General features: G+C 45.9%; 56 protein-coding genes and 3 pseudogenes (1 of these 59 running past the window's edge). 13 read left to right on the top strand and 46 right to left on the bottom strand.

The features are described from left to right. Both glgD and ACWA2B_RS21715 read right to left on the bottom strand, forming a co-directional pair. Positions 1-836, bottom strand: partial view of a glucose-1-phosphate adenylyltransferase subunit GlgD gene (gene glgD / locus ACWA2B_RS21720; protein WP_029519097.1) — the 5' portion only. Its footprint begins 268 nt before the window's first position; 836 of the gene's 1,104 nt are visible here — the first part of the coding sequence; the start codon lies at positions 834-836; the stop codon falls past the left edge of the window. 23 nt (positions 837-859) lie between these two features. Beyond that, a complete protein-coding gene (locus tag ACWA2B_RS21715) occupies positions 860-2,005 on the bottom strand; it encodes a glucose-1-phosphate adenylyltransferase (protein ID WP_029519096.1) in 1,146 nt (381 codons plus the stop codon). Positions 2,006-2,260: 255 nt separating this feature from the next. Between ACWA2B_RS21715 and ACWA2B_RS21710 the strand changes: the two genes are divergently transcribed. Further along, a complete protein-coding gene (locus ACWA2B_RS21710) occupies positions 2,261-2,398 on the top strand; it encodes a hypothetical protein (RefSeq protein WP_023988334.1) in 138 nt (45 codons plus the stop codon). A 104-nt stretch (positions 2,399-2,502) separates the two neighbouring features. Here ACWA2B_RS21710 and ACWA2B_RS21705 read toward each other — a convergent pair whose 3' ends face one another. The 6 genes and pseudogenes from ACWA2B_RS21705 to ACWA2B_RS21680 all read right to left on the bottom strand — a co-directional run bounded on the left by ACWA2B_RS21705 (position 2,503) and on the right by ACWA2B_RS21680 (position 9,754). Then, positions 2,503-3,315 (bottom strand): DUF3891 family protein, encoded by an 813-nt coding sequence (locus ACWA2B_RS21705; RefSeq protein WP_069010222.1) that lies wholly within the window; start codon positions 3,313-3,315, stop codon positions 2,503-2,505. A 131-nt stretch (positions 3,316-3,446) separates the two neighbouring features. Next, positions 3,447-4,235 carry a response regulator transcription factor gene (locus tag ACWA2B_RS21700; RefSeq protein WP_069010223.1) on the bottom strand — a complete coding sequence of 263 codons (789 nt, stop codon included), beginning with the start codon at positions 4,233-4,235 and terminating at the stop codon, positions 3,447-3,449. Beyond that, positions 4,207-6,171 carry a sensor histidine kinase gene (locus ACWA2B_RS21695; protein WP_165147351.1) on the bottom strand — a complete coding sequence of 655 codons (1,965 nt, stop codon included), beginning with the start codon at positions 6,169-6,171 and terminating at the stop codon, positions 4,207-4,209. Before ACWA2B_RS21695 ends, ACWA2B_RS21700 begins: the two co-directional genes overlap by 29 nt. A 46-nt stretch (positions 6,172-6,217) precedes the next feature. Beyond that, positions 6,218-7,863: pseudogene (locus ACWA2B_RS21690) on the bottom strand (extracellular solute-binding protein). 26 nt (positions 7,864-7,889) lie between these two features. After that, on the bottom strand, positions 7,890-8,777 hold the full coding sequence (locus ACWA2B_RS21685; protein WP_029519089.1) for a carbohydrate ABC transporter permease: 888 nt from the start codon (positions 8,775-8,777) through the stop codon (positions 7,890-7,892). Positions 8,778-8,791: 14 nt separating this feature from the next. Further along, positions 8,792-9,754, bottom strand: coding sequence for an ABC transporter permease (locus tag ACWA2B_RS21680; protein ID WP_029519088.1), 963 nt, complete (start codon positions 9,752-9,754; stop codon positions 8,792-8,794). Between the two features lie 253 nt (positions 9,755-10,007). On the opposite strand from ACWA2B_RS21680, the gene ACWA2B_RS21675 reads away from it, so the two are divergent. Continuing rightward, on the top strand, positions 10,008-10,898 hold the full coding sequence (locus ACWA2B_RS21675; RefSeq protein ID WP_029519087.1) for a hypothetical protein: 891 nt from the start codon (positions 10,008-10,010) through the stop codon (positions 10,896-10,898). A gap of 245 nt (positions 10,899-11,143) precedes the next feature. Here the strand turns inward: ACWA2B_RS21675 and ACWA2B_RS21670 are convergent, their stop codons facing one another. The 4 genes from ACWA2B_RS21670 to ACWA2B_RS21655 form a co-directional block, all read right to left on the bottom strand. Then, positions 11,144-12,001 (bottom strand): hypothetical protein, encoded by an 858-nt coding sequence (locus ACWA2B_RS21670; protein WP_029519086.1) that lies wholly within the window; start codon positions 11,999-12,001, stop codon positions 11,144-11,146. Between the two features lie 181 nt (positions 12,002-12,182). Further along, positions 12,183-12,629: a GNAT family N-acetyltransferase gene (locus ACWA2B_RS21665; RefSeq protein ID WP_449292608.1), complete on the bottom strand. Its 447-nt coding sequence runs from the start codon at positions 12,627-12,629 to the stop codon at positions 12,183-12,185. Positions 12,630-12,754: 125 nt separating this feature from the next. Continuing rightward, the gene (locus ACWA2B_RS21660) at positions 12,755-14,254 is read right to left on the bottom strand and encodes a UxaA family hydrolase (RefSeq protein ID WP_029519082.1); all 1,500 of its coding nucleotides are present in this window, start codon (positions 14,252-14,254) and stop codon (positions 12,755-12,757) included. 17 nt (positions 14,255-14,271) lie between these two features. Further along, a complete protein-coding gene (locus ACWA2B_RS21655; protein WP_340955290.1) occupies positions 14,272-15,765 on the bottom strand; it encodes a tagaturonate reductase in 1,494 nt (497 codons plus the stop codon). 314 nt (positions 15,766-16,079) lie between these two features. Between ACWA2B_RS21655 and poxB the strand changes: the two genes are divergently transcribed. Next, positions 16,080-17,804, top strand: a complete 1,725-nt coding sequence (gene poxB / locus ACWA2B_RS21650) for a ubiquinone-dependent pyruvate dehydrogenase (protein ID WP_209948070.1) — start codon at positions 16,080-16,082, stop codon at positions 17,802-17,804. Between the two features lie 99 nt (positions 17,805-17,903). Here poxB and ACWA2B_RS21645 read toward each other — a convergent pair whose 3' ends face one another. The 3 genes from ACWA2B_RS21645 to uxaC form a co-directional block, all read right to left on the bottom strand. After that, positions 17,904-18,908, bottom strand: a complete 1,005-nt coding sequence (locus tag ACWA2B_RS21645; protein ID WP_069010228.1) for a LacI family DNA-binding transcriptional regulator — start codon at positions 18,906-18,908, stop codon at positions 17,904-17,906. A gap of 88 nt (positions 18,909-18,996) precedes the next feature. Then, positions 18,997-20,397: an MFS transporter gene (locus ACWA2B_RS21640; protein ID WP_029519077.1), complete on the bottom strand. Its 1,401-nt coding sequence runs from the start codon at positions 20,395-20,397 to the stop codon at positions 18,997-18,999. Positions 20,398-20,572: 175 nt separating this feature from the next. Further along, positions 20,573-21,997: a glucuronate isomerase gene (gene uxaC / locus ACWA2B_RS21635; RefSeq protein ID WP_029519075.1), complete on the bottom strand. Its 1,425-nt coding sequence runs from the start codon at positions 21,995-21,997 to the stop codon at positions 20,573-20,575. A 518-nt stretch (positions 21,998-22,515) separates the two neighbouring features. On the opposite strand from uxaC, the gene alsS reads away from it, so the two are divergent. Both alsS and budA read left to right on the top strand, forming a co-directional pair. Next, positions 22,516-24,225 carry an acetolactate synthase AlsS gene (gene alsS, locus ACWA2B_RS21630; protein WP_029519073.1) on the top strand — a complete coding sequence of 570 codons (1,710 nt, stop codon included), beginning with the start codon at positions 22,516-22,518 and terminating at the stop codon, positions 24,223-24,225. Positions 24,226-24,388: 163 nt separating this feature from the next. Beyond that, entirely contained in the window at positions 24,389-25,135 is a 747-nt protein-coding gene (gene budA / locus ACWA2B_RS21625; RefSeq protein WP_029519072.1) for an acetolactate decarboxylase, read from the top strand. 156 nt (positions 25,136-25,291) lie between these two features. On the opposite strand, the gene ACWA2B_RS21620 is transcribed toward budA, so the two are convergent. The 6 genes and pseudogenes from ACWA2B_RS21620 to ACWA2B_RS21595 all read right to left on the bottom strand — a co-directional run bounded on the left by ACWA2B_RS21620 (position 25,292) and on the right by ACWA2B_RS21595 (position 30,404). Next, positions 25,292-25,441, bottom strand: coding sequence for a hypothetical protein (locus ACWA2B_RS21620; protein ID WP_239645263.1), 150 nt, complete (start codon positions 25,439-25,441; stop codon positions 25,292-25,294). Next, complete coding sequence (locus ACWA2B_RS21615; RefSeq protein ID WP_029519070.1) at positions 25,438-25,620, bottom strand: tetratricopeptide repeat protein; 183 nt, start codon at positions 25,618-25,620, stop codon at positions 25,438-25,440. The genes ACWA2B_RS21620 and ACWA2B_RS21615 overlap by 4 nt, the downstream gene beginning before the upstream one ends. A 149-nt stretch (positions 25,621-25,769) precedes the next feature. Beyond that, positions 25,770-26,750 (bottom strand): S8 family peptidase, encoded by a 981-nt coding sequence (locus ACWA2B_RS21610; RefSeq protein ID WP_029519069.1) that lies wholly within the window; start codon positions 26,748-26,750, stop codon positions 25,770-25,772. 202 nt (positions 26,751-26,952) lie between these two features. Further along, positions 26,953-28,347 (bottom strand): MATE family efflux transporter, encoded by a 1,395-nt coding sequence (locus tag ACWA2B_RS21605; RefSeq protein WP_069010230.1) that lies wholly within the window; start codon positions 28,345-28,347, stop codon positions 26,953-26,955. A 77-nt stretch (positions 28,348-28,424) separates the two neighbouring features. Then, positions 28,425-28,583, bottom strand: a pseudogene (locus ACWA2B_RS21600) (metallothiol transferase FosB); the annotation flags it as partial. 432 nt (positions 28,584-29,015) lie between these two features. Next, positions 29,016-30,404, bottom strand: coding sequence for an MFS transporter (locus ACWA2B_RS21595; RefSeq protein WP_039273459.1), 1,389 nt, complete (start codon positions 30,402-30,404; stop codon positions 29,016-29,018). A 312-nt stretch (positions 30,405-30,716) separates the two neighbouring features. Here ACWA2B_RS21595 and ACWA2B_RS21590 point away from each other — a divergent pair, with 312 nt between their 5' ends. From ACWA2B_RS21590 to ACWA2B_RS21580, 3 genes and pseudogenes are all read left to right on the top strand, one after another. Continuing rightward, on the top strand, positions 30,717-31,025 hold the full coding sequence (locus ACWA2B_RS21590; protein WP_449292607.1) for a LacI family DNA-binding transcriptional regulator: 309 nt from the start codon (positions 30,717-30,719) through the stop codon (positions 31,023-31,025). A gap of 16 nt (positions 31,026-31,041) precedes the next feature. Continuing rightward, on the top strand, positions 31,042-31,725 hold the full coding sequence (locus ACWA2B_RS21585; RefSeq protein ID WP_449292606.1) for a substrate-binding domain-containing protein: 684 nt from the start codon (positions 31,042-31,044) through the stop codon (positions 31,723-31,725). A gap of 112 nt (positions 31,726-31,837) precedes the next feature. Next, positions 31,838-32,115 (top strand): annotated as a pseudogene (locus tag ACWA2B_RS21580) (MFS transporter); the annotation flags it as partial. A gap of 37 nt (positions 32,116-32,152) precedes the next feature. Here the strand turns inward: ACWA2B_RS21580 and ACWA2B_RS21575 are convergent. Next, on the bottom strand, positions 32,153-33,016 hold the full coding sequence (locus tag ACWA2B_RS21575) for an aminoglycoside phosphotransferase family protein (protein WP_165147401.1): 864 nt from the start codon (positions 33,014-33,016) through the stop codon (positions 32,153-32,155). A gap of 98 nt (positions 33,017-33,114) precedes the next feature. Beyond that, positions 33,115-33,918 (bottom strand): glutamate racemase, encoded by an 804-nt coding sequence (gene murI, locus ACWA2B_RS21570; RefSeq protein ID WP_209948066.1) that lies wholly within the window; start codon positions 33,916-33,918, stop codon positions 33,115-33,117. Between the two features lie 291 nt (positions 33,919-34,209). Between murI and ACWA2B_RS21565 the strand changes: the two genes are divergently transcribed. After that, on the top strand, positions 34,210-34,836 hold the full coding sequence (locus ACWA2B_RS21565; protein ID WP_029519056.1) for an FMN-dependent NADH-azoreductase: 627 nt from the start codon (positions 34,210-34,212) through the stop codon (positions 34,834-34,836). A gap of 147 nt (positions 34,837-34,983) precedes the next feature. On the opposite strand, the gene ACWA2B_RS21560 is transcribed toward ACWA2B_RS21565, so the two are convergent. The 8 genes from ACWA2B_RS21560 to zwf all read right to left on the bottom strand — a co-directional run bounded on the left by ACWA2B_RS21560 (position 34,984) and on the right by zwf (position 42,839). After that, a complete protein-coding gene (locus ACWA2B_RS21560) occupies positions 34,984-35,493 on the bottom strand; it encodes a hypothetical protein (protein WP_029519055.1) in 510 nt (169 codons plus the stop codon). 173 nt (positions 35,494-35,666) lie between these two features. Next, the gene (locus ACWA2B_RS21555; RefSeq protein WP_023988309.1) at positions 35,667-35,822 is read right to left on the bottom strand and encodes a hypothetical protein; all 156 of its coding nucleotides are present in this window, start codon (positions 35,820-35,822) and stop codon (positions 35,667-35,669) included. Positions 35,823-36,311: 489 nt separating this feature from the next. Then, on the bottom strand, positions 36,312-37,397 hold the full coding sequence (locus ACWA2B_RS21550) for a lactonase family protein (protein WP_039273468.1): 1,086 nt from the start codon (positions 37,395-37,397) through the stop codon (positions 36,312-36,314). A 69-nt stretch (positions 37,398-37,466) separates the two neighbouring features. Then, positions 37,467-37,913, bottom strand: coding sequence for an OsmC family protein (locus tag ACWA2B_RS21545; RefSeq protein ID WP_165147407.1), 447 nt, complete (start codon positions 37,911-37,913; stop codon positions 37,467-37,469). Between the two features lie 55 nt (positions 37,914-37,968). After that, a complete protein-coding gene (locus ACWA2B_RS21540; protein ID WP_165147410.1) occupies positions 37,969-39,177 on the bottom strand; it encodes an MFS transporter in 1,209 nt (402 codons plus the stop codon). A gap of 380 nt (positions 39,178-39,557) precedes the next feature. Further along, positions 39,558-40,232 carry an SOS response-associated peptidase gene (locus ACWA2B_RS21535; protein WP_449292605.1) on the bottom strand — a complete coding sequence of 225 codons (675 nt, stop codon included), beginning with the start codon at positions 40,230-40,232 and terminating at the stop codon, positions 39,558-39,560. A gap of 156 nt (positions 40,233-40,388) precedes the next feature. After that, positions 40,389-41,282: a phosphogluconate dehydrogenase (NAD(+)-dependent, decarboxylating) gene (gnd, locus tag ACWA2B_RS21530; protein ID WP_029519049.1), complete on the bottom strand. Its 894-nt coding sequence runs from the start codon at positions 41,280-41,282 to the stop codon at positions 40,389-40,391. A 54-nt stretch (positions 41,283-41,336) separates the two neighbouring features. After that, positions 41,337-42,839, bottom strand: coding sequence for a glucose-6-phosphate dehydrogenase (gene zwf / locus ACWA2B_RS21525; protein WP_449292604.1), 1,503 nt, complete (start codon positions 42,837-42,839; stop codon positions 41,337-41,339). Positions 42,840-43,129: 290 nt separating this feature from the next. Between zwf and ACWA2B_RS21520 the strand changes: the two genes are divergently transcribed. Together ACWA2B_RS21520 and ACWA2B_RS21515 are read left to right on the top strand one after the other, a co-directional pair. Further along, entirely contained in the window at positions 43,130-43,450 is a 321-nt protein-coding gene (locus tag ACWA2B_RS21520; protein WP_007430161.1) for a winged helix-turn-helix transcriptional regulator, read from the top strand. A gap of 142 nt (positions 43,451-43,592) precedes the next feature. Then, positions 43,593-43,922 (top strand): hypothetical protein, encoded by a 330-nt coding sequence (locus tag ACWA2B_RS21515; RefSeq protein WP_069010239.1) that lies wholly within the window; start codon positions 43,593-43,595, stop codon positions 43,920-43,922. A gap of 10 nt (positions 43,923-43,932) precedes the next feature. On the opposite strand, the gene ACWA2B_RS21510 is transcribed toward ACWA2B_RS21515, so the two are convergent. The 7 genes from ACWA2B_RS21510 to ACWA2B_RS21480 all read right to left on the bottom strand — a co-directional run bounded on the left by ACWA2B_RS21510 (position 43,933) and on the right by ACWA2B_RS21480 (position 48,006). Then, the gene (locus ACWA2B_RS21510; RefSeq protein ID WP_165147417.1) at positions 43,933-44,856 is read right to left on the bottom strand and encodes an NAD(P)/FAD-dependent oxidoreductase; all 924 of its coding nucleotides are present in this window, start codon (positions 44,854-44,856) and stop codon (positions 43,933-43,935) included. 235 nt (positions 44,857-45,091) lie between these two features. Further along, the gene (locus ACWA2B_RS21505; RefSeq protein ID WP_029519044.1) at positions 45,092-45,694 is read right to left on the bottom strand and encodes a nitroreductase family protein; all 603 of its coding nucleotides are present in this window, start codon (positions 45,692-45,694) and stop codon (positions 45,092-45,094) included. 106 nt (positions 45,695-45,800) lie between these two features. Next, positions 45,801-46,079 (bottom strand): hypothetical protein, encoded by a 279-nt coding sequence (locus tag ACWA2B_RS21500; protein WP_318626614.1) that lies wholly within the window; start codon positions 46,077-46,079, stop codon positions 45,801-45,803. A gap of 130 nt (positions 46,080-46,209) precedes the next feature. Next, the gene (locus ACWA2B_RS21495) at positions 46,210-46,536 is read right to left on the bottom strand and encodes a (2Fe-2S) ferredoxin domain-containing protein (protein ID WP_318626615.1); all 327 of its coding nucleotides are present in this window, start codon (positions 46,534-46,536) and stop codon (positions 46,210-46,212) included. Between the two features lie 35 nt (positions 46,537-46,571). Beyond that, positions 46,572-47,072 carry a metallophosphoesterase family protein gene (locus tag ACWA2B_RS21490; RefSeq protein WP_029519040.1) on the bottom strand — a complete coding sequence of 167 codons (501 nt, stop codon included), beginning with the start codon at positions 47,070-47,072 and terminating at the stop codon, positions 46,572-46,574. 24 nt (positions 47,073-47,096) lie between these two features. Further along, positions 47,097-47,531 carry an Rrf2 family transcriptional regulator gene (locus ACWA2B_RS21485; protein ID WP_029519039.1) on the bottom strand — a complete coding sequence of 145 codons (435 nt, stop codon included), beginning with the start codon at positions 47,529-47,531 and terminating at the stop codon, positions 47,097-47,099. Between the two features lie 97 nt (positions 47,532-47,628). Continuing rightward, positions 47,629-48,006, bottom strand: coding sequence for a DivIVA domain-containing protein (locus ACWA2B_RS21480; protein ID WP_023988297.1), 378 nt, complete (start codon positions 48,004-48,006; stop codon positions 47,629-47,631). A 144-nt stretch (positions 48,007-48,150) separates the two neighbouring features. On the opposite strand from ACWA2B_RS21480, the gene ACWA2B_RS21475 reads away from it, so the two are divergent. Continuing rightward, the gene (locus ACWA2B_RS21475; RefSeq protein ID WP_029519038.1) at positions 48,151-48,720 is read left to right on the top strand and encodes a TraR/DksA C4-type zinc finger protein; all 570 of its coding nucleotides are present in this window, start codon (positions 48,151-48,153) and stop codon (positions 48,718-48,720) included. A gap of 114 nt (positions 48,721-48,834) precedes the next feature. Here ACWA2B_RS21475 and ACWA2B_RS21470 read toward each other — a convergent pair whose 3' ends face one another. The 5 genes from ACWA2B_RS21470 to hrpB all read right to left on the bottom strand — a co-directional run bounded on the left by ACWA2B_RS21470 (position 48,835) and on the right by hrpB (position 55,214). Next, positions 48,835-49,839: a Gfo/Idh/MocA family protein gene (locus tag ACWA2B_RS21470; RefSeq protein WP_029519037.1), complete on the bottom strand. Its 1,005-nt coding sequence runs from the start codon at positions 49,837-49,839 to the stop codon at positions 48,835-48,837. 19 nt (positions 49,840-49,858) lie between these two features. Beyond that, positions 49,859-50,221 (bottom strand): helix-turn-helix transcriptional regulator, encoded by a 363-nt coding sequence (locus tag ACWA2B_RS21465; RefSeq protein ID WP_013310011.1) that lies wholly within the window; start codon positions 50,219-50,221, stop codon positions 49,859-49,861. A 315-nt stretch (positions 50,222-50,536) separates the two neighbouring features. After that, positions 50,537-51,709, bottom strand: a complete 1,173-nt coding sequence (locus tag ACWA2B_RS21460; protein WP_029519036.1) for an acyltransferase — start codon at positions 51,707-51,709, stop codon at positions 50,537-50,539. Positions 51,710-51,979: 270 nt separating this feature from the next. Then, the gene (locus ACWA2B_RS21455; RefSeq protein ID WP_029519034.1) at positions 51,980-52,567 is read right to left on the bottom strand and encodes a general stress protein; all 588 of its coding nucleotides are present in this window, start codon (positions 52,565-52,567) and stop codon (positions 51,980-51,982) included. A 118-nt stretch (positions 52,568-52,685) separates the two neighbouring features. Beyond that, on the bottom strand, positions 52,686-55,214 hold the full coding sequence (gene hrpB, locus ACWA2B_RS21450; RefSeq protein WP_449292603.1) for an ATP-dependent helicase HrpB: 2,529 nt from the start codon (positions 55,212-55,214) through the stop codon (positions 52,686-52,688). A 314-nt stretch (positions 55,215-55,528) separates the two neighbouring features. On the opposite strand from hrpB, the gene gluQRS reads away from it, so the two are divergent. After that, complete coding sequence (gene gluQRS / locus ACWA2B_RS21445) at positions 55,529-56,524, top strand: tRNA glutamyl-Q(34) synthetase GluQRS (protein WP_069010245.1); 996 nt, start codon at positions 55,529-55,531, stop codon at positions 56,522-56,524. A 64-nt stretch (positions 56,525-56,588) separates the two neighbouring features. Here the strand turns inward: gluQRS and ACWA2B_RS21440 are convergent, their stop codons facing one another. The 3 genes from ACWA2B_RS21440 to ACWA2B_RS21430 all read right to left on the bottom strand — a co-directional run bounded on the left by ACWA2B_RS21440 (position 56,589) and on the right by ACWA2B_RS21430 (position 57,559). After that, on the bottom strand, positions 56,589-56,963 hold the full coding sequence (locus ACWA2B_RS21440; protein WP_342435063.1) for a DnaJ family domain-containing protein: 375 nt from the start codon (positions 56,961-56,963) through the stop codon (positions 56,589-56,591). Positions 56,964-57,087: 124 nt separating this feature from the next. Next, a complete protein-coding gene (locus tag ACWA2B_RS21435; protein WP_029517081.1) occupies positions 57,088-57,282 on the bottom strand; it encodes a Rha family transcriptional regulator in 195 nt (64 codons plus the stop codon). Positions 57,283-57,391: 109 nt separating this feature from the next. Continuing rightward, a complete protein-coding gene (locus ACWA2B_RS21430) occupies positions 57,392-57,559 on the bottom strand; it encodes an aspartyl-phosphate phosphatase Spo0E family protein (RefSeq protein ID WP_071558834.1) in 168 nt (55 codons plus the stop codon). Between the last annotated feature and the right edge of the window lie 112 nt (positions 57,560-57,671).

Below are 57,671 nucleotides of genomic sequence, written 5' to 3'. Positions count from 1 at the left end.
TAGCGGGTCGGGGCTTCATACTTGATTTTGGTGTGTACCGGCTGATTCTGAAACAGGGCTTGATACTGCTGCTGATCCAACAGCTTCATGCTATTTTTATAGTAGCTCTCAATAGAATTAATAACCGCATGATAACCTTCATAACGATACGCATAAATACGCAGTCCACTTGGGTTTTTCTGGATGGCATCACGAAAGAAATGATTATCCTGATGGGCAATGCAATGCTTCACCTGATCCAGATACAAGTCTTTGTCCATCACAAACATTTCCAAATAAATGTTATGATGATCCTGCTCCTGATGAATACCCGTCACTCGTCCGTTCTCATCAATCTCCAGTCGTGCACAAGGATCATGCTCAGATTCTAGCTGGTCTATGGGTTTATATACAAGGGTAACATCTGCATTTTTCTCCTGATGATAACGGTATACATCCTCGATATCCACCTTATTGACATGCTGAGTTCCTGCGTGAATAATGGTTTGCCCCGATGAGCGATGAAAAAAATCCAGATTGTTGTGCACATGCTGCAAATCTCCACGCGATGCATCCGTCGGATCATTCCAGTCAGGTGGCAAAATAAACAACCCGCCCCGTCTGCGGTCTAAATCCCAAGGCCGACCTTCGCCCAGATGATCCAGCAGCGAACGGTATTTGCGGCGGATAAACAGTGCAATATCATGCACCCCTGCATGCATCATATTGGATAAGGTAAAATCAATGAGCCGATATCGACTAGCAAAGGGGACTGCGGCCCCGCACCGGAAATAGGTCAACTCCTTCAACTGATCCAGTTCGTGATCCAGGTTGATAACTCCAATGAGTCGACTCATAGCAGACACCGTCCTTATCCGGGTTAAATTCGTGCATGAAGCTGGCTTTCCTGATCGAACAAAATAATCTCATCAGAACTATCTTCAGGTCCAATAAACGCGTTGTCTTCAATAACGATGTTCTCATTCACGATAGCCCGGTGAATACGTACATTGCGCCCAATTTTTACGTTCGGCATGATGACAGAATCGGTAATGACGCTCCCTTCACCTACTTCGACCCCATAAAATAGTACAGAATGCCTTACTTCTCCATCCACCATGCAACCTTCATTTACAATGCTGTTTTTGAGGATCGCCCGTTGGGTTATATACTGGGCCGGTTGATTGGGGCTGCGAGTATAGATGCGCCAGAAAGGATCGTTCAGATCCAAAGGCGGATCCTGAACCAGAAGATCCATGTTGGACTCCCACAAGCTCTGAATGGTACCTACATCCTTCCAGTACCCAGCAAACGGGTACGCATACAGCGACCGGCCATGCTGAAGCAACAATGGAATGATATCCTTGCCAAAATCATGTGAGGATTCAGAATCGCTTGCGCTTTCCAGTAAATAGCGACGCAACACCTCCCATTTGAACAAATAAATACCCATGGAGGCCAATGTACTTTTCGGCTGTTCAGGCTTCTCCTCAAAGTCATATATTTTCAGATCATCGTCAGCGTTCAGGATTCCAAATCGTTTAGCTTCCTGAATCGTGACATTGATAACAGAAATGGTGCAGTCTGCTTCCTTCTCCTTGTGATAGTGGAGCATTCGACTGTAGTCCATTTTATAAATGTGATCCCCTGACAGAATGAGTACATGCTCCGGGTCATACTGATCCAAGAAATGCAGGTTTCGATAAATTGCATCCGCCGTGCCCCTGTACCAGTTGTTTCCATCTTCTTTCTCGTGCGGAGGTAAAACGAACACTCCTCCATCCAGACGATCCAAATCCCAGTCGCTGCCTACGCCGATATAGGAATGAAGCACCAACGGCTCGTATTGGGTCAATACGCCTACGGTGTCTATACCAGAATGAGTGCAATTGCTGAGAGGGAAATCAATAATGCGGTAAGTTCCCCCAAAAAATACTGCCGGTTTGGCTAGTGTACGAGTAAGTCCTTTGAGTCTTTTGCCTTGTCCGCCGGCGAGCAGCATGGCAACCACTTCCTTCTTTCTCATAACAAAGACCTCCCTGTCATGTGCGTCTGAAGCCATTGTGGCGGGATATTTGATAATATCCATTAAACATGAAAAGACAGTCGTAATCGTTTCATTGGCGAAGGAACGGGTAAGATGTGATGGAGAAGGGTAAATCATAGTTATGCGGAACGAGTGCAAGGAATCACTAAATCGTAAAATCCCGTTCATCTTTTCACATTTTGGATGCTTTTAAGCATTTGGGTATGACAACATGATCATAAGGAGGCGTACTTTATGAAGAATAAGAAATGGGTGGTAGCAGCATTGGGAATGGGTGTGACGTATCTGATGAAAAATAAAGGGGCACGCGATAAGGTATTGAATAAGGTACAGACTATTGTCAATCGTGCGAAAACCTCTGCAAAATCGTAAAATGTTAAAGCTAGAAAAAAGCGAGCCTCTCTGAATCATGGTTCAGGGAGGCTTTTCTCTGCGTCTACAAACAAATTATTGTTCGAGGCTGTATCCGTAGACGGTCAGGCATTCTCCTTATGTTCTTCTACTTCCATGATATGTTCAACGGTAAAGGTTCGATGCGTCCATTCGGAAGAACGGTAAGCCTCTAGGAGACCGAAGGTACGAATTTTCTCCTTGTCCACCTTTTTAAAGGTATGAGTAATCCCTACCTTGCCCTTGAAAGGAAAAAAGGAGAGACCTACAGTCTGATCCGATAGCCACTCGGCCCAAACTCGCCCGCTTTCATGACGAACAGCCGGGAAGCTCAAACCTTCAGCAAACCATTCATATTCTACTGTAGGCGTACCCGGCTCTCGACTGCACAAAAACAGACTCAATTCGTCGCAAAACAACATTCTCCGTACATCCGTCCGCACTTGATGGTCGAAGGTTACGCCACATGCCAGCTCCTGTTTGAGCCTCAGACGACGCTGTTCCTCCGCTTCCTGATAAGCATGCGTAATCTGCTTGTCCTGAGCATTTTGATGCTCGGTCCGCCCGACTAGCTCCTTGTACATCAAGCTACACAGCAACGCAGCATACGTGTTTCCTTGTTCGACTTCATCAATCCCAAGACGATAGAAAACAAAACGTGGACTGAGTGGAAAATCAATAAATGTATAAGGTGCTGACATATGATCATTCCAGAAAGGAGCAGCGTCTAACTGTATCCAACCCCGATCATGCTCCCTTGCTGCATATACAAAATCCTGCTTATGACGTCTATTCTTGAAGGCACTCTCTTCCCATTGTAAAGCCAACTCACCTGAAATATGGGCATGGTCATGCTGCGTCGTCATGATATAAGCTTGGTCCGTTTCATAAATAACCATATGCTCTCCCCTTCCGTTCGGCGATTCGTGTGATTGTGTACAAACTCTCTGATTGAAGGTCATGGTTATGCATACGTTTATTATATCAGGATAAGGGTAAAAAGGCAGTGGAGTTTTCCCCCTCTTTATATCTAATTACCCCTTTGATTCTGCACTCGAAACTGCTGCGGGCTCATCCCCTCCAGCTCACGAAACACTTTGTTAAAGTGCTTTGCATTGTCAAAGCCCACGTTAGCCGCAATTTCATAGATCCTGCCCCCTTGACACTCCAGCAGCTTTTTGGCTTCTGTAATGCGCAGCCTTTTTACATATTGAACAAAGCTGAGGCCTGTATAGGCTTTGAACGCCTGACTAAAATACGTATAATTCAAGGATACTGAGTTGGATACTACTGCCATATTCAAATCCTCGCTGTAATGAGCGTGGATATATTGGATAGCACGTGTCATACTACCACTTCTATCGACGTTGGCACTCGCGCCAGCTAGTCTATCTTTCTCTACGCCGACAACACTATCGTATGTGAGGGGGTTCCTCTGCTTCAATTCCTCATTCAAAACTGCCAGTGCACCGAACAGTTCCTCCCTTACAATCGGCTTGAGTAAATACTCCCGTGCCCCACAGCGAATCGCTTCGCGCGCATACTGGAACTCGTCATATCCACTGAGAATGATCACCGAAGGCCTGCGTTCCGGCTCCAGCTCACGAATATGCTGCATCAGCATAATGCCATCCATAATAGGCATACGGATATCCGTTATCACCAACTCGGGCAAAAACTGCTTCACATGCTGCCAGGCTTCCCTTCCGTCCTTGACCAGTACACATTCATAGAGACCGGAAAATTCCCGTTCGATCATAGCTTGAAGTCCCATTCGAATATTTTTCTCGTCATCCGCAATCAACAGCTTGGTCGTCATGGTCCGTCCCCCTCATCATGTAACGTCTAGGCAAAATCAGGGTCACTGTCGTCGATTGTCCGTGGATGCTGTCCAGTCTTATGCCATACTCTTCGCCATACTGCATACTTAAACGGCGATGCACATTATACAAACCGATTCCCCCATTCATCCCGGGCTCGTGGAAATCCATATTCGTTCGCGCTAGACCAGCCATGATGGCGTTTCTTCTTTCTTCAGATATCCCCACTCCGTTATCCTGTATACGCAATTCTATGATATCCTGCTTAGAGCAGGCCTCAATCGTGATGCTGAATGGGCTTTGCAATGTACTCCACCCGTGCTTGATAGCATTTTCGACTACAGGCTGCAGCGACATTTTCAGCATCTCCAGTTCCATAAACGCCGACGATAGATGAATTTCCAATCCAATTTGGTTATCGTGGCGAATGTTCATGATGGCCACGTAATGCTGGATATGTCGGATTTCATCCCGCAACGCAACACACGACCCGGACCATTGGAGATTATAACGCATCATCGAGCCAAGGGAGGTAAGGGCATCCGACAGCGGATACTGCCGTTCTATCTCCGCCATCATTTTTAAATTTTCCAATGTATTATAGAGAAAGTGGGAATCAATCTGATGCTTGAGCGCTAGCAGTTCAGCTTCTTGAGCAGTGGCCTGCTTGTGTACTGCCTCGGCAATGAGCCCGTTAATTCGACTCAGCAGACTGCGAAAATATAAAGCCAGCTCAGCCACTTCTCCCCGTCCATATACTGGAATCTTAAGCTGAAAGTCACCCTCCTGCTCTACTTTTTTCATGGATTCACGCAGGGTATGTAGCTGCTTGAGAATGAAGGCATGCAAGGTATAGGAAATGACGGACATAAACAAAATCAGCATACTAATAATGAGCAGCATGGCATTGCGTTTCTGACGGAGATCACCTAGCGGACCGTCCAGCGCCACCACATTTAGCAGGTAGGCGTCCAACCCTTCTATATAACGGTACAAACCAAGATAAGGCTTATTCCCATAGGTAAAGTCAAAAACACCACCCTGTCCCTGAACGCGGGACTGTAACAGATGGTGCACATGGGACAGAGGGATCGAAATTGAATCTGATAGAGAGGAAGCTGTAGCTATTTCGGTAGAATACATTGGTTTGTCAGCGTTCCTTGAGCTGTAATCGTCGCCGTCCAGAATGAACATTTGCCATGCGCGATTACGTTGCGGGATTCCAAATACCCTAGGTGAAAATAGCTCCAGCCTCATATTTGTTTCTACCAACCCCGCGTGTCTTCCTCCAGTAGACTGAATTTCACGTAGCAGTGCCATATACTGCACTGTCTCACTTTCCTGGCGGGATTGTCCCCCAAGTAAGCTTTTCGGCCCCTTGTACATATCCCACCATATTTTCCCTTGTCGGAGTTGAGCCGCTTTCAGCCAGGAAGCCTTAGGCAATCGTGATTCTTTGAAAATCATCGGCCATATTTCATGCGTCTGGGGATTATTGGTATACAGTCGAATGTTCTCTACATTGGGATTACTGTACAGCAAGTGCTGTAAATTTGGAAACACATTCAAGTTGAATTGGACTAGCTCATCGCTGCTTATTTCACGTTCCTCGGTTAGATAATGAAGCACGTTGCGATCTGAGATCGCAAGCTGTGCGGTTCGCTCCATAATTTCCATATTGCTATGAATATGGGCCAGCTCTGTATCCAACACATACTGATTTTGTACGGTAATGTCTTTCATTGTATTCTCGTACAGTTGGTGAAAGGTATATAGCGAGAACAATACCACCGGGATTAAAATGACGCCGATATACGCGACAATGAGCTTAACTTGAAGGGAACAACCGCCAAGCCGATCGGTCGTTCCCGTCATCCACTGCCATATCGTGCGGCGCAGCAGGCTCTTCATCTGTGAACGTGCACGGCCTGGCATGTAATCACATCCTTAGGGGTTCAATAGATTAAGTTATTGAATTAAATCATTTGGTGAACTGTTCAATTTTCTTAAGGTTTTCCTCATAGGCTTTTTGCTGATAAGCCAATACCTTGTCATAGCCTGCTTTTCTGCGGTCTTCCAAAAAGCGGGCAAACAGCCGATCGAACTCCTCATCCGAGGAAGCCAGCAACAGTTTCGGTAATGCCTTGCCCCAAATTTTGTCTATCTGGCCTGACGCAATGCCTTCTGCCGAGGTTCCGGTCGGTTTGATATTCTCATATTGAGAGAAGCTGTGGGTCTTGCCTTTCGTCCAATCTTCAGGCTGCTTATACGGCTCGACACTGGGCGGCGCCCACTGCAAATTCATATTTGTATCCATCAGCATCCAGAAAGTGAAGGAGGCGCCATACTTTTTGTCAAATGCAGACCGATCCTTGTTCAGCAGCTCCAGTACCTCCGGCTTGAAGGCTGGCTTACCGTTAACTGTGTCCCACAGCTTTCCCTGCTCCCCTAGATACAGATCACGATTCCCTTCCTCGCTAATCAGATAAGTCAGAAATTCAATAGCCCGCTCCTTGTCTTTGACATCCTTCGAAATAAGCGTCACCGTCCACCCGGAAATGCCCGGCCCGGCCAGCGTCGGCGGGTCCAGCTTACTGTTGGAAGGTCCATCCACCGCAATGTAGACGGAGTTGGGATCTTTCGCATGCAACGTCACCTGTTGTGTAGCAAAATCAGAGCGCTGATATAGCATGGCAAAATACCGTCCCTGTGCCACCTTCTCCTCCATTGCGGACGTTTGTCGATAAATACGTCCTTGGCGATCAGACCCTGCTCATTGGCTTGACGGAATGTTTTGAGCCAGCGAATGTACTCTTCGTCCGATCGACGGTCGTACAGCTTTCCGTCCTTCTCATGTGGAACGGCTAAAAAATTAAGTAAATAGTCTTCAAAAGAATAATTTCCGTTATCCGTAAATTCGTGGAACCCTATCGGGATCAGCGGTTGACCGTTTATCTCCGGGAATTTCTCCTTTGCTTTTTGAAGCGCTTTCAGGAATCCCTCTGGTGTTCTCATATCCGGCTTGCCAATCGCCTCGTACATATCCTTCCGAACCATAAACGTTTGATTGGAGACAAAATTTTGGCCGTATTTTTGGTAATCCTGTGGTGAAGAGGACGCGTTAGGATACCCATATACATTCCCGTCCGTTTGACGATACCATGACATTTTAGCTGGGTCTGCCACTTTAATCAGATATGGATCATATTTCTCAGCCAACTTGTTAAGTGGGAGCACCATCTTGCCCTCGATCATTTTTTTGATCGCATCTTCCCCCCAACTGAGCGTGACAAAATCAGGCAGTTTGCCCGAGGCGAGCATGGTATTCAGTTTTTCATTTTCATTCCCTGCGGGTACGATAAAATTAACGCTGACCCCAGTCTTTTGCGTCACATACTTCGAGGTCATATCCGTTCCCCACTTGTTCGGGAACCAGGAAAAATTCAAATACCAGTCAAACGTAATCGGCTCTGTATCCGCCTTCCAGCCTGGCGTATCTGCCGAAGCCTTAGTTTTCTCGTCCTTCAATTCCGTGACAGCGCCACTTCCACCGGACGTACACCCCGCGAGCGGTCCTATCAGCAGCACGACGGCCAACAGCCCTTTCTGCCATTTGCGAATGTTCATCATAAATCTCCCCCTTGGATGATGTGCTAACCCTTGATCGATCCGATCATCAGACCCTTGACAAAATACTTCTGCAGAAAAGGATATACCAGTACAATGGGCAGTGTCGTCACGACCATCGTCGCCAGCTTGATCGATTGCGAAGTGACGGACTGGGCAACGCCCCCCGGTGCAGCAGCCATCATTTGATTAGAGCTGGATTGGGCAACAACCCGGTACAAATACGTCTGAATCGGCTGAAGATCCGTATTATTAATATAGATCATTCCAGTAAAATAATCGTTCCACTGGTATACCCCATGAAACAACGCAATCGTCGCTACTACCGGCATGGATACAGGGAGCACGATTCGGCAGAAGATACCGAAATCATTCGCACCGTCTATTTTCGCCGCCTCTTCCAGTGCATCCGGCAGTTCTCGGAAAAAAGCCATAAAAATAATAAGATCAAAAAAGCTGAACATCGCAGGAATGATGTACACCCAAAAGCTGTCCAGCAGTCCGAGATCACGAATCAGCAAATACGTTGGAATCAATCCCCCACCGAAAAACAGGGTAATGGTACCAATCAGCATATACAGCTTGCGCCCGATCAGCTCCTTACGGGAATATGCATATGCAATCATAGCGGTAAAAAACACATGAACAATCGTGCCGATAAGCGTCTTGGCAATAGTCACTCCCATCGCAGTCATAATACCGTTGTTAGCAAATACGGCCTGATAGCTGCCCAGACTGAATACTCTCGGCCACCAGTAAATGCCACCCCGCATAGCGTCTGCTCCTTCGTTAAAGGAGTTCACCAGCACATACCACACGGGATACAATGTCACAAAACAAATGATCAGCATGAAGACGTTGTTCATGAAATCGAATATCGCTTCGCCTGCTGTTCTACGTTGCAATAGCTGCATGCACCCGTCCTCCTTCAAAATAGGGATGTATTATTCACCCGTTTGGTCACCGAATTGGCAATTAGCAGCAAAATGAGAGCAAGAACCGATTTCAGCAAACCCACCGCGGTAGAATACGAGAAACGGCCCTGCTGAATGCCCACCTGATATACATAAATATCAACTACATTACTTGCACTTTCATTCAGCGAGTTACGCAGGACGAGAATTTGATCGAAGTTGGAGTTCAATATGCCGCTGACCGCCAAAATAAACAAAATGGATATGGTCCCCTTGATAGCGGGAAGTGTGACGTACCACATTTTCTGAAACCGTCCGGCCCCGTCAATGGTGGCCGCTTCGTACATGTCCGTAGATACCCCCGCCATGGCTGCCAAATAGATAATAGCTGACCATCCAAGCTCTTTCCAGATATCCGAGCTAACGACGATAGCCCAAAAATAGCTCGGCTCTGCCAAATAACTGATCGGCTGGTCAATCCACCCCCAGGCTAGCAACAGTTGATTGATCATCCCGGTATCTGCCAGCCACGTCGTTAAGATCCCGCCAAGAATGACCCAAGATAAAAAGTGCGGAAGGTACGAAATGGTCTGAATAGATTTTTTGAACCGTGTAGACCGAATCTCATTCAGAAACAGAGCAAATACAATAGGTAACGGAAACCCGATCGCCAGCTTGAGCAGGCTAATGCCCAGTGTGTTTTTGACAATGTACCAAAAGTTATCATCCTCCAAAAAGGCCCGAAAATGCTCTAACCCTGCCCAAGGTGCGCTTGATATGGTTCCAATGATGTCAAAATGTTTGAACGCAATTAAAATACCGTACATCGGAATGTAATGGAAAATAATCATCCATACCACCCCAAGCAGCGCCATAGTCTGCAAATGTCTTTGTTGAACCCATTTGCGCGCTAGTGATGCTCCTCTTCCCGATCGAACCGGCGGCTGTGGCTGCGGATTTTTCCCTCCTGTACTCATACGAAGACCTCCTTTCTTTGTAATGTAAGCACTTACATTTATTATTTTAAAGGCTTCTGCTTCGTATGAGTAGTACTGGATTTTTTGATTTTGGTATCTAAAGTTCAGGTGGGGATCTGACTATAGGCGAGAATTTTCTTCCATACTTTGGATTTTCATATCTATTAATTTACGAAAAAGACTATCAGATGGTACGATAAGACTATATGTGATTCCAATCATTACCTATATACCTAGATCAGGAGGATTAAGAATGGAAGAATTGGTTCGTTCGATTCAGAAACAGGTTCGAATTAAAAAGTTTGCTTGCTGGGCGGGGCTCATCATGTTTGGTCTGTGTACTTTAGTTGGCATTGCAGCTCAGGAATGGCTTATGACGCTCCTGTCACTCGGGATGACAGTCTTATCAATCTATGGGTTAACCATGATGCGTGGTATGACGAAGTTTACTAAAGAGTATCAACCGGGAAAGGGCTACGGTTATTATCGCCGTACGGTACAACAAAAGCTGCGCTATCTAACTTGGGGACAGTGGTTAGTAGGCGGCCTTATTGTCCTGATGTTCTTTATATTTAACGTCCGACTTAGTGCTTTTCTCATTGCTATCTTGGGTATCCTGACTATTCAGTTCAGTATCAAAAAACGAATTAAAAATCATCAGGAACCCGATGTCACTGAGCTGGAAGAGTTTGTACGGATGGGGATTGTTTCTCCGCATGAGCAGACTATTGGTGTATATAAAGATTTTCTACACCTGAGTCATACATTTCGGGGTAACCAAATTGTTATCGTTACAGACAAACGCCTGATTTCTGTATTTGTGGAGGAACAGGGGCGTGCGGTGAAGACGGAAATGTTACTCTCGGGTATAAACAAAATACGCGCCATCGGTACGGGTTTTCAAGGTCAAGGTATATTGCTGTCCGTAAGCAACCGTGACCATAACGAGCTTCACATTCATATGGTCGGAAAAAGCATTTTCTTTTCTCCAGAGCAATTTATAGGTTCCTTGCTACGGGCACTGGATGCAGCGTTAAAAAGCAGATCATACAGTACGGAAGAACCATTCCCGGTTTACCAACAGACAAGGATTTCATTGCATCCGTCAGAACAGGGTTTGCTGCATAAACCTACGACAGCTTAAATATTGTTGGGACATGTACCGCGTTATATATACGGTATGATCGGTCTTCATCATACGCCAAATAGCAAGTAAGCCCTGACCTAAATGAGCTTACTTGCTATTGGGTGTACTTCCACATCATATTTTCCAATCAACTGCCTACCTGCTAAAACAACTAATTTTCTACTGTACTTCTGCCTTCTTAATGATTGGCTCCATGATAAAACACCGTGATGAGATCATGACTTGTAACAAACACTAGCAAACTAAACAGACTGAGCGACAGAGAGCGTGAAATCAATTTTTTCATCCTTTAACACTCCTTTTAAAATAGTTATATATTGGTCTTGCTGTGTTGCTGTAGCTTGGGATCTGAAAATTTCAAATACAGCGGTACATTTCCTAAACTCATGTTCATGTTCCATACCCAGGGTATCGGACAGCATGAGAGATTGCAGGATATAGCCCAACGCAACCGTAAACTGTTGTTGCTTGATATAGTAAAGAGCCAGTTGATAGCAGAAGCGAAAATAATAAGATACATTCACAGGCTCTTCAAAATATTTAAAACCTTCAATTTGTTCGGCAAATGATTCCAGCACAGCCTCTAAAGAATAGTCGTATCTCGACGCTCCCTCAACGATGGAAAGAAGCCCCGGTAACAGCTCTTCCGGATTGTTACGAAGAAATTGGATATATTCCTGCAACACTTCGGCATGGCCTGACAAAATATCAAGGGCATACAAATTAGCTCTGGCAGCATAGCGGTAATATTCCACCTCTGCTTCCCCATATTGATCAAGACCATTAAACCAGCCCAATTCTGCATATTTTTCGATGCAATCGCGAGCGGCCTCATACTTGCCCTGTTTTTGGAAAGCCATGCCTTTCATGAGATGACTGTAGCCGTAGTAGTAGACTAGCGGCCGTTTAGTATGTATGGGTTGTATAGGTTTCTTGCGCGCTTTGTAGAGCTGCAATTCCTGATACTTTTGGTTGACATGGCTATACAGCCGGTCGCATAAAGCAATCATATTGGCACCGTCCGCAAATGAAAAAGAAAGCTTAATCATGTTGACAAGTGTGTCTAGATCTGTGATGTCGGAGTGAACAAGATCATCCACTATTCCCGCCTCCTTGTCTGACTTTTTATATTCACCAAACAAAAGCAAGCTCTAAACCCTAACTAAAAATAACTTAATTACGTATTTATTACGTAATTAAGTTATACCATGAATTCAAACATATGACAAGTGCATTATGATAATATATTCCATTTTTAAAATACCAACGAAAGTAGATCGTTCACTTGTTCAATTCCATGTGAAGCAAAGGAAATGCCCTACCTGATCCATCCAGTGCAGAACGCGCCGTTTGTACAAAGCCGTAATGTCTGTAGAAAGCATACGCTTTCTCGTTCTGCTCATTCACGTCCACTTTGAGGTGTTTCCCTTTTATTTTTTCAGCATGCTGGATGAGTCGGCTGCCTATGCCCTGCTCATGGTGTTCAGGGTCCACAAACAGCATCTCTATTTTTAATCCGTCCAGCCCGATAAAACCTGTTGGTTCTTGACTTGTATTCCATTCCATCCAAACTTCAAGTTCTCTTAAAACACCATTGCGTACGATATGATGATAAAATTGAATGTCCTCTTCCGCCAAAAATGTGTGCGTCCGGCGTACAGCCCGCTGCCAAATATCAACGAGTTGATCATGATTTTCTTCCCGATAAGCAACAATTTCATTTTGCACGGTACTTCCCCCTTATTTAAATATCGATATTGCATGTTTTGCAGTAAGTCTAACATGCCTATTTAGAAGCATACAAACACAAAAAAGGAAGCGGAGTAATTCCGCCTCCCTTAGACTACAGCCTTTTACAACGTAACACCGTTTTTAAAAATAGCGAGCTCCCTGAAATTGTTTTTCTCATTGTTCACCCATGTTCCGCTGGCTACATCGACGATGTAATCGACAAAGTTGCGGAGCGCATCTTCCATACTGACATCCTCCACCAATGAACCGGCGTTATAGTCGATCCAATGAGGTTTAGCCTTATATAACGGCGAGTTGGTTGATACCTTCATCGTCGGAACAAAGGAGCCAAACGGCGTACCGCGTCCAGTTGTGAAAATGACGAGTTGGCAGCCCGCTGCGGCGAGAGCTGAAGATGCCACTAGATCGTTGCCCGGCGCGCTGAGCAGGTTGAGTCCCTTGGTCTTGAGACGTTCCCCGTACTGAATGACATCAGTGACCGTGGAAGACCCGGATTTTTGCGTACAGCCCAGTGATTTATCCTCCAGCGTCGTAATGCCCCCTGCTTTATTGCCCGGTGACGGATTTTCGTATACTGGCTGCTTGTAATCCAGAAAATATTGTTTGAAATCGTTAATCAGATGTACGATCTTACCAAATACTTGCTCATCGGCAGCGCGCTCCATTAAAATCGTTTCCGCGCCGAACATTTCAGGTACTTCTGTCAATACCGTTGTTCCACCTTGCGCTGCCATATAATCCGACAATCGTCCGAGTAGTGGGTTGGCAGTAATACCCGATAAGCCATCAGATCCACCGCATTTCAAGCCGATGTTCAGCTCAGACAATGGTACAGGTTCCCGCCGATCTTCTTGCACGGCCGCAAAAATTTCATGAAGCAACCTTACCCCTTCCTCTACTTCATCCGACACATCTTGGGAAAGCAAAAACTTTACCCGCTCCGAATCATATTCCCCGATGGCTTCCTTAAATTCTTTCATTTCATTGTTTTCACAGCCCAAACCCAGTACAAGTACGCCACCTGCGTTCGCATGTTTCACGGCATCGATCAAAATCGTGCGCGTATGTGCATGATCGTCACCCAACTGAGAACAACCATAGTTATGCTTGAGCACAAGTGCATTTTCAAAAGGTGAAATATCTCCCACTTCCTGCTTGAAACGGTTTAAAATAAGTTCAGCGATCCCGTTCACACAGCCGACCGTCGGCACAATCCACAACTCATTGCGAATCCCCACACGACCGTCCTTTCGCCGAAAACCTTGAAACGTACGACTCTCCTGTTCATATAAATGAGGAGCTGGCTTAGGCTTATAAGTGTACTCTTCTACGCCTGTCAGGTTCGTCTTCGTATTATGCGTATGCACATGCTGACCTGCCTGAATGGGCTGAATGGCATGACCGATGGGATATCCGTATTTCAGAACATGCCCACCTACAGGTACATCCTGCAAGGCGATTTTATGCCCACGTGCTACATCCTCGGCTAGCTCCACCCGTTGTTCTTCTTGTGCTCCCCATGCCAGTGTTTCTCCCTGCTTGTAATCACGCAAGGCGACAGCCACGTTATCTTGATTATGAATTTGAATGAATTCCAGCATTCCGGTCTCCTCCTTGCTTATGCTCTGGGCACGCTGTTCCCGGTTAGAGAATCGAGCGTCTCCTTCATTCCTCTGCTTGTAATTTCATACACGTGCTGTGCCGTTTGTTCAGCCAGCCCTTCGATCTGGTTCAAATCTTGACCCCACCATGTTTGCTTGCCGAGTACCCGCTCAGTCAATTGCTTCGCCCCGGCGAGAGTACCGTCATATTTACTCCACAGTTCACCAAACGTGCTCAACACTTCAGCTTCGTCTGCCAACGCAATCGACTCGCCATTTCTATCACCCCGGTAAAATACGAGTAAGGACGCCAGTGAAAACACGATTTTGGCAGGCAGCTCCTTACGTTGTTCTACATACTGGAGCAAGGATGGCAAGTTCCGTGTCTTGAACTTTGACACCGAATTCAACGCAATACTCATAACATAATGACTTACATATGGATTACGGAACCGCTCAATAACATCGTCGGCATATACATTCAATTCCGCTTCTGGTGAGTCCAGCGTCGGAATAATTTCTTCTCGAATCAGCGACTGGATAAAACTGCCCATAATATCATGCTCAACCGCCTGCCCCACTGTGTCCAGGTCATATAAATAAGCTACAGGTGTAAGCGCCGTATGTGCTCCATTCAAAATACGCACTTTCCGTGTACGATATGGCGCCATATCGTCGACAATCAGGACATTCAATCCGGCCAAATGAGCAGGTAATTCCTCTTTAAGCCACTGTGGCCCTTCAATAACCCATAAATGATACTGTTCGCCCACAACAACCAAATCGTCCTTGTAACCCAATTCCGCTTGGATTTCATGAATTCGGTCTTTGGGATAACCAGGTACAATTCGATCCACCAAACTGTTGCAGAACGTATTTGCTTCCTCTATCCATGCAATAAACTCAGCTCCAAGCTTCCATTGGTCCGCATATTTCAGTACGATTTCCTTGAGAGCGTCTCCATTACGGTCGATGAGCTCGCATGGAATGATGACCAATCCCTTGCTCTGATCGCCCCCAAAAAATTGAAAGCGCTTATACAGAAAGGCAGCCAGTTTGCCCGGGAAGCTCTTTTGCGGACGATCTTCTAGCTGATCGTCTGGGGCATAAGCGATCCCCGCTTCCGTCGTATTCGACACAACAAAACGCAGCTCCGGCTTTTGGGATAGTGCTTCATACTCCAAAAAGTCCGAGCCGTACGGATTAATCCCACGAGAGACGCACTCCACAACGGTATGCTCCTTCATGGCCTTCCCATCCTTAATCCCTTCAAGAATAACCGTATACAGGTCATCCTGCTCGTTAAGCTTCTCCACGAGGCCTCCTGGCTGCGGTTGTACAATCACAACTCCCGTATTCCATTCTGCCAGCTTATTCATTTTGTCAAATTGCCAGTCTACAAAAGCACGCAGAAAGTTCCCTTCCCCGAATTGCATCACCCTCACAGGATGCGGGTCTGTAACGATAAAGCTTTTTCTGTTTAATTGATCTAATGCATCTACTTTTTTCATCCGGAGTATCCTCCCACTATTACCATAATGATTTCAACGTTATTTTAGCATAATGCACACGTTAACAAAATAGTTTTCTCAACATTTTTACTTTATAAAAATAATAATGACAATAATATGAACACGTTAACATAAGAGTTTTGCATAACAACCGGCAAGTATATGGACCTCTTTCTGTTGTTTCGCTGCTGAGCCAAGACGGTTAAGGCTAACTATCACCCTATCCGAGACCTTGTCCTTATATACTTTTCAGGAGAATAGACGCAAGAAAGCACGGGCAGGATAACACTACTTACTAGGCAGGAGGAACATCTATGAAGACAATTGCAGATACTATTGTACAAGTTTTGGTCAATGCAGGGGTCAAGCGGATTTATGGCATTGTTGGAGATTCTCTAAATAATATGGTGGATTCCATTCGCAGCAATGGTCAAATCGAATGGATTCATGTAAGGCACGAAGAAGTGGCTGCCTTTGCAGCCGGAGCGGATGCTGACCTTAGTGGCAGCATTGCTGTATGTGCCGGAAGCAGCGGTCCCGGAAATTTGCATCTGATTAATGGTTTATATGATTGTCACCGCAATCGTGTGCCTGTACTGGCTATTGCCGCTCACATTCCAAGCGACGAAATCGGAAGTGAATATTTTCAAGCGACGCATCCTGAACATCTTTTCGGAGAATGCAGTCACTTCTGTGAAGTTATTACGACACCGCGTCAAATTCCCAGAACGGTGACCATGGCCATTCAACAGGCAGTTTCACGTTCAGGTGTCTCCGTCATTGTTCTTCCCGGTGATGTAGCAGCATTGGGGGCGGAAAAGGTACCCGTCCCTGAACATGTCTACCATCCCACTACACCTGTAGTGCATCCGTCAGCTTCCGAAATTTCCCGACTGGCCGAATATTTGAATCAAGGCAAACGAATTACGCTACTATGCGGCGCCGGCTGTTCACAATCTCATGAATTGCTCATGCAGCTATGTGACAAGTTAAAATCCCCCATGGTATCCGCTCTGCGAGGCAAGGAATATCTGGAGTATGACAACCCTTATTATGCTGGATTAACGGGACTGATCGGGTATTCTTCCGGGTACCATGCGATGATGGATTGTGACGTCCTACTTATGCTCGGAACAGACTTCCCTTACAGACAATTTTACCCTGAAGATGCGATTGTCCTACAGGTAGATATAGAGCCAGCCCATCTTGGCAGACGTACTCCGTTAACGTATGGTTTATGTGGGGATGTAAAAGCCACGTTGGAAATGCTGCTACCGCATTTAACATCAGAGCATGATTCCAAGCATCTAGAGAAAACCGTCTCCCACTATACCAAGGTACGCCAGGAGTTGGATGACCTTGCTGTCGGTAAACCAGGTCATACGCCGATCCATCCGCAATATCTCGCCAAGGTCATCAGTGACGCCGCGCAGGAAAATGCTATTTTCACCTGTGATGTCGGTACTCCCACTGTATGGGCGGCGCGTTATTTGCAGATGAACGGTCAGCGCCGGCTTCTCGGATCGTTCAACCATGGTACGATGGCAAATGCGTTACCACAAGCGATTGGAGCACAGGCCACTGAGCCTGACCGACAAGTGATTGCCCTCTCAGGCGATGGCGGACTCACGATGCTGATGGGCGACCTGCTCACCCTGAAGCAGCATCATCTGCCTATCAAAGTCATTGTTTTCAATAATGGCGCTCTCGGTTTTGTCGAGCTGGAAATGAAAGCGGCCGGATTTCTGGAAAACGGTACTGAACTGGTGAATCCTGATTTTGGTGCTGTAGCGCAAGCCATGGGACTCAAGGGCATCCGGGTTGAAGATCCGACCATGCTGGAAGATGCCATTCAGCAAGCATTGGCTCATGATGGCCCTGTTGTGGTAGACGTGATGGTGAACCGTCAGGAGCTATCCATGCCACCCAAAATTAATCTTAAACAAGCCGAAGGATTTACACTATGGATGATGAAAGCGATGCTGAACGGACGTGGTGACGAGATTATAGAACTGGCTAAAACCAATCTCTTTCGTTAAATATAAACGAGGCAGAACGCATTTCAGCCTAAAAGGGGCAGAAACCATATATCTAGCATGGTTTCTGCTCCTTTGGCCTGCCTGTTAATCAAACGAAACTTAGTGTGGTTTGCCTGCCGTTGATTTCCGCTTCATGAGCGCGGTCTCCATAAATATAAGCTCGCCCTCATTGGACGGTGACTGAATTCGTTCCAGAATGCAGGCGGCTCCGCGCTCGCTAATCTGCTCAATCGGTCTTTTGACTGTTGTTAACGGTGGAGTCGTATACATTGAGAACCCGATATCGTCAAAACCAATGACAGAGATATCCTCTGGTACCTTCAAGCCGTTTTCGAATACCGCATTCATTGCCCCAATAGCCATATCATCGTTAGAGCAAAATACCGCTGTCGGCGGCTCCTGCAAGGAAAGCAATTGCTTCATTGCCTGGCTACCACTTTCAGTATCATAATGACCTTGCACGATATATTCATGTCGAATGGGCTTACCACTATCAATCAACGCATTCATAAAACCCTCGCGGCGTTGCTGGGTAGACTTGAAGCCTTCTACCCCTTCGATGATCGCAATGCGTTCATGCCCACTTTCAACGAGAAAGGAGACCGCTTCATAGGACCCTTCTTTATCATTAGAAATCACGTTTACAATCCCCGCCCCGGACACCTGCCGATTCAGAACAACAAGCGGAATGCCTTGACCGAGCACATGATAAATAAAAGGGTTGTCCGCCTCGCTCTGGCTCATCAGAATGATACCATCAAAACGCTTGCGGTGTATGGCCGAAAAATCAGCGTAATCGTCAATTCCTCGCACAAACAGATTGTAATCTACCCCAATGACATGATTAACACCCCGGATGGTATCGGCAAAAAAACTGGAGCTGGTGCCTTCTGAAATACTGGTGAAAAACAGGCCAATCGTATGCGAGCGCTGGAGAACTAGGCTTTTGGCATTAAAATTTGGAATGTAATTGAGTTGCTCTGCCAACTCCATAATTTTGCGTTTCGTATCTTCTTTAATCAGCGGGCTGTTATTGAGCGCCCGGGAGACGGTTGTATGGGAAACATTAGCCAATTTGGCAATGTCTTTAATGGTAGCTGCCATATACGTATCCTTTCCTTAGTGAGGCTCTAAAAAAAATTATATACCCACCATACCACAGGAGCCGCCCGGAAAAGAAGACTTTCACAAATTATACGCGGTTGTCCGCATGTCGACGCTGTAATTCTTGAACCATTTCTGCATGTCTGCTGTCCGTCAGCTTGTACATTTTACCGATGACCAGCATGGCCAAAGCCAGGGCAACAGCCGGATAGAGACAAAGTAATGCTTTGATCCCAAGCAGCGTTCCAGAGGACTGAACCACATTCGGAACATACCCGATGAGCGCTAGTCCAATACCCGATAGAAAGCCAGACAAGGATTGAGCCAACTTACGTGAAAAGTTAAATAACGAGTAAGTAATCCCTTCTTTACGCTCTCCAGATGACCATTCGCCATAATCAATAATATCGGACACGAATGCCCAGGTCACCCCATTAGGAATACTAATACCAATGAACGAAATACTGGCCAGGATTGTGAAAATGTATACATTTGAAGGCATAAAAAAGTTAATGGAGTCGGCAATGACACTAACCAGCATCCCCAGTATGGCTGTTTTTCGTTTACCGAAACGCCGTACCAGCTTGGGCAGGAACAATACACCCAGTAGCGATGAACCGATAATAATAAAATTCATATAAGCCATTAACTCTACATGCCCCAAGTTATATTCGGCAAAATAGATCAGCAGAGCGGACTTAATATTGTACGCGGATATAGTGAAAATCGTCATCAAAACGAGCACCAGCAAAGGCTTGTTATTCGTAAAAGTATGCACAATAACGCCTATAGATAGCTTCTCTTTTGGCCCGGACTGGCTAATAATACGTTCTTTCGTTCCTCGGTAACATATGATGAAAGCGATCACACCAATGAGTGACATAATCCCCATCACAACCGGATAGCCAACATGGTGGTTAGGAAATAGTAAAATAAGCGGCATGACAACGACACTGGTGACGAATAATGCGCCCAGCGATCCCGCCTGACGGAAAGATGACAATGAAGCACGCTGATGAGTATCCTGTGTAATAGCGGCACCTAGCGAGCCGTATGGAATATTTACAATAGAGTAGCCGATCCCCCAGATCATATAGGACGCATAGGCGTAAATGAGTTTTCCTGTGGGTGAAATATTCGGCGATATAAAGGTTAGAACCGTAAGAATTGCAAGGATAACGCTTCCAACAATAAGAAAAGGTCTAAATTTTCCACGTGTACCGATATGTTTGCGATAATCAACAAAGGACCCGACAATGGGATCACAGACGGCGGCAAATAGCTTGCTGACCAAGAAAATGCCTGCGGCGGCTCCTGCAGAAACCCCTGCTACATCTGTAAAAAATTTCAGCAAATACAACTGCCCCAAATCAAACATGAATCCGTTTCCAAAGTCACCCATACCATACGAAATCTTTTCTTTCAGGCTAATATGCTCGCCTGTCTTGTTGTCAGTTTGGACGTTCTCCTGCACGATAGGCACTCCCATACCTACACACTCCTCTTTGTTTGTAATTAATTTCACAAAATTAGTTCTGGATTTTGCAAAATCCTCAGTTGATAACTATTTTATTTTTAATTGCTCTTACCGGGAGTTTTGAAACAAGCTCCCGGTAAGAGCCCTTTCTTATGAAGTTAGTGAGTCCTCGCCTTAGGGCGTAGTTTCACTTACTATGAACAACCGTTGGGAAATTAAAATATTGCTCGGCGTTGTTGTAGCAAATGTTTTGTACCATGGCTCCGAGCAGCTCCAGATCCTCAGGCGCCTTACCCTCCTGAACCCACGTTCCAATTAAGTCACAGAGTATACGGCGGAAATATTCATGGCGTGTGTAGGAGAGGAAGCTGCGGGAATCCGTCAGCATACCAATAAAGCGGGACAGCACCCCGTAGTTAGCCAGCAACTTCATCTGCTCCTGCATACCTTCGATATGGTCGTTATACCACCATGCCGTGCCAAACTGGATTTTCCCCACATTTCCACCGGATTGGAAACAACCCGCGAGACTTGCCAGTACTGGATAATCAACCGAATTAAGCGAATACAAAATGGTTCTCGGTAATCCTCCTGCCAGCTCCTGTGCGTCCAGCAATGCCGCCAATGGACGAGCGATAGAGCCATCATTTACGGCATCGTAGCCTGTATCCGGTCCCAATTGACGGAACATAGTAGTGTTGTTATTACGCAGTGCGTGGATATGGTATTGCATAGCCCAGCCATGTTCTGCATACTGTTTGCCAAGGAAAACCAGAACGTACGATTTATATTTCGCCTCCTCTAAAGGAGTCACATGGCCTTCCTCCAGCGCCTTATTGAATATGGCTGCAGCTTCCTCCCGTGTCGTTTCTTCATAGACTACAGTATCCAGCGCATGATCAGATACTCGGCCTCCGGCAGCATGGAAATGGCGCACCCGGCTCGCCAGCGCATTCAAAAATCCTTCCAGGCCAGAAACATCCAGTCCGCTGACTTCACCCAACCGAGCCACCCAAGGCCGGAAAGTTTCGCGATTTATCTCCAAAGCCTTGTCGGGACGAAAGCTTGGCAACACTGCGACTGGGAAATCGGTCAGCTTGCTGATTTGTTTGTGGTATTCGAGATGGTCTGTCGGATCATCCGTGGTGCACACCACAGTTACCTTCGAGTTCACAATCAGATCACGTGCGCCAAAGCCTTTTCCCTGCAGCTTTTGGTTTACCTTTTCCCAGATCACTGGTGCGTTCTGTTCATTCAGCAGCTCAAAGACACCAAAAAAGCGTTGAAGCTCCAAATGCGTCCAATGGTACAGCGGATTGCCGATTAGTGTAGGTACGGTTTTGGCCCAAGCCATAAACTTGTCATAATCTTCGCCATCCCCCGTAATCAGGCGTTCCTCAACCCCATTGGCCCGCATAAGTCTCCACTTGTAATGGTCTCCGTACAACCAAGCTTCCGTAATATTCTTGAACGCTTTATTTTCATAAATTTCTTGTGGACTTAAATGACAATGATAGTCAATAATCGGCATATCCTTGGCGTACTGATGATACAAGATTTCAGCCGTTGGATTGCTCAACAAAAAGTTTTCGTCTAAAAACGCTTTAGTCATTACTTTCTCATCCCTTCTATAATCGTGTTTCTCAACAAATTGTTAACGTTAACAAAAATGCTTGTACTGTACTCGTTTTCAATAATAGCATTCTCCACCACATAGCAGATCTCGTGATTAGGCAAGATGATATAGCTGTAATACGATACCTGCACATCATTTCAAGCCGGATTACTTCACTTTAAATTTAATGTTTACGTTAACAACAATTACATTGTAACCGCTATCCTTTGTAGACGAAAGTGATTTTTATCATGTGAGCGAATAAAAAAAATGGCCTACTGCCATTTGGAGCAGATCTGTTCTATATTTTCCCGATAGCTGATACCAAAAGAAAATTCTACAATTTTTAATTTTCCCCGATAAATCAAACTTTGAAAACGTTTTATGTGTTTTTCTCTTTTTTTCAGAAAATTTCTTTCTTGAAAATACCAGTTATTGCATTATAATTGTAATATACATCCATTGTTTTACATTGAAAGTATTTCATTGGTTTATTTCAAAGATGAAAAGAAGAGGTGGTAGCATTGAGTACCAAAGTTCAAGCTGTTCAAACTAAAACTAAAACCAAATCCGATACAAAAGGAGCCGACCTTGTTGTCGATTGTTTGATCAAGCAAGGGGTTACGCATATTTTTGGCATTCCAGGTGCCAAGATCGATTCTGTTTTTGATGTTCTTCAAGATCGGGGTCCAGAATTGATCATATGCCGTCATGAACAAAATGCCGCCTTTATGGCAGCAGCGGTCGGTCGTTTAACAGGTAAACCGGGCGTATGCATTGTTACTTCCGGTCCAGGCGCGTCTAACTTGGCGACAGGACTTGTCACCGCTAATGCAGAGAGTGATCCTGTCGTCGCCATTGCTGGTGCAGTCCCAAGATCAGAACGCCTGAAACGCACGCATCAATCTATGGATAACGCCGGACTTTTCGAACCCATCACCAAGTACAGTGTAGAAGTAGAACATCCTGATAGTGTACCGGAAGCAATTACTAATGCATTTCGGATTGCGACCTCAGCCCAGCCTGGAGCCACATTTGTCAGTCTGCCGCAGGACGTGTTGACTTCGTCATCCGAAGTAACCGCCATTGAGAAGGTTTCCCTTCCCCAGCTTGGAACCGCACCCGCCGAGCTCATCAAACAAGTTGCAGGCCAAATCAAAAAAGCCAAGCTGCCCGTACTCCTTCTCGGTATGAAAGCCAGCACACCCGAAGCTACAGCAGCCATCCGTGCACTGATTCGAAACACGGATTTGCCTGTGGTTGAAACCTTTCAGGCCGCTGGAGCCATTTCCCGGGAGCTGGAAAGCCACTATTTTGGGAGAGTCGGTCTGTTCCATAATCAGCCGGGTGACATGCTTCTTGGAGCGGCAGATCTGGTACTGACGATTGGCTATGATCCTATTGAATATGATCCAAAAAACTGGAATATTCCTGCGAACCGAACCCTTATTCATCTGGATGATCATCAAGCAGATATTGATCATGATTATCAACCTGATCACGAGCTTATCGGGAATATAGCCCTGATTGTGAGTGGCCTTGCAGAAGAATTGCCTACCTTAAAGCTACCTAAAGCCTCCTGCGACCAATTAAATCGTCTTCGTCATGATCTAAACGAGCAAGAAGCTGTTCCTGTACACAGTCACGATTATCTGATTCATCCATTACAATTTATTCGTACACTGCGCAGCCTGATCGACGATAATGTCACTGTCACCTGTGATGTTGGTTCACACTACATTTGGATGGCACGATATTTCCGTTCGTATGAACCGCGGCGCCTTCTATTCAGCAACGGAATGCAGACGTTGGGCGTAGCACTGCCTTGGGGGATTGCTGCCACACTCGTCAACCCCGGTCAAAAAGTCGTTTCTATTTCTGGAGACGGAGGATTTCTGTTTTCATCCATGGAGCTCGAAACCGCTGTACGTCTTAACTCTCCGCTAGTGCATATCGTATGGAGAGATGGTACCTATGACATGGTCGCATTTCAACAACAGATTAAATATGGCAGAACTTCCGGTGTAAAATTTGGAGATGTTGATGTAGTGAAATATGCTGAAAGCTTCGGGGCCACCGGATTACGCGTGCACTCTCCTGAAGAACTGGAAAGTGTATTGCAGCAGGCACTTCATACGGATGGTCCTGTGGTTGTTGATATCCCGATTAATTATCAAGATAATATCCAGTTGGGACGTAAACTGCTGCCAAATCAATTAAACTAACCTTTACCAAGACTTACTCGTGACGTTTTCGTGACAATTATGGAGCAAAACGTTATTTTTTATGATTTTTTTGAGTTATTCTCGTTATTTACTGAAAATTTACGTTTATTATTGAAAAAGAAAGAAAATAAATGCATACAATTACAAAAGGAAGTGTATTACCATGACCGTTGCAGGACTGGAAACCAAGCAAGAAACTGACCATGATATTTACCAAACGTCCACTATGCTCGCTCTATTAGATGGTCTTTATGACGGAGTTGTTGCCTTTGAGGAGTTGCAAAAGCACGGGGATTTTGGGATTGGTACCTTTGATCAACTGAATGGCGAGATGATCGCGTTCGATGGTGAATTCTATCACTTGCTTCCAGACGGTACGGCCCATCGCGTAAAACCGGAAGAAACCACACCTTTTTCCACCGTCACCTTTTTCCATGAAGATTTCACATATACTATTGACCGCCCCATGCATCGTGAAGAGCTGGAAGCTCTGCTGTTAAAGTTGTTTCCAAGCCGTAATCTGTTCTATGCCTTCCGTATGGATGGCACTTTTCGTGAAGTAAAGACACGTACCGTCCCTCACCAGGTGAAGCCTTACAAACCTTTTATCGAAGCGACCAAATCTCAGCCTACGTTCTCTTTTAACGACGCTTCTGGGGTGATTACAGGTTTTTGGACACCTGCCTATGCTCAAGGTATTGGGGTAGCCGGATTTCATCTGCATTTTATTAACGATGAACGCACTGGGGGTGGGCATGTCTTTGATTTTATCGTCGAAAAGTGCACCATCCGCATTTGTCAAAAATCCAATCTGCACCTGGTCCTGCCCGATACCCCGGATTACTTGAAGGCCAACCTGTCCAGAGAAAACCTGGAGAAGGAAATCGCCGTTACTGAAGGTGCGCAGTAATCGCAGCTATTTAACTCATCAATTTACAGACCCTATAGCCAAACAATAAACAGCAAAAGATCACAGTCAGGAAAGAGAATTACTGCTCTCTGACTGTGATCTTTTTATGTACGAGCGTATATATACGTTACTGCTTATGCTCTCACTCCGGTCCACCTATGTCTCGATCTGATCCAGTTTATCTGCATAATATTGAATGGCACGTGAGTACTCTTGTGTAGATAAATCCGAGGTCGTCTCAGCCACCTCCATTAGCAGCTCCTGCATGGCTTTCCCGAATTCCCCCAGATTATATAATACCATCACGTAAAATACCCGAAACGGTCTGTAATCCGGAAATTCGTCCATTCCTGTGTCCAAGCGGTCTGATACCACAATTCTGCATCATTTTGCTGCTGTTCTAATGCCTTCAAAAGAAGCTTTCGTGCTTCCTCTGCTTGCCCTGTTCGTCTAAGCTCGCCAGCTTGCGCCATGATATCGTTCATATTAATCCTCCACTTCTGACTCATGCCTATCTTTGAGATATATGTTACCCGACATTTGAATGCAATGTAAATGGAGTTTTTCCTAAGATTTAAAATCCAAAAAAACGACTCTCCTTACAGGAGAGCCGCTATATATCCGAAGTTACGGTTTATTTAACCTTCAATGATCCTGCAGTTAGTATTCCTGCTACACGCTGTGCGTCGAAAATACGCGAGAGCTCCTCTACTGCCGTCAAGTACAATAGACCGTTGCCTTCCAGCTTAGGAGAATTGCCAAGTGGAATCGTGCGTTTGATGAGTTGTGCATATAATTCCGGTTCGGTGAGATCACGCTCAAAGCTCGCACTTACCAGCTGCTTAATCAACGCCAATGCACCTGCTACGTGCGGAGTAGCCATCGAAGTTCCGCTAAAAGTCGCATATTTGCCGCCCGGAACGGTGGACAAAATATCTTCTCCGGGTGCAACCAAATCCACCTCATTATTAGAATTACTGAATTCTGAGGCGTGCCTGTCAAAATTGATAGCGCCTACGCTAATCACTTCATTATAGCAGCCGGGGTAGCCGAGCTCGTCCGTTCTGTCGTCACCGTCTCCCTCATTTCCAGCTGCACAGATGACCAAGATTTGGCTAGCTACAGCCTTTTTTACTGCTTCATGCAGCTCTGGCACATCTTCAGGACCGCCAAGTGACATCGATATGATATCTGCCTTTTGCTCAATCGCATAATAGATGCCTTGAATAATCCAGTCATATTGACCGGAGCCCTGCTTGTTTAGCACTTTGATGATGAGCAGGTCTGCCTCTGGAGCAACACCCACGACACCATCCGCATTTTCTGCTGCCGCAATGGTTCCTGCCACATGCGTGCCATGACCGTTATAATCCTTGAAAATTTCCGGATCACCTTGATCATCATCCGTGAAATTCCGTCCGCCAATAATGCGCGCCTTCAAATCAGGATGGTCCGAATCACAGCCCGTGTCCAGCACCGCCACCTTCACGCCTTGGCCTCGAGTCTGGTTCCATACCGCAGGAGCCTGAATCAGCTCTACACCTCGCGGTATTTCATTCACTTGTTGCTCCTGCTTGATCACTTGGTAAGGAATGATATGCACTTTACGTTCCATCCTATTCCCTCCTTCATGGATTCAATCGGAAACCACCCGTCTTTGAAACTATGAAACTTTGAAAACCTCTACTATATTCGAGGTTACTATATTCTAGCAATTTTTGAAAACTTTGAACATCCCCATTTTGCTTATTTTTGTAAAAAAAACAGACATCCCCCAATTCGCTTGGAGAATGTCTGTTGTAGGTTCTCTATCAGCCTTAGACGGATTCCGCCTGAAGTTCAGCCTTGGATAACAGCGATTTGTGCTGCCATTTCCGGCCCTTCCAGCGTAAATAGTGGAAAATGCCTCGTACCCACTCATCGCAGGCATGTGCAATCCACACACCCAGCACTCCATATCCCATATGAATGCCCAGCACATATGCTAACGGGATTTTAATCCCCCACATTGAAATTATGGCCATCATTAACGGGAACTGAACATCTCCCGCTGCTCGCAAGGAGTTAATGACAACATGATTAAACACTCGGCCCGGCTCCAGCAATATACAGAAAAGCAAAATCGCTGCCCCTAATTGAATGATCGCCGGCTCATCTGTAAAGATCGCCATCACTTCATATCGGAAAAAGGATACTACCACGATTACAGCAATCGTAATGATCAAAGACCATTTCAGGCTCCGTAAAAGTTGATGATAGGCCTTTTCCTTGTCTCCTGCTCCAATCAGGCGGGCAACAATAATTTCCGTCCCCTCCCCTACAGCCATTCCAAATACCATAAAAAAGTACACAATTGTATTCGAATAAAAATGGGTTGCGATTGCCGTTGTACCCATAAAGCTGACAAACCGGGTCACCATCATTTGGCTAAGCTGATAAGACAACCATTCCAGCCCGGCAGGAATACCAATCTTCAGAATGGCTACCAGCTTACTCCATTGTAGCTGTACATAATACCGGATGCGAATCGGCGCACTTACACGCTTGTACAGCAGTAGAAAAATCCAGACACATGCTACAACACGGCTAATAACCGTTGAAATCGCTGCTCCCGCCACTCCCATCTGCGGCAGACCAAACCAGCCATAAATGAGCAATGCATTTCCTGTAATATGTAAAATATTCATACCAATGCCCACGATCATCGTATCTTTAGTAAAACCATGCGATCGAATAACCGGACCCGCGGTTAGCATGAGCGCTTCCAGAAACAGCGAACCCCCTGCCAGCATCATATAAATCTCTGCATTTTCCTTAATCGTCGGAGTAATATGGTAAAAGGATAGCAAAAAATCCCGACTGACAATAAACATCAAGCTCAATGCCAGACCAAACACCAGATTAAAGGTTAGTGCCGAAGCCGTAACACGGCTTGCATCCACATGCTTTTGCGCCCCCAATAGCTGAGCAATGATCACACCTACACCAAGACCAAGCAGATTGAAAAGTATAATCGTAAATTCAATCAACTGTCTGGACACACCCACAGCCGATACAACCTCATCAGAAACATGGCTTAGCATGAACGTATCCACGCTACCCATCAAAATGTGAAACAACATCTCTATAAAGATCGGCCAAGTGATTGCAAAAACCGTCATCGTTTTAACGACTTGCGCTTGCTTGGAAGCGTTTTCCTGAGACAGTGACATCCTTTCGTATTCCTCCTAAATGCGAACCCAATCATTACTTACTTATTACTTATATCATTTATATCGATAACAATTACTCATTCAAAAAAAGTCATATGCTTTTTCATTTTATAATATTCCAGGCGGTCCCGCAATTGTCCTGTGTGGAATTCATACTTATGTCCGTCTGGATCTGTAAAATAGACTGGCCTTTTGTCCTGTTCATTCCGTTCTCGTCCGGACAAAATGATGACATTAAAAGTTCTCAGCTTGATAAGCGTGGTATTCAACATGATTCGATTGTCCATTGCAGAACGTCCTTCTTGTGGTTTTCGTTCAGGTAGACCTCGTTAAAATAATAATTTCTTATCAAAAAAAGACTATAACATCATCAAGATTGATGTTATAGTCCTTTTTTTAAAACTGGTCAAGAAAAAAACATCTTGGTTTTCATAGTTAAATTCTAGACTACCGCTCTTTAATTCAGCTAACGTTTCCTAAGCCTAAAGTATGGGCTTCTCAGACAATGAGCTTCATAAACTTAGTTGACCTACCTTGTAGTTCTGATAAATATGAGATTCAAAGAATAGAAACTGAAAAGGAAGCAAAGAATTCAGGAAAAATTTTAGTGGATAATGGTTTGAATACGGCTTCTTTCCACCATTTCTTCTCCATTTGCTTTCCTCTCCTTATTTAGCGTTTTTTAAGAATTCAAGCTCTTTGACAATACCGGGAAATAATTTATCTAGGTTGTAAAATGCCAGCAATACAATTTGCAGGGCAGCCAAGATAATTGGAACGTAGATAAACATGAAATGAATAGACGCTAGCGCTGTGGCACTGATTGTAGCTTGTCCACCAGCATATCCTCCCAATGCCAGTCCCCAACCGATGAGTGCCGCTCCGAAACCGCCTCCCGCTTTTGTGCCGAAACTACCCGCACTGTACACCAGTCCTTCGGTGCGCATCCCTGTCTTCCATTCGCCATACTCAATGGTATCTGACAACATGGCAAAGAAGGTTCCGAGAATAGCGGCATGTCCAAGCGCTTTAATAACGAGTCCCAGGCAGACCGCCATAAGACTTGCGGGACTGACGGCAATAACAAGCGATCCCACAATCAGGAGGATACTTCCGATAATGGATGAATTTCGTTTCCCGATCCGCTTGACGACGGGTGGCAATAACAGATAACCAAGCAGGGAAGGAAGGAGTAAGGATATGCCGAGCACCCCAATCAGATTGGCGTCTTTTAACACATAACGTGCGTAGTAAATATTCATACCTGTGCCCAGTGAGTTATTTATGAAATAGACCACAGCAAACCCAAGAATCAATTTCCAATACTTATTACGCATCAGCGCTCCAAAAGCACGTCCAAACGGAATTGGCTTCTGTACAACAGATGGAGTAACCCTTTCTTTGGTACTGAAGAAGGTAACGAGAAATAAGAAGGTTCCGAGCAAACCAAACAGAATAAAGGTGAAAATCCACCCCTTTTGACCGCCGCCGAACGACTTCACTAACGGAAGGGTGAAATAATTAATTAACAAGGCACCAATATTCGCCAGAGACATACGAAAAATATTAAGAAGAGAGCGCTGGTAAGAATCCTGCGTTATCATGGAATTAAGCACACCATAAGGGACATTAATGCTGGAATAGATAATGTTCATCAGCAGATAGGTAACGTAAATGTATAGAATAGTGATCGTCATATTTCCACTTGGAACCGTGAACAAGAGAATTCCAGACAACGCAAATGGCCCGGACATCCACAGTAACCAAGGACGGGCTTTCCCGTGTCTGCTCTTCGTTTTATCGATCAAAGCCCCAATCGCGACATCAATAAACGCATCCAGTACACGCGCAACTAGCATTAAAGTACCAATGACCCCGGCGCTGATCCCGATTACATCTGTGTAAAAGTAGGACAGAAAAGTCATTGCGGCGGCAAACAGCAACTGGCTGGCAAAATCACCGAATCCATAACCCATCTTTTCTTTCAGCGTAATATTTGAATCGGTTTGCTTTGAAGCCTCATTTCCCATTACAACAATATCGCTCGAACTTCTCATGCTCATGCTCCTTTTCCCTTGTTATTCTCTACAATCCCAAGCCATAAGGAAAACGTTTTCTTGATAATCAAAAAAACAAGCCGAAATACCTTGAATTCAGCTAGTTATTTGGTAAAAACAATCATTTATCTCCAGAAAATACTAGAAAACGTTTTCCGGAGTTGATTATACTCCCCCTATAAACCAAGGTCAAGCGCTTTCTTTGCTCTGGAATCTTTGTTAAACTCAATAAACTGATATAATAAATTCAATTGACTTTGAGAACCTTTTTCTAAATAAATACTTGCTTGAAAGTCGGTGTGTACAATGAAAATGACTATAAAAGATGTGGCTCGAATGGCCAACGTCTCCATTTCAACGGTTTCCAGAGTGATCAATAACAGCCAGACGGTGAACAGTGAAATACGCAAACGAGTTCTAGATGTCCTTGAAGCCACTCAATTCCGTCCAAATGCCATAGCGCGGACACTGGTAAAGAATAATACATCTCTGATTGGAGTACTTCTGCCCGAGATTAAAAACAATGTCTTTGATAACATGGTTGAAGGCATCAATCAAGTAGCGCATCTATACGGCTTCGATGTCATAATCGCCTTGTCAGGGGGGGGACGCGGACTCTGAAATACACTATTACAATATGTTCCGTGAAATGCAGGCGAGCGGAATTATCATATCGGTAGACGGAATCCGGGATGCGCTATACGCGCTCATTGAAGCGGCGGGAATTCCCTGCATCCTTGTCGGACGGGATTTTCGAGACAAATCCATTCCTTCCGTACATGTTGACAACATAACGGCTGCTTTTGAAGCGGTAACTTATCTAATTCAGCAGGGACATCAGGATATCGCGATGCTGCGGGGAGCTGCGGGAGATATTTCAGTGGGCAGTCAGCGTTTTTTGGGCTATGAACAGGCATTGAAGGCCGCTCACCTGCCAGTACGTCCTGAACGTGTGTTGGAAAGCGGCTTTTCAGTTGAAGACGGCGTAACCTCTATGAGAAAACTTTATCATTCAGGCCCATTGCCCAGTGCGGTGTTCTGCGCGACGGACCGAATTGCCATAGGCGCTATGAACTTTCTGACCGAGAATGGGGTGAAAATACCTGAACAGGTCTCTTTCTTGGGATTTGACGACATTGATATGGCTACAATAATCCGGCCTAAATTGTCAACTGTCCGATATTCAGCATCCGAACTGGGCATGGTCGCCGCCCGCAATCTCATTAAGCTTATTAAAGGAGAGGAATTGGCGGCTGTCCACTGGTCCATATCGCATCAGTTAGAAATTCGGGACAGCAGTGTAAAACATGGGGTATCCTAATCTTTGCATGTTCCTACGCGGTTGCTGGAAGTGCTTCACCGGCTAGGATGGATTTTGTCAGCTCCGACGCTGAATAATGGAAACGTTCTCTTGCAAAGTTTTTCCCAAAAGAGCTTACTACATTCCCATGATTATAATAATAATTATATGGGGGGCTTTTTTTACCGGCGGCCTGATTGTAAGTCAAACTTGGTTAACTTCGGAGGCCTCAGAAGCACCTGAATTTGCTAATAGCTTGTTTGTCTCCTTTGCAAATTTAGGTGTCACGATTGGCACCACCTTAGGCGGATGGTTTCTATCACAGATGGGAACACACCTGATTACCTGGAGTGGAGTATTATTTCTGTGCTTGCATCTATCTGCATTGGGTTAAAAATCAAGTTTTTTGATGTACCGAAAAGAAAATATGATCCTTCCTTGTATGCTTTTATCCCTCTTCCTTACAGCGAATCCTGTTCAGCCAATAGGCCCACGCTTCTGTATATTGATCGAGATCTTCCGGATGATGACGAATGCAGGTGGCTATACGAAAATATAGTCCCAGTAACACTTCCCTGTTTAGCTCGTATTCCCCTGTCATCTCCGGCTCAAGCTTCTCTAAGGAAGGCAAAATGGTATCGATGGTCAGCCTATCCGGTGAAGAACAAAAGGCGTATATCAGATCATATAGGGGTTCTCCCACCACGGGATCAGGATCAATAATACCCGTCAATGTGCCATTTTCGTTAAACACAAAATTATGTACTCCACAGTCGCCATGAAGCAAATATTTAATATTCCGTTGCGGCGATCCAGCCACAAGGGTATGAACGAAACGATGATCCTCACGGGGTAAAATGTCTTGTATGATCTTTCCAGATTCCTTCGTTCTGTGCAGCAGAAAATCTTTCCATTCCACAAACGGGTGGTCCGGATAACCATAATGACGTTCCTCACCAAAAGGCTTATAGTGCGAGATCACCTCCGTCGCCAGATGAAGCAACAAATTGCTTTTGTTTCGTCCATGATACTGTGTGAGCCCTGACCTGAACGTGTATACCAAATAACGGTGCAACGGATCTACATAAACCAAACGCGATAGTTTCTCAATCTGTACATAGGTATGTAAAAACTCCGCCTCGGCTTTTACAATCGCATGATCATTTTGCTTAATCACATATCGAGGCCTGGTACCATCCATGACAACAACCACTTCGCTCGAAGTACCGCCGGTCAGCGGTTTGAGATTTTGCATATGGCCTTCAAGCACGCCTGCTGCATAAAGCTCATTCAGGATTAGTTGAACGTCCATTTCACGCCTCCCTCCGTGCGTCTGATCCACAATGCGGCTGGCGATTTTTTGGATAATTTCATTAAGATAATCCCACACGTTCGCCAGCCGCTCTTCTTTTAAAAATAAATCTTTTCATGCTCCGTATAGATTTCAAGCGCCCGCTCCATCTTACGCACATAGGCCTCATCCTGACTAGAACATAGAAATGTAATGTGTCCCGCCTGCGATGGACTGGATTTTGGCGAAGGTTCCAGCAAATTACGCTCAGACAACACCTGTTTCAACCGTCTAACTGTTCCCTGGCTCCCGTCAATTAACTGAATATGAGAAGGCAGTAGTTCCCTTAGAATTTCCTTATAAAAAGGATAATGAGTACATCCCAATACCACCGTACCATATATGTCGAGATTGAACGAAGACAACTCACGGTTAAAATATGCGGACATTTCTGCCCGGTCAAAATTCAACTGTTCGCAATAATGTACTAGCTCCGGCAGAGGTAGTGAGTCCACGCTCCCATGATCGTCAACTCTGGATACGAGTGCTGCATAACAAGATTGTTTCAACGTCAATGGTGTGGCTAACACCAGAACTCTTTTACCATTAGCCCGGTTCATCTCGACCGCTGGCTTCACAGCTGGCTCCATACCAATAATCGGAATAGGATATTCCTTCCTTAGCTCCGCAACCGCGATACTTGTAGCCGTATTGCAGGCAATCACCAGTGCCTTAACATCTTCGTTTAGAATCGTTTGCACTGAAGCCTTGACATAACCAAGCACCTCTTGGGGAGTTTTCGTCCCGTAAGGCACATGAAGGGTATCCGCCATGTATACAAAATTTTCGTTTGGCAAACGTCTTAGTGCCTCGGACAATACTGTAATTCCACCCAATCCTGAATCAAAAAAACCTATCTTCAAGCTACTCACCTTTTTTCATTCAACTATGGTGCCAAATCTTGCTGGCACCATGTTCATTTCCTTCTTCGCCTACTTAAACTATTCTCTTCATTAGACTTTACATTTAAATTTTACCGCAAAACTGATATTTTGCAAAAGAAACACTTGAATTTTACAGTGTAAAAAATAAAGTAGCTTTTCAAAGTAAATTTAATATAAAAGCGTTGACAGATATTATCTTTATATTGTAATATTACATGGTAACTTACTAACTTAACTTACTTATTCAACTTACTTAGGGGGAAATAAATTATGTCTAAAGTATTATTTGTCAAAGCTAATGATCGTACAGCTGAAGAATCTGCAACAGTTAAATTGTATAACGCATTCGTGGAAAGCTACAAATCTTCCCACCCATCTGATGAAATCACTGAGCTGGACCTGTTCTCCGTCGAGCTTCCTTATTTGAACGCTAACATGATCAACGGCACGTTCAAATCCGCTAGAGGCATGGAGCTGAACGCAGAAGAAGCTCGCCTGGCAAACATCGCTAATGGCTACCTGGATCAATTCCTGGCAGCAGACAAAGTCGTATTTGCTTTCCCGCTCTGGAACATGACGATTCCAGCTGTACTGCATACGTACATTGACTACCTGAACCAAGCTGGTAAAACATTCAAATACACTGCTGAGGGTCCTGTGGGTCTTGTAACTGAAACTAAAGTAGCCCTGTTGAATGCAAGAGGCGGCGTTTATTCCGAAGGACCAGCTGCTGCAGCTGAAATGTCCTTGAACTTCATGAGTAACATTTTAACCTTCTTCGGCGTGAAAGACATCGTGAAGGTTGTACTGGAAGGACATAACCAAGCTCCAGATCAAGCACAAGAAATCGTTGCTTCTGCTGTACAACGTGCAGTAGACACAGCAAAATCGTTCTAATCATATATTATGAAGGGAAGAGGATATCCGCGCCCTATATGGGCTGGATATCCTCTTTTTTGTTATAAAATATAAAAACACGTGCTCCCCTGATCTGTAATCAAGTGAAGCACGTGTTTGTGATATGAGATTACGATTACTTCTATTTTAAGGAATGAATTGCTGCACGATTTTTACAACTTTACCGTCACGAAGCGTAACATGGTATGGAAATTGACTGAGGTCCAGAACGTCCTTTTTTGCAAAATCCTTCTCAAACTGTGTCAGCGGAATCGATTCGTTCCATTGTACGTCTGTATCTTCTATGTTACCCGTGTGATCATAAATCTGCACCTCTACCGAAGCATCTGGTGCAACCTGATACACGTCATTTTGCACGGAATTGTTTACGATGTAGTAGCCATCCGGCGCTCCATCCAATCCTGTATTTCCTTCATGCTCCACAAATGCTTTGTCTGCCGCCGCGCCTTCATACCATTCAATCGGGTCTGCCGACAAATAAATTTGTCCGTCACGAATCTCCATTTGGTTTATATATACGGTCTCCTGATTTTCAGCAGCTGCGACAGGCGTGTAGCCTTGCGCTGTTGCTCCTGCCGTCGTAATCAGCATCATCATTAAAGCCAATACGGTCCATTTCGAAGCTAGTTTCATCATGTCTGATCTCTCCTTGCCGTTTGGGTATGTACACGGTGTCTGTAAGCTTCATTACCCTTGTGTACTTATCATAAACGTTGCACGGTTAAAAAGTGTATCAGATACATAAAAAAGAAGTTACGATTTTTTAAGACTTGGTCTTAAAACTTGATAACATGTCCTATTTATCTTTGCTATCTTAATAACCCGACCTGACGTGCCTGTTCTTCGGTGAGAATAAACTCCTCATTTTGCCATACTTCGTCCTCTTTGGTTACAGCAAACATCCCCATGATCTCTGTCCATATTCCTTTGTCGACGGCTTCCTTTTGTGTAATGATAATTTTCATGAGAATTCCTCCTCCTGTAGAAATACATGCAATCCAACGCTGTCGATTTGTGTGGCCCACTACGCGAACAGATGGTAGGTCAAATATAATACTTTTATTTAAAGCCTCTACCTCTTATATGGAACTCACAATGCTTGTCCTAGATTTACATTATCGGAGTGCTTGAGGGCTTCTTGTCCCGCTTATAACATATGTACCCTTTTCCTACCGATATTATTCGTATCTTATTTGTAACCTTAAAATTTTAGTTTATTTTCGTAGTTAGTGACTTCTTTAGAAATGACTAAGCCCTAAAATAAAAACGGCTGTAGGTTATCCTACGAGCCGTTTTCACTAACAATTTTTCTATGCTTGGTTAATCTATTAGTACCATCAACATATACATATTCAATGGCTGTCAAAGCATTAAAGCAGCGGAGCGTTCGCCTTTGCCCCTGGATTTCTACCCTTGAACATACAAACAAGAAATCTGGGGGCATTTCCTAATTTTTATACAGAAAAGTAAAAAGGCTGTACGCATACTGGCTTGGACACGGTTACTTGTTGCCCGGTGTAGGTCAAGCGTCCACTTGCCTTGTCCACTTTGAACGTAACGATGTTATTGGTGTCGCGGTTGGCCACGAGCATATGGTTACCATTTGGAGTCAATGCAAAATGGCGTGGATGCTCTCCTTCGGCAGATACATGCTCCACCAAGCTCAGCTTGCCAGTTGCTCCGTCTACAGCGTATACCACAATGCTGTCATGCCCACGGTTGGAACCGTACAGATAAGCTCCATCCTCCGAAATTGCAACTTCAGCAGTTGTGTTTTCACCTGTAAAGTCAGACGGCAATGTCGGTACGCTCTCAAGCTCAGTGAGCTTACCAGCCTCTGCATCATATGCAAAAGAAGTAATGGAAGAATCCACTTCGTTAATGACAAAAGCAAATTTACCATTTGGGTGGAACGTCAAATGACGTGGACCTGCACCTGCATGGGTTTTCGTTTCACCATGGAGCACCAGTTGTCCTTTGCTGTCATCAATGGTATAAACACGGATCAGATCCAGACCGAGATCTTGTACGAACAGGAAGCGACCATCTGGACTAAAGAAACTGGAATGTGGATGTGGACGATCCTGACGTTCAGGGTGCGCTCCTTTGCCCTCGTGCTGTTTAACATCCAGCAACTCACCAATACGTCCGTCCTCAGTCAGAGACACCAGTCCCACCATACCTCCGTGGTAGCTGACTACAATAAGGTAACGATCAGATGGATCACGCTGAATGTGGCAAGTTGTTGCACCCACGTTTTCCGCACGATTCAGCAATGTAAATGTTCCTTTAACTGGATCAATTTCGAAAGCAGAAGCTTCGCCTACTTTTGCTCCTGCAGCAGAAGTCGTCTCCCCAATGGAATACAGCTTCCGATTTTTGACGTCCACATTCAGGAATGTAGGATTTTTCAAGCCGGAGAACTCATCCTGTAGTGTAAGTGCTCCTGTCTGTTCATTAAAAGTATACGAATAAACTCCGTTACCTTCCAATTCGGCGTAAGAGCCTGCGAATACGAGCAATTTTTGTTGCGCTGTCATGGTTGTGTCCTCCTTGGATTAAAAAAATGATGGGCAATTAGAATGATTGCTCCTGTTACAGATATCGCTTTAAGAGACGCGCTCCACCACGGGCTCTGTGGACAACGTCACATTTCCCGCTACAGCACGCGAGATCATGCATGAGGTTTCTGCCTGCTCTGCCAGTCGCAATGCTTGTTCGATCTGCGATTCTGTCGCATCGGCGGCCAATTGAACCTGCGGACGATGCACAATTCGGCGATATGTAAAAATATTGTTCGTTACATCGACAATCCCTTCGGATTCCAGCGCCAGTGACGCCACCGGGAGACTCGCGCGCTCCATCATCGCCGCCAAAGTAATCAAATAGCAGGTAGCGGCGGCACCGAGCAGCATTTCATCTGGATTGGTGCCCACACCAGGCCCTCCCATCTCGGCCGGGATCGAAATTGCAGTCCGCAACTGTCCAGCCTCAATACGACCGTCACTGTTGCGCCCCCCGTTCCAGTCTGCCTTGAGCAGAAAGGTATGCTCCATTTCAGGTCACTCCTCTCTCTTATATTATGAATCTTCACACAGGTGAATGTAAAGGTTAGTCAATCTCCTGATTTTTGGTTTCCGTACCCAGCAACCATACAGCCGCTGCTCCGATCAAGATAGCTACGAAGAAAATCACAAAGATAGATGGTAACGCTACGCCCTGTCCTACGAGTATACCGACTGCAAAAGGCCCGATAACGCCTCCAATACGACCAAACGCAGCCGCCATACCCACACCGGTTGAACGTACGGATGTCGGGTACAATTCTGGTGTATAGGCGTACATGGCTCCCCATGCACCGAGATTAAAAAAGGACAAGCAGATACCAGCAGCTAGCAGCATTCCCGCCGTTTCCGAGGTGCCAAACCAAATGGCAGACACGGCTGTGAGCAGCAAGTAGATGATCAGTACGAATTTGCGGCCCAGCTTTTCAATTAGATAGGCGGCGGTAAAGTAACCTGGGAGTTGGGCAAGCGTCATGATCAGCACATACTCAAAGCTTTTAACCAGTTCGAAACCTTTCATAAACATAATGCTCGGTAGCCACAGGAACATGCCGTAGTATGAAAATACAACTGTGAACCATAAAATCCACAGCATCAGCGTAGACTTGCGATTAGGTCCCGACCAAATCGAAGCCAATCGTGCACGCAGCGGAAGTTTAACGCTTTGCAGCTTGTAACGCGGTGAATCATCAATAGCTCTACGCAGATAAAGAGCGTACAGCGCAGGTACTGCGCCGAGAATAAATGCCATTTGCCAACCATACTTTGGAATAACAAAATAAGCAATAAGAGCCGAAAGGATCCAGCCTGCCGCCCAGAAGCTTTCCAGCAGCACAACCGCTCTCCCTCGTTCTTTCACAGGCACTGATTCTGACACCAGCGTCGAAGCAACCGGCAATTCCCCGCCCAAGCCTGCACCAGCAATAAAACGCAGCACCAGCAGCATTCCGAGGCCTGTCGCCAAAGCTGATAAGCCGCTGGCAATAGAAAAGATCAACAATGTCCACACTAATATGGCGCGTCTGCCGTAACGATCAGCCAAAATCCCCGCCAAAGCGGCTCCGAACACCATTCCTATCGAATTCATTGCAGTCAGCAGTCCAATTTGCTCAGATCCCAGATGCCACTCCTTTGCCAACGCTGCGACTATAAATGAAAGCAGCCCCACATCCATAGCATCAAACAGCCAGCTAAGCCCTGCGCTGAACAGCAATTTTCTTTTTTTGGCTGGTGGTAATGAAGTTAAGTCACTCATGATTCGCTCTCCCTTAAAAATATATCGTATGTAGACGTATATTCAGGTGTCTTGTCACCTGTAGCCTAGCATCTATTGTACCGTAAGCTTCCTTAATCTGCGAGCTTTTTAACACAGAAAAAAACGGAAGATTGCCTACGGCAATTCTCCCGCCTTCTGGAACCTGCCACTTACCGGTTTTGGACCAGACCGATGATCGTCACCATGAGCACCAGCAGCTGGATGAGTGTATCGTTACTCATTCCAATCGCCTCCATCCCATATGAGATACTCCTTCGGCCGTTTCCCCTCTCCCCGGATCATGACGCTTGTTCCCCAATACATACCTATGCAGGTGGCGGGAAGCTTATGATCAATAATGGATGAAAATCTCCATACGTTTAAGGTTTAATCCAGGACCACTGCAAATCCATTTCCTGAATACATTCACGGTTATCATGTTCATCATTGGCCACCAGCGGGGTCACTGGATAGATGTTCATGTCGCCTTGCTCATACGTGCGCAATAGAGGCAGCAGCTCATCTATGTTCTGGACAGACGGATCCAGCCATGAATCTATATGATCAGCTTCCAAAATAGCTGGCATGCGGGTATCGAATTCACGTATATCCGTATTAGCATGAACTGTCATCATCGTACAGGTGCGTAAAGGCTCCTTACGACTATCATGCCATACTTCATATAGCCCCGCGACCGCAAACATCTTCTGTTCCGGCAGTACCACCCTTACAGCACACATGCGTTTGCCTACTTTTCGCCAATAATAAAATCCATTGCATGGAATGATACAGCGTCGGGTTTCCGCCATCTTGCGATAACTCGGATTTACCCGAACCGTATTCAAGTCTGCATTGACACAATCCTTGCCCCAATAGGGAATAAATCCCCAGCGAAATTCATCAAGTACCCGTTCTCCATCCTGATGCAGCACAATTGGAACATGCTGGGTGGGACTCATGTTATAGCGTGTTTTGTAATAATACATCACCCGTTGTATACCAAAATGATTCCTTACCTCATCTAAATCAGCCGATAACGAAAACCTTTTGCACATTTGCTATTCATCCTTCCGCCTTTTTCACCTATTGTGCGGATATGCAAGGAAAAATATGCATATGCAGGTTATGCAAAAATCCAATAAACGCCAAAACATATAGCAATATCCCCGCAGTTGTAAAGCTACGGGGATAGATACTAGCTTATATTGTTATTACTTCTTTTCTACCGCGTGACCGCCAAATTCATTGCGCAGTGCAGCAACCACTTTCCCGTTGAACGTGTCCGCATCAAGAGAACGGTAGCGCATCAGCAAGGACAAAGCAATGACTGGTGTAGCAGCCTGAATGTCCAGTGCTTCTTCAACTGTCCATTTTCCTTCACCAGAAGAGTGCATAACCCCACGGATTTCGTCCAGGTTTGCATCTTTGGAGAATGCACGTTCAGTTAAGCCCATCAACCAAGAGCGGATAACAGAACCGTTGTTCCACACACGCGCTACTTGTTCATAATCAAAGTCAAAGTTGCTTTTTTCCAGCACTTCAAATCCTTCACCGATGGAAGCCATCATGCCGTATTCCACACCGTTATGAACCATTTTCAGAAAATGTCCGCTTCCGGATTTACCTGCGTACAAATATCCATTTTCCACTGCTGTGTCGCGGAAAACAGGCTCAACAACCGCCCAAGCTTCCGGATCGCCACCGATCATATAACAAGCGCCATTGCGTGCGCCTTCCATCCCGCCTGAAGTTCCAGCATCCATGAAGCTGATACCATGTTCTTTTAGACGGGCATGACGAGCAATAGACTCTTTGTAATGAGAATTACCACCTTCAATAATGATGTCGCCTTTGGACAACATCGGTTGAAGCTGATCCAGCACAGAATCAACAATTTGGTGAGGAACCATGATCCATAATACTCTAGGGGATTGAGTTGCCTGTACAAGCTCTTCCAATGTAGAAGCACCTTTAGCTCCATAATCCTTCATTTCTTGGATTGCGGCTGCATTGACGTCGTAAGCGACAAGTTCATGCTTATGATCAATCAAATTTTTCCCGAGATTCAAACCCATTTTTCCCAAACCAATTAATCCTACTTGCATAGTAATGGCCTCCTGCCGTAGCAAACATATTTTGGATATACTTTCTTGTTACTGTTAAGAACGAACGACTGCTTTCTCAGAGCTTTCGGTTTTTTCATCCAGCCACCATGTAAAGCCTTGCTCCTCTAACATTTGATCTGAAGCTTCTGGACCGTAAGAGCCTGCTGCATACGTGTGTAGTGGAACCTCACCACGAGCAAAAGCTTCCAGTACAGGTTGAACCCACACCCATGAAAGCTCAACTTCGTTCCAATGAGCAAAAAAGGTGGAATCTCCGCGCAGTGCATCAAAGATGAGGCGTTCATAGGCTTCTGGTACATCCTTGGCCTCGGAATGATAATTCATCAGAACCGTTTCCAGTTGACCAGCGTTTAGCGGGTCTCTACTATTCAGACGCAGCGTTACCTTTTCATCCGGGTTAACATGGATGATCAGCAAGTTCGGGTCAGTCGGTTGCCCTAGAGCGGCATAAGGATCTGTGCTATCCTTTTTGAATTCCACGACGATACGAGTAGATTTTTCTTTCATGCGTTTCCCGGTACGAATATAGAACGGCACACCCGACCATTGTTCGTTGTCAATCCATAGGCGAGCTGAAATAAAAGTATCATTTTGCGAATCAGGTCCGATATCCGGCTCTTCTTTATAGGAAGGAACTGCTTTTCCGTTGATCTCACCGTTGGTATATTGGCCTCTAACCACGTTGGAAGCAATATCAGAAGGATCAAGTGCACGAAGCGCGTCCATAACCTTGCTTTTTTCGTCACGCACCTGGTCAGCCGTGACATGTCCCGGCTTGTTCATAGCCGCCATCATCAATACCTGCAGCATGTGATTTTGTACCATATCACGAATAGCGCCAGAGTGATCATAGTATCCTGCTCGCTCCTCTACTCCTACAGTCTCAGAAGCGGTAATTTGCACATTGGCGATGTACTGATTGTTCCATATCCCTTGAAGCAACGGATTAGCGAATTTTAAGGCTTCAAGGTTTTGAACCATAGGCTTGCCTAAGTAATGGTCAATACGATAAATCTCATCCTCAGCAAAGGTTCTACTCAGGCGATCATTCAACTCACGTGCGGATTCCAGATCGTGCCCAAATGGTTTTTCGATAATGAGCCGTTTCCAACCCTTTGTTTCAGCTAAACCACTCTCCCGAATATTGAGGGCAATCACATCAAAAAATTCCGGTGCCACCGATAAGTAAAACATGCGGTTCCCCGGAATTCCCAAGTCATTTTCACGTTGCTCAGCAAGCTGTAGCAGCTTTTTATAATCTTCCGGGTAGTTGACGTTCAATGCGCTGTAACGGAAAGCACTTAAGAACTGATCCATCTGTGCGCGGTCTTCATTCACGTGTCTGGAAAAATCCTTAATGGATTGCTCTACATTACTTTGAAATTGCTCGTCTGCCACTTCACGACGCCCCATCCCAATTACAGAAAAGGAAGCCGGAATTTTACCTTCTACAAACAAATTATACAAGGCAGGGTAAATTTTACGTTTAGCCAAATCCCCTGTCGCTCCAAATAAGACAAATGTCATTGAATCCATGAATTATTCCTTCTTCCCATTATAAAGATGAGGTTATTAAAAGTTACCTGAGGAATTAACGTAACCCATAATACACCCAAAATAAGGGGCAAGTCAATCAAATTTTAGCGAAATCGTGAACATTCGATATATCCTGTAATGATAACGTTTTCTGTGGTATGATTGACGAAAGGAAAGAGAAAAAAATGTTAAATATGTCACAGTTGACACAAAGCGTTATAGTTACTATTGGTATACAGAGTTACTTTTAGTATACTGTTTAAAACAACAATGAAATTGAGGGGATTCAGATGAGCGACGACAGGCAGCCTAAGCTTTTGTGCGGTAAGGTGGAACAGTCCTTTCAGATCATCAGCAAAAAATGGACCGCTCTCATCATTCATACTTTGATGGAACATCCCAAACGATTTAGTGAAATTCACGTCTCCATACCCGATCTTAGCAAACGCATGCTGAACGAACGCATCAAGGAACTAGAGCTTTCCGGCCTGATCCTTCGCAATGTCATCACAGAGCGGCCTGTGCGTACCGAGTATTCGCTGACACGCAAGGGTAAAGAGCTAGGTGATGCATTGAATGGTGTGGAGAGCTGGGCCGAGAGATGGCTTTAACTTCTAACAGGAGATCGTCACACATGGTCTCCTGTTATTGTGTTACCCCATGTGGATCATAATACAGACTACAGTACGAAAATAATGGAACAACCACGCAGCAGCTCATGATTTCAGTCTGAGCCAAGGAAGGAAGAGAACGATGGCATTTGGCATTACCCGGCAGGAGCTTATGGCCTGGAAAAGAGAGGTCAGTCGTGGTGAAATTGCTTTTCTGACACATTACTGGCTGGATGATCGCTTTCCAGGCATTACAACCGTCACCAAGGTGGGATGTTCTGATTTGGACAAGCTGCGCTTATGGTGCAACCATAACGGATTGGACCCCCAATATATTCATCAACGTCAGGCCTATCCGCATTTTGATCTTATCGGCAACAAACAGACAGAAATTTTACGTAAGTACGGCATGAGCGATCAATTAAAACGCTTTGAACTTCATCTCCCAACGAGTACACGCCCATCGTTCTAAACCGCAGCTCTCAGAGCTGCGGTACTTTTGTTTTCATACCCGTTAATACCTTGTGTATCCAAATCGCTGACATAGCTCCTTCTCCCATCGCCACAGTCGCTTGCTCGGCATGAACTCCTAAGTCCCCGGCTACCCACACATTTTCCACATTTGTCATTTTGCTGCGAGGATGAGTTTCAATGTGCTTATTATGCAGCAGATGTACACCCAGTTGCTCTGCCAGCTCTGAATGAACATGATTGCTGCCAAAAGCTAAAAAGCCCCGCTCTGCTCGAACTACTTGTCCATCGGCCAGCCGCACTCCTTCAAAACAGCCCGGTTCTCCGGTTATAATCTCAGAAATAGCGGCTTCCTTATAGCCAATCCCTTTTTCCCGCAGCTTTTCGCTCAGCTCGTCCGGCACCTCTGAACGCTCATGATTGACATATACAAGTTGATCGGTGCGCGCTGATAAAATCAGAGCCATGGAAGCTCCTGCTTTGCCTGCCCCCATGACGACCGTACTGCGATCCTGAACCTCATAACCGTCACAATCCGGGCACACATATACACCGTTGCCCAAGCAGGCTTGTAACCCATCCAGTTTTGGAAAACGGTCCGTTAGCCCTGTCGCCAACAGCAGCGTCTTTGACGAATACACGGAGCCTTCCTCCACTTGAATGTCAAAAAGCTCATCCCTTTTGGCGGCTTTTACCGCCTTCCCTACAATAAACTCAGTACCTAGTTTTGTGGCTTCATTACGTCCAAGCCGTCGCAGCTCTTCACCAGAAATTCCGTCAGGAAAGCCCAAAATATTATGATACTGGTGGCATAGCGTAGATCGACCATAGCCCGAATCTATCACTAGAACTCGATGACTGCTGTATCTCCCCAATTGAATCGCTGCTTGCAATCCGGCAATTCCCCCACCAACAATAATGCAATCATAGTTCATAACTTTTCCTCCTTTGAATGCGCGTTATCCTAGACATCTGCATAAAATCGCAATAACACCTATGTAAACTTCTCATCCAATTTTAAACATAATATCACCCACTAACGGATGAATTAACCGCTGTGTCTGTATATATCAAAGCTTACATATCTTAAAAATGGAATGGCAAAGAGCACTGTAGATACCCACAGTGCTCTAATCAGGCTGAACTTGAAACGTCATTTTATCGTGAAAATTATTTAAATGTTTTTACACGTTCTTCAATAGGCTGGAATTCTTTTTCACCTGGTTGGAATGTCGGTTTACCAAATGGCATTTCAGCAATCAGTTTCCAGTGCTCAGGAATGTTCCATTCGTTTTTCACTTTTTCATCAATCAAAGGGTTGTAATGCTGAAGGGATGCGCCCAATCCTTCTTGTTCCAGAGCTGTCCATACAACCAATTGCAACATACCATTAGATTGGTTAGCCCAGATTGGAAAATTGTCCGCATAGGCTTCGAATTGTTGTTGCAGACCAGCTATCACGTTATTGTCTTCAAAGAACAAGACCGTTCCGTAACCGCTGCGGAAACCGTTCATTTTCTCAGCAGTAGATTTGAATTGTTCTTCATTGCCTACAACCTCACGTAAAATATCTTCTGTAATATTCCACAGTTTATCATGATGCTCTCCGAGCAACACTACAGCACGTGAAGTTTGGGAGTTGAACGAGGTAGGTGTGTACTTAACAGCTTCCTCTACAATCTCTTGAATCCGTTGGTCAGAAATGACCTGTTCTTTGCTAATACCATAATAGGAGCGTCTGTCTTTCAGAGCTGTGAAGAAATCTTTAGTCATTTTGTTACCTCCTGAGAAAAATCAATTACTTTTCGTAACTTAATATACATTGCATATATCTTAAAGTCAAGAGTTTTCTTTTTAAATATTACCAGTTAGTTGATAATTATACGCCACCATTGTATTTTTTCTCACTGGAAGAGGTGTGCTTGGTTGCATCCTTGTCTCTCTCCTCCTGTCTTTCCATCTTCAAATCCTCTACAGGAATGGCGTCTACTGTCTGCTCGATCTCAAAACGGTCGAACAAGCTTTCCTGCTCTGTTGGATACTGCTCTGCATGATCTCGATTGATCGACTGTTCCTGATGTTGAGACTCCGTTGTTCCTTTCCCCGTCTGTCCTTTCTGCTCATTCTGATCGTGCAGGTTATCTTCAAATGGGGCCATTTTACTTCCCTCCCTATCGGATTGGTGTCCACAGTATACTTTTACCTTTCACATCGGGGATTAAACGCAAAAAAGAGAAAATCTCTACAAAGATTTTCTCTACTCATGTTCTTATAGATGGTCGATTGGATTATTCCGAGCTGGATTTACCTGTACACTCATAAAAAAGATGAGGTTCCAGCTTCTCTCCTGTTACGAGCTTCTGTACCAGTTGAGTCCCCGAGTCGGGGGTCATTTGACCATACCAGTCCCCTTGAGGATAGACGATCACAACCGCAGCATCATGACAACGCCCATTACAGCGAGTTCTGGTCGTGTGGATATATGCCTCTGCATTTTGTTTACGAATTTCATCCCGAATTGCCTGTGTAATTTCTTCACCCTCATGTCGCATACATGTGCCTCCATTGCAAATCAATACATGATGCTTCATTGGTTCTAATTCAAAAATAGCCATAGCTTCCCCTTTAATCAACAGTTGTTGGTTTTAAATCAATGTTTATCTGGATAAAGAACAAGCTGTGCTTCCATCTGACCAGCTTCAATCGTCAGCACGATAAATGAATATTCGTCTTGGCCGCGTTTGTCCGTCGGAGACCCCGGATTAAGGACAAGCTGACCGTCAATCGTTTTGAGCACCGGAATATGAGAATGTCCATAAATCAGGCAATCCAGCGTTTCTCCCTTAAACGTATTCAATGCGATATTTTCTGTCGTGCCTCGCCAGCCGTGACCGTGAACCATGCCGATTCGCTTGCCTTGGGCTTCAACGATTCGCTGATAGCCTAGACGCTCCACGATGTCTACTCCATCATTGTTTCCGGCAATGCCTTGCACAGGCGCAAATTCAGCTAGACGTTCATATACGAACCAATCCGTCCAGTCTCCGGCATGGAGAATGAGGTCACTGCCTTTTAACTCCTGTACCAGTCGACTAGGCAGTGTTTTGCCTCTGTGCGGCATATGAGTGTCTGAAAGTACGATGATTTTCATATTAATTGCTCCTTACCAGCGTCTTTACACAGATGAACTTTGTTGCCCCACGCGCTGCTGAAGTGCCTGCTCCAAATCTCGCAGCGTAACGGTCTCGAAAAACGTCTGTATTTTCTGCTCTGCCACGGTATATAAACCATCCAACAATGCGTCTATGTTCCTGCCTACCTCACAATTAAGATTGCTATCGGTGTGGATGGCGAACAACGGACCTTCATCCTTAGTCGCTTCATAGATCATTTTCAGATTGATGTTTGAACTGGACATGCTTAGACGAAAGCCGCGTGCTCCAGGCGATGAATCAACCAAACCCGCTTGCTTGAGGCGGCTCATAATCCTTCTCACAACTACCGGGTTTGTATTGATGCTGGAAGCTATAAGTGACGATGTCATTCGCTCCGGTGCCCCTTCAGCCAGAAGAAGCAGACAATGGATACTAACGGAAAAATGGGTACTCATGTTAACCACCTTTATGTGTGTGCCTCATTAAATGTTTGATAAAATACTTGTTTCCATCATACCACAATAGAGGCACCAACACAGTGCTAACTGCACCTTACTCCGGAAAATAGTCATTTTCAGGACGTACTCGCACCTTTAATTGGCGCACACTATATTCCAACTGTTTTACGATATCCTCCAGTTGACGACGGTCAAGTCCATTAAGGTCGGCCGCTGGCTTGGGTGCATTTTTCAAATCACGTATGGTTGCCTGCTGCTCCTGCCACTTGTCCATCAGGTCGGCTATATTCGCATAAAAGCGTTCATAATCCTTGATCACTTCATCCAGAAAGGCATCTACCTCGTCCGGATCATAGCCCCGCATTTTATTCTTAAACTGTTTCTCATGAATGGAGAGCGCGTCCAGCTGAATGCCCAGTTGTTTAAACAACTGCTTTTGCTTATCCAGACGACGCTTCATATGTTCATCCATCGGTTATTCCCTCCTTAACACACTATTCTTTTTATATCACATTCTAGGCTGGGAATAAAAGTCTCTGCTGATTGCCCGGCCCTATGAACGGGTATAAAAGAGCATACGTGTCACTTATACAGACCACGAAGGGGAGAGATGATCATGAATCATTTGAACGATTCGCAGCTTGCAGAGCTGAAACATATGTTGTTGGAGCAGAAAAAGGATTTAGAAAAGCATTTTGAACAAAACGGTCAGGCAAACGCTCAATTGGGAGAAACACTGACAGATTCCACAGGTGAGCTCTCGTCCTATGACAATCACCCCGCTGATATAGGGACAGAAACCTTTGAACGGTCCCGTGATATGGCGATTAATGATTCGCTGCAAGACGAGCTGGAGCAAGTCAATGCAGCCCTTCAGCGGATAAAGGATGGGACATACGGAATTTGTGTGGAGAGCGGGGAAGAAATTCCTTTTGAACGGTTACAAGCCATTCCATATACAGCCTATACCGTCGAGCACACGCCAACTCGAGAATTATCGAATGACCGTCCGGTAGAGGAACAGGTCATGACTCCGCCGCCCAAGGGTGCAGGTGAGGTTCGCCAACGGAATGCAGGACGATTTGATGATGCGGGCGCATGGGACGCCGTGGAAAAATACGGTACATCGAACTCACCTGCAACTGCCGCCAAGCGTGATGTCACAGATTATGATGAAAATATGTGATGCTCGAATGCCCAAAGACTTATTGAAAATACCTATGTATTTGTCATCTAAAAAAGCAGCTTGTCCTTTTGACAAGGCTGCTTTTTTAGATCTTCTAGGAATACGGTACACCGCTTATCCAATTTCTATCCGTTTCCGACTGCGAGCTGACTCAATACAAGCATCGATCACCTTCATATTGCTCACCGCATCTTCTGGCTCATACGGCAACGGGACACCGTCAAGCACTGCTTTAGCAAAAGCATCCGCTTGCAGTTCAAAAGAATTAAAACCTTTCAGACGTTCCTCACGCGTAACCGAACCGACGTGGACGAAAATTTGCGGTACCACAGACGTTCTTTCCCAGCCGAACATTTTGGGCATCGCAATCGTACCCTTGCTACCGAGAATTTCCATGTTGGAACGATTGGCTGCCCACATGCCACAATCGAAAGTAAGATTGATTCCACCCGGAAATTCCAGCAAGCCGGAAGCCATCATATCGACGTTGTCATGCTCCGGGGAAAATAAGGCATGTACCGTCACTGCCTCCGGCTCCCGATCCAAATACATACGAGCGGCTGATATCGGATAGACACCCACATCATATAGCGAGCCGCCGCCCATGTTTTTATTAAAGCGCACATTATCTGCCTGATCGGTATTGTTAAACGTAAACGTGCAATGGATGCCGCGAATGTCACCAATTTCCCCACTATTGATAATTTCCTTAATTCTTCGATGTTTGGGATGATAACGATACATAAAAGCCTCTGCAAAGATCACTCCTGCACGTTGACATGCTTCAATCATGCGGCTTGTACCGGCCGAGCTAAGAGAAGATGGTTTTTCACACAAAACGTGCTTCCCAGCCTCCGCCGCCCGAATGGTCCACTCTTCATGCAGATGGTTTGGCAACGGAATGTACACCGCTCCGATTTCGGGATCAGCCAACAGTTCATCATAGCTTCCATAACTTTTTGGAATATCGAACTCCCGGGCGGCCTCAGCGGCTTTATCCGCATTACGACTAGCAATCCCAAGCACTTCTCCGCGTTCGGATTGCTGAATCGCAGGAATTACAGCGATTTGGGCGATCTCCGCAGTGCCTAAAATTCCCCATTTCAGCTTTCTACCCATCATTCTCATCCTTTCGTGGTTAGGAATAGTTGTCTTGTTCCGCTTTGTGCAGCATACCTAAGCAACGGTCCAAATCAGCTTTGACCTGCTTCTTGTACAGTCGGGCTTTCTCCTCCCCATCATCTGTAAAGTGATAGAGTACAATCTCCTGAAAATCCACGCGCGGGTCTGTTCCTTTCAATCGCTTGGTACGGTAAAAAACGCCTTCCTGTACCAGCTCATGCAGCGCCCGGTAAACTTCGCTCTGAGGCGGAACATATCCAAACCCACTAAACTCATCCTTCATCGATTCGAGCATCTGATATCCATAACCGCGATGCCTCTCCACCATTGTGATCAGATAAATTTTGATAAAAGCCCGCTGGGATATCATAAACGCCATTTCACAGCCTCCTCCACACCTTATTCATACACTTTACCTTCCATTATAAACCACTCTGCGTCCATAGACTATTTCCTTTGATGATATGAGAGCTTATGAGAACTCTCCATCCCTTGTGACCTGTTTTAAGATGGCGAGAGATATAGAATGAGGCGATATAGAGTAGTGTGCGAAGTGCTGAGAAATGAGTTTATGGTTTACTATTATGAACTTTTCATATGTTGAAATAATATAATATCAGTTAAAAAAGTATCCCTTGGCCTTATTTCTTGGCTTTGGGATACTCTTGTGAACATATGTGATTGGATTATCAAATCAAGCTTGCTTTTGTACGGCTGGCGGACTCCCAGTCGGGCGAGGACGAACCCGAAGCCCCACGATCCATTTGCCCAGAGGCAAACGTGCCAGCAGCCATGTTCCGGCAACGGAAAAGATCATACAGAGAACGAATGAAGCCAGCATACGAAGAACGTGGCTCCAGTCTGCAAACAACGTCTCGTCAAAATAATAGGTCACACGCAGCATAAAGGCATGCATGAGATACGCTCCATAGGACAACGTTCCGATGGCCGTCAGCATACTCGCCGCACGTCCCCCCTTATGAGCAATCCACGTCGCTACCCGATAAGCTACAAAAATAGACGCGACGCAATATACAGCCATGACCGGACGCAGCAGAGACAAATAGTTAAAGGAAAGAACTGTACCTTGCGGTGTCTGGAACTGACCGATCATCTCATACAGCAAGTAGCCAGTAATTACGATAAACAACGGCCAGTATATCATTTGTGCTTTGGTTACCCATGCATTCCAACGCTTGACGTTCATCCCGGCTGCCGCTCCCAGCACAAAATAAAAGAAAAAGTAGATCACATTCCGGTCAGCATACAGGGTAAACCAAGAGGTAATGACCGGAAGCTGGAGCTTATCCATCGCTTGGTATACGGGTCCAACGGCGAACATGAGCAAAATATATAGCACGCCGAATACAGCCAATGCAGCGGGTCGCCATGTTGATGGCAGTAGCGCAGACAAACGACGGACAGCATAACGAAACACAGGAAATAACACATAACATTGAATAATCATTACGATGTACCACAGATGATAGCTACTTTTCCCGTTCAACAGCTTCTGGAAAAAATCCAGCGGGTGAATATATCCTCCACTTTGAGCAAGCTGATTTCCCAATTCGTATAAAAGAGACCATATGATATAAGGAACGATGATGTCCAGGAATCTTTTACGTAAAAACGTTCCGTACTTTAAGGCTCCATCATAATTGTAAAATAGCACCATTCCAGTGATAAATACAAACACAGGAACTGCAAATTTGGAACACAGCAGTAAAAGTGTCATCAATACCCCGTCCTGGACGCGCGCCCCCTGCGCAACCGCATAGTGTGCGACGGAATGCTGAAGAACAACGGCCGCAAAAGCCAGCCCTCTCAGCAAAGCGACTTCGGAAATTCTCTCTTTTTGACTCATGCCACTCTCCTGTTACATCTAGCAATTTATAAATCCAGGATTTTTTCAAAATCCTCAATCTATTATAACGACAATTCTGTAAAAATATATAGAAGGTTAAACGTGCCAACGGCAAGCTTAGCATCATTTATCTCAGATTTATTCTATGATCCACAAATATGTAAAAACAGCAGTCCTCCCTCTCGGGGAGACTGCTGCTGTAGAAACAACCCATATACAAAGGAGATAGGAAAGCCTGTTAAATCACGTTCTCAACTAGCCGTTAGGTTTTTACAGGTTCCTTCTCGTATCTGTGTATGCATCTGTACGCGGCGTGTCTGCCAACGTATCATCATACGTTCTGTAACGATCCGCATTCAGCGAACGGTTGGTGCGGAAAATATCATAAACATCCCTGTTATGGTCAGCGGAGTCCACCAGCACTAAAATCTTGCCCTGATCGACGTAAGTCTCGTATTGACGTGCATCATCTTCCGGAATACCCAGCCCGACCAGTCCACCGACCAAGCCACCTGCTCCCGCTCCGACAGCTGCTCCGGTAAGGGTAGCCGCGATAGGTCCAGCAGCGAGGATTGGTCCGATACCTGGAATAGCCAAGGCCCCGATGCCCGCCAGCAACCCAGCAACGCCGCCTACAACGCCGCCGGTAGCCGCACCGGTCGCTACACCCTCCGGTGCTTTGGTGCCTGTCTCTTCACTAATCGTCCTCAACTCGTCACGGTCACGGGTGATCACAGAAATTTCACTGCTTGGGATTCCTTTGCTCTGCAATTGTCCTATCGCACGAGATGCTTCCTGCTCTGTATCAAAAACACCAACAATCTTCTTTTCATTATAATCGTTTAAGTTATTAGCCATGATAGTTGCCTCCCAATATTTTAGTGTTGAGTGGTTCGTTTTTCATTACCCCGCTATTATGACGTTTAAACGATTTTACAAAAATTCAAAAAGTCGATTAGCATAAAACAGCTTCTATTTAACGCTTTGGCTTTGCTCTGTTGGTCGCCACAGCTTCCAGTGGATCATCCGGCCAATAATGCTTGGGATATCTGCCTTTCAGGTCCTTTTTGACTTCAAAATAAGCCTCGCTCCAGAAGCTGGACAAGTCGGATGTCACTTGGACAGGTCGCTGGGCAGGTGACAGTAAATGCAATACAATGGGCACACGTCCGCGTCCAATACGAGGCGTATCCCTCATACCGAACAATTCTTGTAGTCGTACGGCCAGCGCTGGTGCCTCAGGATTCGAATAATCGACAGGAATGCGGGAACCGCTGGGTACACGGATATGCGTCGGCGCTTCCTGATCAAGCTGCTGCCGCTGTTCCCAGTCCAGCCTGCCAAGCAGCAATGCAGCACTGTCCAGCCGTTGCAGATCGGATACGTTTTTGGCTCCTAGAGCAAAAGGCAACAGCCACGATTCCAGTGAATCCAGCAATGCCAATTCCGTGCAGTCCGGCCAGTCTTCAGGCGCTGAGAAGTGCATAAAAATCAAACGAGCCTGCAACTGGAGGGTTTGCCGATTCCATGACAACAGCTTCAGACCGCGTTCACGGACACCCTGCATCAAGGCGGCAGCAACTTCCTCTGCCGGAGGTCGCTCATAGGACGTTTCCTTTAAGACGAGTGAGCCCAGTCGCAGTACCTTGCGGGCTCTCACTGCTGAGGCGGAGCTATCCCAGTATACGCTGGCTTGTTCCAGCAACAAATCGCTGCAATGCTGGGTCAGCTCTTGCAGTTCAACCGGTGCCGCCAACTGAATGGCACCATCTGCTCCCTCGTCGTCCACTTCGGCGGCGACGAGATAGGATGAACGCGACATCCACTCCACTTGTCGGAGTCGCGCGCCCCGGCCGCCGCTAAGCAAAAAGCGGCCGTCCCCTCGGCCCTGCGCGATCCGATCCGGATACGCAAAGGCCAATAGCAGCCCGCAAGCCGCGGAGCCGTCAGGCTCGTCCTGCGCTGCGACTACTGTCGGCAGCGAGGCTAGCAACTGCCGGCTCTCTTGCACGATACGGCGAATCACCGTATCGTCTGCCGTCCGCAGCAGGCTGTGCGTGCTGCGGGCATGGGTCGCCTCGCGCAGGGCATCCAGCCGCGGGCGCAAATCCGTTCCGCCATGGGCGCGGAACGGGTCCCGCTCTTGCAGCAGCGCAGCCAGACGGCTGGCGGTTGGTGCCAGGCCGAGTGCCGCAGCACGCAACAGCATGTGCCCGAGGCGCGGGTGCGTGCCCAGGGCGGACACCTCGCGCCCATGCGCGGTAATGCCGCCTGTAGTGCCATCGGCTGCTGCATCCAGACAGCCGAGCTGGTGCAGCAGACCTGTGGCCTGGCCGTACGCGGCCTCAGGCGGGGCATCCAGCCAGGCCAGCTCGGCGGGCTCGCGCACGCCCCAGGCCGCCAGCTCCAGCGCGAGCGGGGCCAGATCCGCCGCCGCGATCTCCGGGCGGCTGGCTTCGGGGAGCGCTGCATGCTCCTGCGCGCTCCACATCCGGTAGCATACGCCCGGCTGGAGACGCCCCGCCCGTCCGCGCCGCTGGTCGGCGGAGGCCTTGGACACCTTGACGGTAGTCAAACGGCTCATGCCAGTTCGCGCGGAAAACAACGATTCCCGCGACAGTCCGCTATCGATCACCACCGCGATCCCGGCGATGGTCAAGCTGGACTCGGCAATCGAGGTGGCCAATACCACTTTTCGACTGCCCGAAGCCGATGGTCGTATTGCCTCATCCTGCTGCTCCAGCTTCATGCTGCCGTACAGCGGAATTACTTTGACGTGTGCTGGTAAATGCTTTGAAGCCAATTCTCGTTCCGTTCTATGAATTTCTCTGGCCCCTGGTAAAAACACCAGCAGATCGCCTTCATGAGCATGAAGCGCCTTTTCTACTGTCTCAGCCGTAAAGGACTCTAATGAGGTTGACGAAGGCTTGGACATATGGAAGGTTTCTACCGGAAATACGGTGCCTGGACATTTCAGTAATGGCGCATCCCCTAATAGTCTACATACAGGCTCTGCCTCCAAGGTGGCAGACATGATCAATATCTTCAAATCCGGTCGCAGCAGCGCCTGGCTTTGCAGGGCAAGTGCCAATCCCAAGTCTGCATGCAGGCTGCGCTCATGAAACTCATCAAACATAATCAGCCCGACTCCCTCCAACGCCTGATCATGTTGCAACATCCGGGTGAGTACGCCTTCCGTAACCACCTCAATCCGCGTGTTTGGCCCTACTTTTGTATCCATGCGAACCCGGTAGCCCACCGTCTTTCCGGTGGGCTCTCCCAGCGTTTTTGCCATTTGTGCTGCTGCTGCACGTGCTGCCAAACGCCTCGGCTCCAGCATAATTATCTTTTGCCCTACCAGCCACGGCTCATGCAGTAGCTCCAGCGGTGTTACCGTCGTTTTCCCCGCTCCCGGCTGTGCAATCAGTACCGCCGCCGAATGAGATTGCAGTGTATGTTTAAGCTCGGGGATCACTTGCATAATAGGCAGTTGTTTATCTGTCAATGAAATCTCTCCAATGATACGCTTGATGCGTAGAATCTAAGTTTTAGTTCTTTTATTATTGTGAATTTTTCATTACCTGTAATTATTGAATAGAAAAGGTTAAGCTGCCCTCTGGAACTTCTCCTCGGTCTGTCATACATAATTCTTCTAAATCTATTATACAGATATTTAAATTTCCCGTCTGATCATCGCGGCTATGTATGCTTCGTCTTTAGCTTCTATACCTATCGGGATGCACTCACGGCAAGATCGTTTTATAATATAGTTGATATGGATTGCTGAAGGACGGAACACAGAATCGAGGTCACTTTCGTATGGAATTACAGGCCCAACCCATCAGAGGGCGATTTGCCCCAACACCATCGGGATGGATACACTTAGGAAATGCTCGTACCGCCTTATTATCCTGGCTGCACGTTCGTTCCCTGGGCGGAACCTATATTTTGCGCATGGAAGATATTGATATGACGCGAGCTCGCAGCCAGTTGGCGCAAGGGATAATGGAAGATTTGCGCTGGATCGGTCTGAACTGGGACGAAGGACCCGACGTAGGCGGTGCCTACGGTCCCTACACTCAAAGCCAGCGGCTGGATCGCTTCCAATCTGCATTGGAGAAGCTACAGGGGCATGATTTGCTATATCCTTGTTTTTGCAGTCGGGCTGACATTCTGGCTGCCTCTCATGCTCCACATGGACTGTCTGGTGAAGGACCCGCATATTCAGGGGCATGTCGTAATCTTAGCTCTCAAGATGCCGTAGCCAAAGCACAGCATAAACTCCCTTCACTTCGCTTTAAAGTACCGCAAAGTCCAGATGCCGTTATTTCGTTTCATGATCAGGTAGCAGGTCATGTGACCTTCGGTGCGGCAGAAGGCGGCGATTTTATCGTCAAACGAGCGGACGGCATGTTTTCCTATCAGCTGGCTGTCGTTGTCGATGATGCGGATATGCATATGACCGACGTACTCCGCGGGTATGATCTTCTCGATTCAACGCCCCGTCAGCTATTGCTGTACCAAGCTTTGGGCTTGCAGCCGCCACGTTTCGCACACGTTCCCCTTGTCCTAGGCCCTGATGGACGAAGGCTGGCCAAACGACATGGTGGCGTAGCACTCCGAGCCATGCGTCGACAAGGGGTCTCACCGGAAGCAGTCATTGGCTGGCTCGCCTATTTTTCAGGGCTGCTGGATTCACCCGAGCCTGTGAAGGCAGTAGATTTAATCGATGACTTTCATTTAGACAAACTGCCCAAAGAATCCGTCATCCTGACGAAGCAATGCCTCACGAGATTATCTGCACTGCAACAGTAATGAGGTAAAGCGTAGAAATTAAAGTGTACGGGCAAGGGCCTTCCGCCCTTCGCTCCTCTTGTTTCTATTCCTCCAGTCGCTTACGCATAGCGGACTCATATTCATAAAATACAGACGACGTATTCAGCCCTCTTTCCTCCAGCAGCATACGGAGACGAAGTGATTTTTCAGTCAGCCTGCGACTGATCCGCTCTTGCTCTCCCGCCTCATGACAAGCGTGAAGCAAATCACGTAGCTGGACACATTCCTTTTGCAGGTGAAGCTCTTCCGGTAAAATGCCTGCATTCTTCAACAGCTTGTACGACATCCGCAGCTCCTCTGGAACATGTGACAAATCCTCGATCACCAGTGGCTTGCCCTCTCCCGGTAAATGATCAAATTCCCCTTTGGCCATCGCCTCCGCAATCTTCTGCTCTGCCATTCTGGAGAACATTCCCATCGACCCTTTCCACTCCTTGTATTAAGCATCCTATGTATAATCTATATTAAATAAACCCGGAGTTCTTTGCCACTGTAGCTTACATATCATTAGGATGTCTTGTATCCATAAAAGAGAAAGGGAGTTATTCTTCGATCCCCAGCAATTGAGATACTTGTACTCTATATTTTTTGGCCTTACGTGTTCCATGAATGAGATTAGACAAGCGGCTAGCAGGAATATGGTAGGTATCACAAAATGTTCTCTGATCCATTTGCCTCTCGACTAGCTTTTCTTTGATTTTCCAGCCAAAAGGGGTTACAGGATTTCGTTTGTTCAACAACGTTATCACCTCTTCATAGTATAAGGTTTAGGATTTAGGATTTTGATTGGGGTTTGGAGATTGGATTTCACGCTCTTCCTTTAGCAATATGGCATGAACTCATTTGTTAGGATTTCATTTTGTATATTTGGTATTGATTCAATAGTTCATCCAGTTTCATGGATTGTTCAATCACTTTGGGATGCGTTAAAAATCCGTATTTCTTCTGGACTTGGTACAGTCTTTTTCTGGCCCGTTCGACACGAAGTAAAGTCACACCTGGATTCATCAGCATGATTCCCCCTTCTGTGTCATATCTTAATGCAAAACGTAAATTTTTGGATTTTTTTTAAAATACGCTTACCAAAAAAAAGCGCTTCTGGAATTCCAGAGGCACTTTTTTTTTG

It is taken from the genome of Paenibacillus sp. CMM36 (genome assembly GCF_053570945.1).
This window is presented reverse-complemented; position numbering and strand designations above follow the sequence as displayed.

Excerpts from the sequence above, each read along its gene's own strand:
- ACWA2B_RS21715 (WP_029519096.1), bottom strand. The coding sequence starts at position 2,005 with ATGAGAAAGAAGGAAGTGGTTGCCATGCTGCTCGCCGGCGGACAAGGC.
- ACWA2B_RS21710 (WP_023988334.1), top strand. The coding sequence starts at position 2,261 with ATGAAGAATAAGAAATGGGTGGTAGCAGCATTGGGAATGGGTGTGACG.
- ACWA2B_RS21705 (WP_069010222.1), bottom strand. The coding sequence starts at position 3,315 with ATGGTTATTTATGAAACGGACCAAGCTTATATCATGACGACGCAGCAT.
- ACWA2B_RS21700 (WP_069010223.1), bottom strand. The coding sequence starts at position 4,235 with ATGACGACCAAGCTGTTGATTGCGGATGACGAGAAAAATATTCGAATG.
- ACWA2B_RS21695 (WP_165147351.1), bottom strand. The coding sequence starts at position 6,171 with ATGCCAGGCCGTGCACGTTCACAGATGAAGAGCCTGCTGCGCCGCACG.
- ACWA2B_RS21685 (WP_029519089.1), bottom strand. The coding sequence starts at position 8,777 with ATGCAGCTATTGCAACGTAGAACAGCAGGCGAAGCGATATTCGATTTC.
- ACWA2B_RS21680 (WP_029519088.1), bottom strand. The coding sequence starts at position 9,754 with ATGAGTACAGGAGGGAAAAATCCGCAGCCACAGCCGCCGGTTCGATCG.
- ACWA2B_RS21675 (WP_029519087.1), top strand. The coding sequence starts at position 10,008 with ATGGAAGAATTGGTTCGTTCGATTCAGAAACAGGTTCGAATTAAAAAG.
- ACWA2B_RS21660 (WP_029519082.1), bottom strand. The coding sequence starts at position 14,254 with ATGCTGGAATTCATTCAAATTCATAATCAAGATAACGTGGCTGTCGCC.
- ACWA2B_RS21655 (WP_340955290.1), bottom strand. The coding sequence starts at position 15,765 with ATGAAAAAAGTAGATGCATTAGATCAATTAAACAGAAAAAGCTTTATC.
- poxB (WP_209948070.1), top strand. The coding sequence starts at position 16,080 with ATGAAGACAATTGCAGATACTATTGTACAAGTTTTGGTCAATGCAGGG.
- ACWA2B_RS21645 (WP_069010228.1), bottom strand. The coding sequence starts at position 18,908 with ATGGCAGCTACCATTAAAGACATTGCCAAATTGGCTAATGTTTCCCAT.
- ACWA2B_RS21640 (WP_029519077.1), bottom strand. The coding sequence starts at position 20,397 with ATGGGAGTGCCTATCGTGCAGGAGAACGTCCAAACTGACAACAAGACA.
- uxaC (WP_029519075.1), bottom strand. The coding sequence starts at position 21,997 with ATGACTAAAGCGTTTTTAGACGAAAACTTTTTGTTGAGCAATCCAACG.
- budA (WP_029519072.1), top strand. The coding sequence starts at position 24,389 with ATGACCGTTGCAGGACTGGAAACCAAGCAAGAAACTGACCATGATATT.
- ACWA2B_RS21615 (WP_029519070.1), bottom strand. The coding sequence starts at position 25,620 with ATGAACGATATCATGGCGCAAGCTGGCGAGCTTAGACGAACAGGGCAA.
- ACWA2B_RS21610 (WP_029519069.1), bottom strand. The coding sequence starts at position 26,750 with ATGGAACGTAAAGTGCATATCATTCCTTACCAAGTGATCAAGCAGGAG.
- ACWA2B_RS21605 (WP_069010230.1), bottom strand. The coding sequence starts at position 28,347 with ATGTCACTGTCTCAGGAAAACGCTTCCAAGCAAGCGCAAGTCGTTAAA.
- ACWA2B_RS21595 (WP_039273459.1), bottom strand. The coding sequence starts at position 30,404 with ATGAGAAGTTCGAGCGATATTGTTGTAATGGGAAATGAGGCTTCAAAG.
- ACWA2B_RS21590 (WP_449292607.1), top strand. The coding sequence starts at position 30,717 with ATGACTATAAAAGATGTGGCTCGAATGGCCAACGTCTCCATTTCAACG.
- ACWA2B_RS21585 (WP_449292606.1), top strand. The coding sequence starts at position 31,042 with ATGTTCCGTGAAATGCAGGCGAGCGGAATTATCATATCGGTAGACGGA.
- ACWA2B_RS21575 (WP_165147401.1), bottom strand. The coding sequence starts at position 33,016 with ATGGACGTTCAACTAATCCTGAATGAGCTTTATGCAGCAGGCGTGCTT.
- ACWA2B_RS21565 (WP_029519056.1), top strand. The coding sequence starts at position 34,210 with ATGTCTAAAGTATTATTTGTCAAAGCTAATGATCGTACAGCTGAAGAA.
- ACWA2B_RS21560 (WP_029519055.1), bottom strand. The coding sequence starts at position 35,493 with ATGATGAAACTAGCTTCGAAATGGACCGTATTGGCTTTAATGATGATG.
- ACWA2B_RS21555 (WP_023988309.1), bottom strand. The coding sequence starts at position 35,822 with ATGAAAATTATCATTACACAAAAGGAAGCCGTCGACAAAGGAATATGG.
- ACWA2B_RS21550 (WP_039273468.1), bottom strand. The coding sequence starts at position 37,397 with ATGACAGCGCAACAAAAATTGCTCGTATTCGCAGGCTCTTACGCCGAA.
- ACWA2B_RS21545 (WP_165147407.1), bottom strand. The coding sequence starts at position 37,913 with ATGGAGCATACCTTTCTGCTCAAGGCAGACTGGAACGGGGGGCGCAAC.
- ACWA2B_RS21540 (WP_165147410.1), bottom strand. The coding sequence starts at position 39,177 with ATGAGTGACTTAACTTCATTACCACCAGCCAAAAAAAGAAAATTGCTG.
- ACWA2B_RS21535 (WP_449292605.1), bottom strand. The coding sequence starts at position 40,232 with ATGTGCAAAAGGTTTTCGTTATCGGCTGATTTAGATGAGGTAAGGAAT.
- gnd (WP_029519049.1), bottom strand. The coding sequence starts at position 41,282 with ATGCAAGTAGGATTAATTGGTTTGGGAAAAATGGGTTTGAATCTCGGG.
- zwf (WP_449292604.1), bottom strand. The coding sequence starts at position 42,839 with ATGGATTCAATGACATTTGTCTTATTTGGAGCGACAGGGGATTTGGCT.
- ACWA2B_RS21520 (WP_007430161.1), top strand. The coding sequence starts at position 43,130 with ATGAGCGACGACAGGCAGCCTAAGCTTTTGTGCGGTAAGGTGGAACAG.
- ACWA2B_RS21515 (WP_069010239.1), top strand. The coding sequence starts at position 43,593 with ATGGCATTTGGCATTACCCGGCAGGAGCTTATGGCCTGGAAAAGAGAG.
- ACWA2B_RS21510 (WP_165147417.1), bottom strand. The coding sequence starts at position 44,856 with ATGAACTATGATTGCATTATTGTTGGTGGGGGAATTGCCGGATTGCAA.
- ACWA2B_RS21505 (WP_029519044.1), bottom strand. The coding sequence starts at position 45,694 with ATGACTAAAGATTTCTTCACAGCTCTGAAAGACAGACGCTCCTATTAT.
- ACWA2B_RS21500 (WP_318626614.1), bottom strand. The coding sequence starts at position 46,079 with ATGGCCCCATTTGAAGATAACCTGCACGATCAGAATGAGCAGAAAGGA.
- ACWA2B_RS21495 (WP_318626615.1), bottom strand. The coding sequence starts at position 46,536 with ATGGCTATTTTTGAATTAGAACCAATGAAGCATCATGTATTGATTTGC.
- ACWA2B_RS21490 (WP_029519040.1), bottom strand. The coding sequence starts at position 47,072 with ATGAAAATCATCGTACTTTCAGACACTCATATGCCGCACAGAGGCAAA.
- ACWA2B_RS21485 (WP_029519039.1), bottom strand. The coding sequence starts at position 47,531 with ATGAGTACCCATTTTTCCGTTAGTATCCATTGTCTGCTTCTTCTGGCT.
- ACWA2B_RS21480 (WP_023988297.1), bottom strand. The coding sequence starts at position 48,006 with ATGGATGAACATATGAAGCGTCGTCTGGATAAGCAAAAGCAGTTGTTT.
- ACWA2B_RS21475 (WP_029519038.1), top strand. The coding sequence starts at position 48,151 with ATGAATCATTTGAACGATTCGCAGCTTGCAGAGCTGAAACATATGTTG.
- ACWA2B_RS21470 (WP_029519037.1), bottom strand. The coding sequence starts at position 49,839 with ATGGGTAGAAAGCTGAAATGGGGAATTTTAGGCACTGCGGAGATCGCC.
- ACWA2B_RS21465 (WP_013310011.1), bottom strand. The coding sequence starts at position 50,221 with ATGGCGTTTATGATATCCCAGCGGGCTTTTATCAAAATTTATCTGATC.
- ACWA2B_RS21460 (WP_029519036.1), bottom strand. The coding sequence starts at position 51,709 with ATGAGTCAAAAAGAGAGAATTTCCGAAGTCGCTTTGCTGAGAGGGCTG.
- ACWA2B_RS21455 (WP_029519034.1), bottom strand. The coding sequence starts at position 52,567 with ATGGCTAATAACTTAAACGATTATAATGAAAAGAAGATTGTTGGTGTT.
- gluQRS (WP_069010245.1), top strand. The coding sequence starts at position 55,529 with ATGGAATTACAGGCCCAACCCATCAGAGGGCGATTTGCCCCAACACCA.
- ACWA2B_RS21440 (WP_342435063.1), bottom strand. The coding sequence starts at position 56,963 with ATGGGAATGTTCTCCAGAATGGCAGAGCAGAAGATTGCGGAGGCGATG.
- ACWA2B_RS21430 (WP_071558834.1), bottom strand. The coding sequence starts at position 57,559 with ATGCTGATGAATCCAGGTGTGACTTTACTTCGTGTCGAACGGGCCAGA.